Below are 54196 nucleotides of genomic sequence, written 5' to 3'. Positions count from 1 at the left end.
GAGCTCGTCGAGCACGATCAGGTCGAGCCGCGACAGCTGCGCCGCCAGGGTCCCGCCTTTGCCGATCCGGGTCTCCTCTTCGAGGCGTGTCACCACCATTGCGCCTTGAAAACCTCATGCCATTCATTCGCGACCCTCTTGAACGTGCAGGCGGTCGCTTTGCGATTGGCTTCAATGGTCAGCTTCTTCACGATGGAAGGGTCTTGGCCGTCGTCGAGGATTGCGCGGGCTTCGTCCCGCTTCGCCCGCGCTTGGACAAGGCTCACCATCGGATAGATTCCGAAGTTCATGCTCTTCTGCTTGCCGCCATAGGCGTAATTCCAGCGCCATAGCTTACCGCCGTTCGGCTTGACCAGAAGATAGAGCCTGTGGCTGTCCGTTAGCTTGTAGGCTTTGTCGCGGGGCTTTGCGCTGCGTAGTTTTGCGTCATTCAACATTGCTTTTCTCCGAGGCCACGTTTTTGAACACCGGAGCCACGTTCAAAGCCCTCGCCGACGACGGAGGCCGGTGGACGTGGCTGGAACCCGATGGAGCCGAAAGCGTCGGTTTTATGGGAGAAAAGCAATCCCAGTGGATGAACGTGGACCTCTATGGAGGAGGTCCTGGCGGAGCGGGAGGGATTCGAACCCTCGATACGGTTTTGCCGTATACTCACTTTCCAGGCGAGCGCCTTCGACCACTCGGCCACCGCTCCGCTGCACCCGGTCGTTTCGTGCATGGCACAAAGCGTGAATCGGGTGCGTTACCAATTCGCACTGGAAGGCGCGCCCTAATCGCTCGGCGGGGCTTTCGCAAGCCGATTGGGCGTGGCAGACAGGCGCGATGACCCATCTGCTCCTCGCGGCCGCCGCGCTCGCGCTTCTTCCCGCTGCCCAGCCCCCCGCCGCGCAGCCCGCGCCGTCGCCGGGGCAGATCGTCGATGCGGCGAAGGCGGACGAGTGGATCGCCATCGCGCCGTCGGACTTGCTGGTCATGGACCTCGCCCCCGATACCGCCGGCGGGGAGCGCCGCGTCGTCATTCAGTTGATGCCCGCGCCGTTCAGCCGGGGCTGGATCGGCAACATCCGCAAGCTCGCCGCGGCGCACTGGTGGGACGGCACCAGCGTCTATCGCGTTCAGGACAATTATGTCGCGCAATGGGGCGACGCCGACGGCGAGGACCCGGCGAAGGCGAAGCCGCTGCCCGTGGGTTTGGCGACGGTGCCGGAGAGCGACTATGAACGGCCGCTGGACGACGAACTGCGCGGCGCGTTGCGGGACAAGATGAAAGCCGAAGAAGACGCATTGCTCGCGGCTTTCCGGCAGCCCGCCGACGTCCGGGCCGAGGCCGTTCGCAGGGCCATTCCCCGCGATCCCTATTCCGACGAGACCATCGCCTATCACGGGTGGCCGATCGCCGTGAACAGGGAGACGCAATCCGTCTGGCCCGTCCACTGCTACGCGATGGTCGGGGTGGCGCGCGATCTGTCGCCGAACACCGGCACGGGCTCCGAACTTTACACGGTCATCGGTCACGCGCCGCGCCATCTCGACCGCAATATCGCGCTCGTCGGTCGCGTGATCGCCGGGATCGAGCATCTGTCGAGCCTGCCGCGCGGCCCGGCCCCGCTCGGCGTCTACGAAGACCCGGCGCGGCGGGTGCCGATCGCTTCGGTGCGTCTCGCGAGCGACCTGCCCGAGGCCGAGCGGCCGCGCTTCGAATATCTGTCGACCGAAAGCGCCAGCTTCGCGCGCTATGCCGAGGCGCGCCAAAACCGCCGCGACCCATTCTTCATCCACCCCGCGGGCGGCGCGGACATCTGCAATATCGCCGTCCCGGTGCGCGAGATCACTCCTTAGCGGGAATTTCGGCCTTCGCTTCGCGCACCTTTGCCTTGCGCTTGCGCAGATTGGCGCGCAGCGCGTCGGCCAGACGGCGCTCGCGCTCTGCCTCGGCGGGGGAGGGGGCTTTGCTCATGCCCCGCCATCCGGCGAAATCGCGCGTCCGTCAAGCCTCGCACCTTGACAGGCGAGGGGCGCCCCGCCATAGGCCGCGCCTGCCCGGCGACGACGCGGTCGCACGGGCTCCGGCTGCTGCTGTAGCTCAGTGGTAGAGCGCACCCTTGGTAAGGGTGAGGTCGAGAGTTCAATCCTCTCCAGCAGCACCATTTTCTCCTTCATATTCAGGTAGATATTTGCTCACCGCGGGCCGGTTCGGGCAGTGCATTAATTCCCGGTAGCCAGGCGGGTAGCAGAGAAGGCTTGCCTGCCCGCTTGACAGCAAAGGGGGCCGTAACCACTCTCGAAACGGAGAAAACGAGGGGATGTCGTATGGCAGATGAACTTGAACCCGGAGATACTGTTCAACTGAAATCGGGCGGGCCGTTAATGACGGTGGATATAGTGCACAGCTATGGCGAAATTAGTTGCGTATGGTTCGCAGGGGAAAAACAACAATCACACGTTTTCCAGAAAACCTCACTAGTCAAATCGGAGGTTGAGACGTGACGCCGAATGAAGTGGCGGAATGGATGGTTTCAGAACTTTCTCAGCGGCCGACACTATATCAAAGCAGGGTGGCAGGACACGTTTTCCGTCACAATCCAGAACTGGTCTACCGAAATAGAAACGGCAACAAGGCGCTGCACAAATCTATCCTAGACGCTTTCCGAAAGTTGACGCCCGGCGATGAAATCGTTTGGTCGCGGTCGAGCCAAATGTGGCGTCATCGCAAGCCGCACGACAAACCGGGACGAATGCAGCGCTGAACAGGATACGGGTGCTTGCCTCCGACCGATCCACGGCAAGTAACTGAACCGGTCAAGGCGGAGCGAGCTGTCGCCCTCAACCTTGGCGAGCTTGGGTGAGTCACGGCAGTGCGGAGCTTCGGATATAGGTGGCAGGCGCTGCTATTTTGGCGGGCGCCAGCCGGAGCGGCGAGGATACCGATTGCGCTTACGTCTGCATTGGTGCGTTCCGTGCTGTACCGGTCGCCGCGCCTAGAAACGATTCGGGAGGGTATGCATGTCGGCCTTTTGGTGGGGTGTTTTCGGAACGACGATAGGCAGCGGCGTCACGCTGCTTGGTCAATGGATTAAGCACTGCTGGGAAACATCGAAGGCCGAAGAATTCGATAACAGGCGAAAGGCGATGCTGCGCAGTTTGCTCGACAAGCCGGGCTCTACGGGATGGCGAAAGATGGCGACGCTGTCAGGTGTTATCGGAGCAAGCCGAGAAGAGACGGCGCGGCTGCTAATAGAAATTGAAGCCCGCGGTAGCGAGACCGGGAACGACTCTTGGGCATATCTAAAGGACAAGCCTCTGCCAGATCATGACTGATGGGTGTAATCTAGGTCGACAGATATTGGGCCGCTTGGGTTGGGGGGATAAACTATGAAAGCGTCGACATTTCGATTGGTGATTGCGCTGCTCGCGGGCGTTGTGGTTTCTGTGTTCCTTTACGGAGAATATTCCGATCATCAGGCACGGGAAAGAGACATCGCCGACTGTATGAAAACGGGAGGCGGTGATTACGACTTTTGCGACCTGGCTGTAATGCGAGAAGAACGCCGAAATGCGAAATAGCGACTATATCGGGATGACCTTGGATGGAACGCCGGCGACGGCGGTGAGTGCAAAGAAGGCAGGTTGATGGACGCTGGAGCTATATGGGGCGGGGGCTTCATTCTTTATATTCTCGTCGGAGCCTTTGTGCTGGGTGGGCTGAATAACGGGCCAGAGCCCGAGGGGTTGCTGCCCGGTTCGGTGACCAAGCAGCAATGGGAGGCTCGCGAGGCGAAGGGCACAAAGCTGGGCATGATCTGGGTTGGTGGGCTGGTCGTTCTTCTGGGCGCTTGGGCGATCTTCCCTTAACCAGTGGTCAGAGGCATATCATGCACCGAAAGGGCTCCGCTGTAGTGCAACGGAGCCCTCCCGACGCAGATCCTCACTGCCACACAGAGTATATTGAGCACATAAAGCGAACCATGCTGCAATAGGGTCTATTTCCCCCAAGCCTTGGGGGGCTGGACTTTGACCGCACGGAGATTGGCCTTCTTCATCACGGTCACGTTAGCATCGGCCGCTTCGCCTTCCTGCTGATCAACCTCCTTCGCAGCCGAGCCGTCAATTAATCGCTTTTGAAGTCGGACAATATCAATATCGCGCCAAACGACATAGGCCATGCGCGCAGTGCACAACGCGATGAGCGCGCCGACGGCGCCGGAGGTTACGCGACGAACCCACTCCGGCCAAAGCGCAGCATCAATCTCGCCGACCACGGAAAGCGATACAAGTCCAGCAAGGACCGTCGCATTGAGTCCGAGTATCCAGCCGTATTCCGTGGTTACTCCGACGATGGCACTCGTCAGCTTCTTCCGCTCTTCGGGGTCGGCACTCTTCCATTCGAGGGTCGGCATCCCGCGATTTAGTCGGACGAATATGGCTGCGACCATGATAGACAAGGCAACTATTAGGGGCTGGAAAGCATCAAACAGACGCACAAGCGCAATCGCCCAAGCAAAGAGCCCGGCCGCCACGCATGTGACCAAAATCGTCAGTTTTCGGGCCATTAGGCCTTGATCTTTCCATCCTTCACAAAGCGGGCATACACTTCTTGAAGCTGATCCGCGACATTGTCGAACTCAAGCAGATTGCTGCCCTCGTGAGGCAGATGGAACGGCATCCGCGTTCGTAGGATGGCATCGCCGTCCCTGATTTGACCGTCCTTGCCTTCAATCTGAACCTTCGCGTCTGATTCGTCAGCGAGATCGTTCGCAATGGCTTGAAATTTCTTCTTAGATTCCTCTGTCCGACGACCTCGAACTTTTACGGATGCCTCGACGGAAAGATATTCCTTCGGGCCGAGACTTTCAATGAGTGACTCGGCCTGCTTATCGCCAAACAGCGCCTTCACAATGGGCACAGCCTGCGACATTTGAGCGACCTTGTCGGCGACTCGGCGCGAAGTTTTGACCTCTCGTTGTCCCGGTTCATTGGCGGCGGTGATCGCCTGCGGCGCGGACTTCCCCGACACGCGCAAATTCCTGATCTCGCCAATGTCGCCCGCCGTTGCGGCCTTATCGAACTCGGCATTGAGCGCAAATGACGTCGATGGGTCCAGCACAGCGCCGCGTTCTTTCAACAACCAGTCGAGATACAGGCGCACTAACTCCGGCGTCATGAGGTTGGTTTTCACGAAGAGGATATGATTGCCGATTGCGAGCCAATAGGCGAGGCCGCGAATAAACTGCGAGCCCTCCGGGGCTTCGCTCTCGGCCAGATCGTACACCGTAGCGGTAGTTAGGTCTGACAGCTCTATCTCTGACGGCTCCATTTTCAGAAGAGCTTGGAGGTCCTTTGCTTGAGCCAAGCACATCTCGCCGAAAACGGCCGATGAAAGATCGGCGACCTTATTTAGGAATATCTTACGCCCATCACCGTCGACGACATCGAAAACACGATCTTCGGGGCGCGACCATAGCGACGACTTCTTGACCGCGCTGTTGAGCGCTTCCCGGCACAGGGCTTCAAGTGTCTTGCCCTTTAAGGCCTTCGCGTCAGCGTCGAAGCGACGATAATGCACCATGTGGTAGGTTGTGCTCATTCCTTCCCCCGTCGATTGGTATTCGGATGCCCACGTTATTGCTCGCGGAACATGAAATGCCAAGTAATGAGGAAAGAAGCATCCAGTATGGCGCAAACTATATAGCGTAGGGACTCGCACTTGCCGCCTTCCCCCGGCAAGGGAAGCATAAGCGATTGCCTGGGCCTTCGCTGTCGAAGGGCTTGCGGCATAGCAGGCATGGTCGTCGCTGCGTCGGGACCCGCTCACCGTCGAGCCCGCGGGAGGGGCGCTGCCCACCCTGCCAAGGCCCGCGATGCTCATTCACCACCGCTGGTCGTGCGCGATGATGTCGGAGAAGGCGCAGTGGAAGCCGAAGGCCTGCGCCTGCTCGTCGGTCATCAACTGGCGCGCCTCCCACGTCGACGCTTCGCCGCGAACAGCGTCGACCCATATCGTGCGCTTGCCCAACGCCCAGCCGATGTAGCCGAAGAAGGCGGCGAACGGCGCCATCTCGACGCCATAGAGCTTCGCGAAGGCGAAGCAGTCGCGCAACGTCGGCCAGCGGTCGGGCTGGGTCACGATGGCATGTTCGAGACAGGCCCGATGCGCCGCCCGGGTCAGCGGGTCGAACAGCGCCGCATAGCCCGCCATGACGGTCTCGGCGGTCAGCTTCATGCCGCGGCGTGCCGCTTACGCACCTCGGCGGCGTAAGCGCCCACGCGAGCGACCTCCGAGGCGTGGGCGAGGTCGCGCAGCGCCGGGTCGGACGGTAGGCCTTTGAGCAGCGCCTGCTCGGGGGTGCATTGCATATCCTTCGCCAGTTCGGCGGCGCGGGCGAACATCGCGTCTTCATAGTCGGCGACGCCGAACTTCGGCTGTTCCCCGGCGGCGACCGCCGCGGCGTTCTTGCGGATTTCGGTCACGTCGCCGTCGGCGCGCTTGATGAGGACGGCGGTGGCGCCGACTTGGGCGGGATTATCCACGGAACTGATCTCCTTGATCTTGAGGTTGCTGACGATGTGGCGCTTCTGCGGGATGGTCATGCTCGCTTTCCTTTGCTGTCGGGAACGGCGTCGAAGTCGTCGGCGGACGTCACCGCGATGAAGTCGACGAGGGATGGCGCCTGCACCCGGGCAACGCGGATGCCCAAGGCGCGGGCGAGCAGCGGCGCCTCGGCCTCGACCTCCTTCGCGAGGTGGAAGGTGAAGGTGCGCTCACGGCCGCTGCGAAGGTCGCTCAGCATCCTCTGCTCGGCGAGCAGGTCGGAGCGATACAGCTTGTCGTTGGCGGCCTTGATGGCCTCCATCGCGCCCTCCGCCTCGCGGATCGCGGCAACGAAGTCGCGGGCGGCCTGATGGCGCTCGGCTACGGCCTCCTCCCGGCCGCGCAGGATGCGCTTCCGCTTCAGATTGATGCTAGCCAGCATGTATATCCTCCTGCTCGGCGGTGATGGGGTCCGCGCTGTTGGCGCCGTCGACACGCTCGCGGACCTCGTTGATGATTTGCGTCGCCTGCTGCGGCGAGAAGCCCGCGCCCATCAGTTCGGCCGACCGGGCGAGCCAGAAGCAGGCGTCGAAGGGCGCAGCGTTGCGCTCTCGCTGCGCGAGAGCCATGTCGAGCCGGTCTTGCAGGGTCTGGGGTGTCCGGCGGCCGTCGAGCAGCGCGTCGAGCCGCTCTAGGCGGTCGGCGGGGCCGTGCGCCGGGGCGGCGACGTCTTTATGGCGCAACAGGGTGATGCGGAGGCGCCGCCGCGCGTCCGGCCCCATAAGCCGGAGGCCGACGAAGAAGGCGAGATGGTCGAGCGCGGCGTCAGGCGTCATCGCTCGTGCCTCCCTCGATCACCTTCATCGGCGGGCGGAAGGTGTTGGCGAGGCGCAGCGCCACCGATGTCACGGCGTCGCCCAGCAGGCCAGCATCGACGTCGTGGGTCACGCGCTTGTTGACGTTGATCGACGCGGCGTCGCGATAGGCGGGCAACATCGCCCGCGCGCGAAGCTCAAGCAGCCGGTCGCTATATTTGCGGACGGTGCCGACCACCTGCTCGCGATATTTGCCGCCATAGACCGGCTCGTCATAGCCCTCGACCGCGCGGCGGTAGATTTCATGGTCGACCTCGGCACGGGCGGTTTCGAGCGCCTCCTCCCACGCGGCGGCGAACTCGGGGTCACGCTGCCGTTCGTTCTTGAAGGTCGACAGCGCACCTTGGACGCTCTGCGGCGACGCGGCCCGGGCCGCGCGCACAGCGATGCCGTGGCGCGCGAGTTCGGTGAGGAATGCGGTTTTCCGCTCGGGGGTCAGGGGAATACCGTTTGACATGACCCTGAGTATAGCTGCGACCGCCCGAAAGGGGGCGGTTAAGGCTTGAACGATTGCCGCAATTTCGCGACCTCGCTACCCCGGCGGCATCCCCGCGGGTCGCCCAAGCATGGCGAGTCCACGAAATTGTGGCGGGGCATCGACCGGCCCCGCCCGAGTAGAGGGCGAGGTCTGCGGCGGTGTCGCGTCCGCGCGCGGGAGGGGCAGGCGCAAGGGGTGGTTTGGCAGATGGATCGCCCAACAAGGCGCCCCGGGTTACTGATCCGCCTACTCCGTCTGCTTATCCGTCTCGAATCTTTCCTTTATTTTCTAACTCTTAGACGGACTAGACGGATTAGACGAAGTAAGAGGGAAGGAAATGCGTGCGGGGCCATCGCCCCTCGTTGGGCATCGGACCCCCGAACCGCATTCAGGTCCGTCTATCCGTCTAGTCCGTCTTTTTGGCATTAAATCAGCCTATTACGCCGGACGGATCGACGGCTGCTCCGTCTGGCCGCATTCATATCACGTGATATTCGGCAACTGCGACTGCGCGCCGGACCCTTCAGGCTCGTGCGACCATTCGGTCGCGGCATCGAAATCCCACTGGCCGAACTTCTTTCGCCATGCCGCTCGCAGATCGAGCAACGCGGGAAACCGCCACCCTCTCCACCGATGTTCCTTGTGCGGTCTGAAACCCCATTCCTTCAGGAAGCGGCTGAGGGTCTGTTCGCTCTTATTTCGCAACTGTGGGCTCGACGATCGCATCATGTCATAGACGCCGGGTGTTTCAGCATCGTGGCCGTTCGATCGGCGGACTCGCTCATATTCATCGTCGTTCGTTTCTGGCCAAACTCCGGGAATCATCCCGCCTTCGAGGACAGAGAGTAACCATTGCTCCTCGGGCGTGAGATTATGCTCCTTCTGCTCGCGCAGGGCATCGGTGAGGGGAACGTCGCGCACCTCGAAATCCGCCAAGTCTAGCGCCATCAGATAATGAAGCAGGTTTTCCCGCCCGCCTTCATCAATCTGGGTGTGCAGCGCCCGGAAGTAATTCTTATCCTGCTTGCGGCCCTCGCCGACATTCAACACGAAATATCGGCGTTCATCAGAGCCAGCCGGGACAACCCATTGATCGTTCGACGCCATGAGCAGATGAACGAAGTTCGGCGAGGGCTCAGCGTCGATGCCCTTGCCCTCGACAACGATCAGGTCCTCTGTCACGAGCGTTTTTAAGACGCTCTCGTGCTGTTTGTCACCAGCATAAAATGCCTCATCGGCGAAGAGGAAGACGCAGTCACGGAGGTGCGCGTTGAACTGGCCGACAAGATGCTTCGCCGAAGAGATGTGCAGAAAGTGGCGGCCGAACAGCGATCCGAATATCTTCGCCACGGTGCCCTTTCCGGCGCCGCGCCCGCCCTTCAGAACAACTGCGACATGGCCCTGTTCCCCGGGGTGCTGCACGGCACGAGCCATCCAGCCGACGAGATAATTGTAGTATTCATCAATCCCGGAACAAACATTATTCTTGAGGTGGTCGAGGAAGGGTTGATGACCGTCGCCCGGTATCGCCTCACAGGCAAAGCCCTTCCAAAGGTTGTAGGCGTCGGGGACGTCGCGGCCGGGGGCGAAGACCAACGTGTCATACTGGCGGCGCATTGGGTTCTCCAGCCACCACTTTCCTGCTGACGCGTAGAGCGGTTGATTCTCCTTCGTCCGCCCCACTTCAACCCTGATGTGCATGTAGCGATTGCGGAAGTCCTCGAAACTCTGCTTCGAGATGCGCAGGCGCGGTCGGGCGAGGTTCTGATCCATCACCTCGCTGATCACGCGGCACTTGCCTCCGAGGTCCGCGATCACTGCATGACGCTCGTTGAGCTTGCGCAGCATCGGCTCAATGACCTCTTCGCGCGCCCGTTCGATCTGGCGCGCAACATACTCCACCGATCGCTTCTGGCGCAGGCAGTGGTCGCTGATGCCGAAGTCGGGATCAAGGAGGACGGCCGCAATGATATCGTCTTCGCAGCCCGCGCGGATGAGTTCACAGATGACCGCCCAGGTCACCTCGCTTTTTGAGCTGTAGCGGTTGGGGTCGTCGGGGTCGTCGCCCTGCACGATGAGCATGCGTGTCCGCTGCGTCACCTCCTCGGGCAATTCGTCGAGGTCCTTGATGCGCGGGAGATTGCCGCTGATCTGGACCTTGATGCCCGAGCCCGAGCCGTTCGACTGGACCTCGACCGCGGGTGTGAAGTCGCTCAGCGGATAGGTTGCCTCGCTGAGTTCGACAATCTCCGCGAGCGCGGGCTTGCGGCCCTTCTTGCGCTTTTTCTCGTCGGGCAGGTTGATCGTGCCCGGAAGCCGCATGATGCGGTCGATGTTCCACGTGTTGTCACCATCGAGAACGATGCCCAGCTGCTTGTTATAGGCCTCGAATTCAGTCCACCGGCCCTCGTCGCCGCCGATGTAGAGCGGCTCGTCCAGCTTCCAGAAGCCCTGATAGCCCCCGCCCGAGAAGGTGATGGCGCTCGGGGACGGCGAGAAGTCGTCCAGCAGCTTGCGAATGCGGGCACGCTCGCTCGCGTTCCACTTGTCGAGTTCCTCGGCCGACATCCCATCCCGAGGCTTCTTCGGGTCGATGTCTATGTGGAGCATCACCGCCTCTTCGACATGCTCCTTCTTTGGCTTGGTGTCCATTGCGCCGCGGACGCGGTTGACCGTGAAGTAGACGTTCTGCTTGCCCGACATGTTCGCGATCCAGCCGCGGGCCGCGCTCATATCAAAGAAGGTCTCCGTGGTCGTGCGGCCACCCTCGACCGGGATGGCCGTGAGCACCCATGGGCCCTCGGGATGGGCCCAGCGCAGGAAGCGTTCGGCGGTGTCGAGGTTGGTTTCGAGCTCGTGGCTCATAGTCGTATCTCACTCTCAGCATCTAAGCCGGAGCGGGAGGCCTCAAGAATTTGGCGGATCGTTCAACGGAACGGTCTCTGCGCTGGTGGGCCGGGCGGCTATAAGGACCACGGCGTTAATCAGCTTTGGCGCCACCTTCTTGCAAAGGCATACTCCCACCCCTGAAACTCCCGGGGGTGGGATTTTTTACGCGGCAGCGGCCATCTTCTGTTCCAGCCACGCAATGACCTCCGAGCGGCGCCAGACGACGCGGTTGGGGCCGATGCGGACCTGTTTCGGGAACTCGCCGCGCTTCGCCAGCGCGTAGATCGTCGACTGCGACAGTGTGGTCATTTCCATCACGCCGCCAATGTCGAGGACAAGATTGTCGATGGGTTTCATATTCGGGTCTCCTCGCTTCCGAGGCGTTCGGATCGGAAGCGAGAACCTATTAATTAGACCCCAAGCCACCTTACTATAGCAAAGAAAGGACCTATCCCCGCTGCGGGCTACATCGCCCTGATTACAGCCACAACTTTCCCCATTTCTCCAACGCCGCGCGTTTCTCGTCGAGATAGGAATATTTATTGTATGTTCCAGCAACACCCTGAACGACATGCCCAAGCACGCGCTCGATATGCTCCTGCGGGATGCCGAGCCGGGCCATGTGGGTCGCGACTGACCGGCGAACGTCGTGGACGGTCCAATCGGCGAGGGGAGCGAGCCCCTGCTTCTTGCCGCGCTCGGTTATCTTGTCGTCGAGCGATTGCTTCGCCTTCGAGAAGCCGCTGACCGGCCGGGCGCCGCTGGTCGTCGAGATGAGGCAGTCGCCGTCGTTCCAGCGGGGGAGGGCGTCTACGATGGCCCACGCTGGCGCCGACAGCGGATAGACGTGCGCGCGCTTCGTCTTGTAGCGCGAGGCCGGTATCTCGACGGCGCGGTGCTCGACGTCGATCCACGGCAATTCGAGTTCGGCGACTTCCGACCGGCGCTGCCCGGTCAGGATGAGCAGGCGATACATGGGGCCGAAGGGGTAACCCATGTCGCCCGCCGCGTCCCATACCCGGCGAAGCTCGTCCATCGAGAGATTGCGCTCGCGGGGCACGTAGCCCAACTCGGGACGCCGCATCCCAGCGAGGGGGCTTGCGGCTATGTGGCCGCGGTCAGCCGCCCAATTGAACATCTTGGTCAGGTGCTTCCGCAATTCCCGGGCGATAGCCTCGCCGCGCTTCGTGACAATGTCATCGAGCAGGTCGTGGGCCTCGGCGCGGGTGATCGTCTCGATCAGCCGTCCGCGCCATAGCGGCAGGGCGTGATCCTCGATCAGCCGTTGCGCGGGCGGGCGCCCGAGCTTCTTGTTCGGCCCTTTCGGGACGAGCTTCCCGGCCTTCGCGGCGTCGAGTGTCGCGGCCCGTTCCTTCGCAAAGCGCCCATCGCGGGTATTCTGCTTCACATGGAGGTCGACGAAACGCTCAAGAATGACCTCGAAGGTGCGGGTCTGCCGTTGGGCGCGCTCCTCGTCACGCTGGGCGGCGGGGTCCAGCCCTCGGTCGGCGGTGTCGAGCGCCTCCCGCGCCTTGTCCCGGGCCTGTTCGAGGCTCACGAGCGGATAGGGGCCAAGCGTCATTCGCTTCTGCTCGCCGCGGGTGTTATTGTCCCCTGCGCCCGCGACGCGGTAGAGCACAGACCAACTCTTTGCACCCTTGTCGCTGACCCTGATCCGCAATTCGCGGACAATGGTGTCGGCGATCTCAACGCGCTTCCCGGCCGGTGCTGCCAGCTTCTCTATCCGCTTGTCCGTAAGCCGCTCGCGACCGGATTGATGCTGTGTCGTGCCGGTCTTCGGTGCCGTTGCCATGTATAGCCTCCGTTGCTCCGGGGTAGTCTCGGGGTAGCGAGATTACCCGGTTTCAGTAGGAACAGGTCGCTACTGCTCGGAACCGGATTTAGCTGTATGCCGCAGAAAAGCTAGTGATTTCGGGTGTCGTCGGAACTCGCCGGAATGGTCCGCTGGGGCTTGGTAAGGGTGAGGCCGAGAGTTCAATCCTCTCCAGCAGCACCATTTTTCAGATTTTCGCCGACAGCAGCCAGTCGTGGAACAGCTTGACCGCCGGCTGGCGCAGCGCGCGCGGGCGGCACACGAACCAATAGCTGTAGGGACTGTCGACATCGAAATCGAACAGCCGCGACAGCCGCGCGTCCTGGGCGTTGTCGAAATGATGGCCGTGCATGAAGGCGACGCCGATCCCCTGCGCCGCGGCCTCGAGCATCAGTGGCCCCGAATCGAAGAAATCGATTCCGGCGGGCTCGAGATAGGGCATACCGATCGCCTGCCGCCACTCGGCGAAGGTTTCGGGCATTTCGCGGTGAAGCAGGATGGTCAGCCGCTGCAACTGTTCGGGAACCGTGATCGGGCGCTCGCCGTCGGTCAGGTCGCGCGCCGCGATCGGAAAAATCTTGTCCTGGTCGAGCCGCGCCGCATAGAGCGCCGGGTCGATCGCGCGGGCCAGCGCGATCGCGGCGTCGAGCCCGTCGCCCAGCCGCGCCTCGCCGTGCGACAGCGTGTCGATGTCGATATGCAGCTCGGGATGCTGGCGCCTCAGCTCGGGCAGGCGCGGGAACAGGCGCTGCTGCGCGAAGAGCGGCAGCACATTGAGGTGGAGGCGCAGCGACGCGTCGGGGCTGCCGACGCGGCCGATGACCCCGCGCAGCTCGTCGAGAATCGGCGCGAGCTGCGTCTGCAGCGTCCGCCCCGCCTCGGTCAGCTTCAACCCCTGGTGATGGCGGTCGAACAGCGGCCGCCCGACCGCATGTTCCAGCGTCTGGATGCGCCGCGACAGCGCGGGCATCGACAGGCCGAGCTCGCTCGCGGCGGCCTTCACCGTGCCGTGCCGCGCGACTTCCAGAAAAGCTTCCATGCTGCTGAGGGGAGGGAGGCGTGTCATGATGCGGTGCCGATGATGACATGCCCCCGCACGCGGCGCCAGATGCTTTTGTGCGCTGCGGTATGAAACGAGCCTGCGCCGAGGGGGGTCGAAAATCGGGAACGACCATCCTATCTTCCGCATTCTGACTATTTTGCGGGAGACACGCCTTGGCCGACGCACCGGTTAAAGAAAAGCAAGTCAAGCTACAGGTCGCGAATGCAAGGGCAGAGGAAAGCGGGGGAGGGATTGCCCGCATTCCGCGCTCGGCCATGGCCGAACTCGGGGTGACCGAGGGCGATGTGATCCAGATCAGCGGCAAGCGGGAGACCGCGTCGCGTGTCATGGCCCCCTATGCCGAGGACGAGGGGCTGGAGGTGATCCGCCTCGATGGCCTTCAGCGCGCCAATGCCGGCGCCGGCGCCGGCGACATGGTGATGCTCAGCCGCATTGAGACGCGGCCCGCGACGCGCGTCGTCTTTGCTCCGGCACAGGAAAATCTGCGGCTTCAGGGCTCGGCCAATGCGCTCAAGCGCAGCTTCTTCGGCCGCCCGCTCACCGCCGGCGACACGGTGGCGACCGCGGGGCAGCAGCGGCTGCCCGCGGGCGACATGCCGCCGCAGCTTCGCCAGATGCTCAACGCGCCCGCCTATGCGCTTGCCGAAGTGCGCCTGCTCGTCGTCTCGGCGGCGCCGAAGGGCGTGGTCTTCATCGACGAGACTACCGAGGTCGAACTGCTCCCCGAATATCAGGAACCGCAGGATACCCGGCGCACCGACGTGACCTACGACGATCTCGGCGGCCTCGGCGACACCATCGACCAGCTCCGCGAGATGGTCGAACTGCCGCTGCGCTATCCCGAACTCTTCCGCCGCCTCGGCGTCGATCCGCCGCGCGGCGTGCTGCTCCACGGCCCGCCGGGTACCGGCAAGACCCGCCTCGCGCGCGCCGTCGCGAACGAGAGCGAGGCGCAATTCTTCCTCATCAACGGGCCGGAAATCATGGGGTCGGCCTATGGCGAGTCCGAAAAGCGCCTGCGCGACGTGTTCGAACAGGCGGCCAAGGCCGCGCCGTCGATCCTGTTCATCGACGAGATCGATTCGATCGCGCCCAAGCGCGGGCAGGTGCAGGGCGAGGCCGAAAAGCGCCTTGTCGCGCAGCTTCTGACGCTGATGGACGGGCTGGAGCCGCGCACCAACCTCGTCGTCATCGCGGCGACCAATCGTCCCGACGCGATCGACGAGGCGCTCCGCCGCCCCGGCCGCTTCGACCGCGAGATCGTGATCGGGGTGCCCGACGAAAGCGGGCGGCGCGAGATTCTCGGCATCCACACCCGCGGCATGCCGCTGGCCCAGAATGTCGACCTTGCCGAACTGGCGCGCACGACCTTCGGCTTCGTCGGCGCCGACATGGCGGCGCTGACCCGCGAGGCGGCGATCGAGGCGGTGCGGCGGATCATGCCCAAGCTCAATCTCGAGGAAGGAACGATCCCGCCCGAGGTGCTCGACGAACTCAGCGTGACGCGCGAGGATTTCAACAATGCCCTGAAGCGCGTCCAGCCCTCGGCGATGCGCGAGGTGATGGTGCAGGCGCCCAAGACGCGCTGGAGCGACATCGGCGGCCTCGACGCGGCGCGCGACAAGATGATCGAGGGCATCGAACTGCCCCTCAAGCATCCCGAAGCGTTCCGCCGCCTCGGCATCCGCCCGGCCAAGGGCTTCCTTCTCTACGGTCCGCCCGGCACGGGGAAGACCTTGCTCGCCAAGGCGGCGGCGCGTGAATCCGACGCCAATTTCATCGCGATCAAATCCTCGGACCTGCTTTCCAAATGGTATGGCGAGAGCGAGCAGCAGATCGCGCGCCTGTTTGCGCGGGCGCGGGCGGTGGCCCCGACCATCGTCTTCATCGACGAGCTCGACAGCCTTGTCCCCGCGCGCGGCAGCGGCACCGCGGGCGAGCCGCAGGTGACCGAGCGCGTCGTCAACACAATCCTCGCCGAGATGGACGGGATAGAGGAGATGCAGTCGGTGGTCGTCATCGGCGCGACCAACCGGCCGAACCTGATCGACCCGGCGCTGCTCCGCCCCGGCCGGCTCGACGAGCTGATCTATGTGTCGGTTCCCGATGCCGGCGGGCGCCAGCGCATTCTCGAAATCCACACCGCCCGGATGCCGCTGGCGGGCGATGTCGATCTCGCCGCGCTTGCCGCGCGCACCGACCGCTTCACCGGCGCCGACCTCGAGGATCTGGTCCGCCGCGCCGGCCTCGCCGCGCTCAAGCGCTCGATGGACAGCGACACGGTGACGATGGAGGATTTCGAAGCCGCGCTGAAAGACACGCGCGCCTCGGTGACCGAGGCGATGGAGCGCGACTATGAAAAGATCCAGGGTGAGATCAAGCAGCAGGCGATGAGCGTCAACCCGATCGGCTTCTTCGCCCCGGGCATGCTCAAGCCAGTGCGCGAGACCAAGCATGAGGGCGAGCCGTCGACGGATTAGGGTCTTCGCATTTTGAAAAACGGAGTGCGACCCTAGGGTCAGGACCCTAGTTTCCTCGTCACCCCGGACTTGATCCGGGGTCCCGCTTTCCCGTGGTATAGCGGGGCCGGATCAAGTTCGGGGTGACGAAAAGGCCTCCAGGGGCCGATTTATGCGGTTCTAGCCCGCCGCCTCCGGCGTCTTCAGCGCTGCCCAGCCCCACAGCACCAGCCAGACGCAAAAGCCCGCCATCAGGCCGTAAGCGACCATCGCGTGCCAATTGTAAAGCAGCACGCCGATGGCGGGCGAGACGATATAGGCCGATCCGTTGATCGATGCCGTCATTCCCGCGACGCTGCCCTGGTCGCGCTTCGGCACCGCCAGCGATGCGCCAGCGGTGAAGCCGGGCCGGAACAGGCCGAAACCCAGCGAGGCGAGGGCGAAGCCGATCACGATGCCGTGCAGGTTCTGCGACAGGCCGGTCATCACCGCGCCCAGCGCGCCCAGCGCGGCGCCCAGCAGCACCGCGGTGCGCGGCGACATGTGCAGCAGCGGGATCAGCCCCCATTGCGCGAGCAGGGTCGCGAAGGCGCCCGCCATCAGCACGATTCCGGTCAGCGCCGCCGCTTCGTCGGGACGCAGGCGCAGGTGCAGCCGGTCGAGGATCAGGAAGCCGATGACCCCCAGCATCATCGCCTGCGCCTGTCCGCCGATCAGCCCGGCCGCCAGCCAGGGGCGGACGCGCCGGTCGGTCCAGCGCAGCTCTTCCGCATATTCGCTGGGATCGGCGCTGTCCTCGTCGCGGTCGTTGCCGGCGGCGGCGGGCGATCCCGCGGAGGTCGGATAGACGGCGACCGCGCCGCGCGCCGAAAAGCGCGGCGTGTCGCTGGGTAGCCGCCAGCGCAGCATGATGAGGACGATCAGGCCGATCACCGCGAACACGAGCAGCGGGCCGGCCAGCCCGACGATCGGCAGGATGAAGAAGGGGGCGACGGCGGGGCCGATCACGGTGCCGAGCCCGAAGGAGGAGGAGACGAGCGACAGCGCCTGCGTGCGCTCTTCATGGTCGGTACGCGCGGCGATATAGGCCTGCACCGCGGGCGGCGCGGCGGACCCGAGCGCGCCATAGAGGCTGCGGAACAGGGCGAAGACGACGAAGGTCGCGCCCGCCGCCAGCCATCCGGCAAGGCCCGCCCACAGCGTCAGCCCGCACAGCGCCATCGACGACAGGAATCCGATCAGCCCGCGCGCCATCAGCACTTTGCGGCCGCGCTTGTCGGACTGGCGCGCCCAGTGCGGCGCGGTCAGCACCCACAGCAGCGCCGACCAACTGAACGCCAGGCTGACCCAGACGTCGGGAATATGCAGCTTGGCGCCGATCGCGGGCAGGATCGACTGCATCGCGGTGTTGCCCGCCGCGGCGACCAGCATGATCGCGAACAGCACCGCCATGCGGTCGTTGGGGATGGAGCGCGATATCGCCGTCATGTCGCCCCTCCGTTCGCCGCAAACCTGCCCCTCCCTACACGCGATGTGCGATCTGTCCAGCGCCAGGCCCATATCTTTCCTTGCGCTTGGCGGCCGATTTTGCCACCGACAAAGGACGCCGCAACAATGCGAAAGCCATCATGACCAATCCGCGGGCGCACGCCCAAGACTCGAAGATCGCGACGCCGCATCGGATTCGCGCGAAGCTCAAGCGCTTTTTCGGACCGTGGGGCATGTTCGTCCGCGGTTTCATCAAGCACCCGGTCATGGTGGGGTCGATCGTGCCCTCCTCGCCGACGCTGATCCGCCACATGCTGCGGCCGGTCGACTGGAAGAACACGAAGCTGTTCGTCGAATATGGCCCGGGCGTCGGCACCTTCTGCCGCCCCGTCCTCGAACATCTGCCCGGCGACGCGACGCTGATCGCGATCGACACCAACGAGGATTTCATCGACTATCTGAAAAAGGATATCCGCGACAGCCGCTTCATCGCGGTCCACGGGTCGGCGGCGGATGTCGAGGCGATCGTCGCGGCGCACGGGTTCGAGCGGGCCGACTATGTCCTGTCGGGCCTGCCTTTCTCGACCCTGCCGGCGGGTGTCGGGCCAGCGATCGCCGCCGCGACGCATCGCGTGCTGCGTCCCGGCGGCGCCTTTCTCGTCTATCAGTTCCGCGCCCGCGCGCGCGACTTCCTCGCCGCGCATTTCCGCCGCATCGACCGGGCGTTCGAGTGGGTCAACGTCCCGCCCTGCTTCCTCTTCTGGGGCTGGAAGGACTAGATCGTTTCCAGATCGGGCTCGGCGAGCCCGAAGTTGAGCCGCCGCGACACCGTATAATCCGCGACCCCGACGACGAACCAGGCCAGCGCCCAGCGCAGCCGCGTCAGCAGCCCCGCGCGCGCCTTGTGCGACCGGCGGGTGACGATCTCGCAATCCGGCTCCAGCCCCGCGACGAAATCGCGCATCCGCGCCGCGAATTCGGCGTCGGCGATCCGCACCATGATCTCGACGTTCAGGAACAGGCTGCGGGCGTCGAAATTGGCCGATCCGATATAGGTCACATTGTCGACGACGATCAGCTTCATGTGCAGCTTGCACGGCCGATATTCCCAGACATCGGCCTGCTTGCGCAGCAGATAGCCATAGAGCAGCCGCGACGCGCCGACGGTTGCGGCATTGTCCGACTTGCCCGCCATCACGAAGCGGGCATGGCCGCGGCGCGCGACGCGGCCGAGCCGGCGCAGCATGCCCTGGCCGGGCGAGAAATAGGCCATGGCCATGTCGAGCCGCCCGGCGCCGTCGAGGTCGGCGCGCACCGCCCGCGCCCAGGGCGACAGCCGCTCGGTCGGCCCGCCGACCAGCCACGCCACCGGCCCGTTCGCGACCGGCCATTCGCGGATCAGGCGGCGCAGCATCAGCAGCTTACCGTCGTGATGCGCGGTATAGGCGTGGATGCGGTCGAACCATCGCACCGCCTGCGCGACGCTCTCCCCCTCGACGATCAGGCCGAGGTCGAACCAGCAGTCGCGGCGCGGCGCGCTCAGATACTGGTCGGAGATGTTGAAGCCGCCGGTCACCGCGACCCGCCCGTCGATCAGGATCAGCTTCTGATGGTTGCGGATCAGATAGCTCGACCGCCAGCGCCGCGAAAAATAGGCGACGTCGCCGCCCGCCGCGCGCAGCGGGGCGAACAGGCTGCCCGGCGTGCGTGCCGAACCGAAGCTGTCGATCGCCGCGCGCACCCGCACCCCCCGCTCCGCCGCCGCGAGCAGGCGTGCGACCACCTCGCGCCCCGCGGCATCGTCGTCGAAGATGTACATGACGATGTCGACGCTGCGCGCCGCCCCGTCGATCAGCGCGCAGAGGCGGCGCAGCCGTTCGGCGCCGTCGAAGATCAGCTCGAGCCGATGCCCCGCGACCTCGGCGGTCAGGCCGGTCGCGGGGGCAGGGGCGGGCGCATCGGTCATGTCCCGCTCATAGGGCGCGCTGCGCCCGGCGGGCAAGCTCAGCTACTGCTCGACAGCTTCATCAGCACGATCCCCGCGACGATCAGCGCGGCGGCGATCAGCCGCAACGGGGTCGCCGCTTCGCCCAGCACCGCGACGCCGACGACGAAGGCGCCGACCGCCCCGATCCCGGTCCAGATCATATAGGCGGTGCCGAGCGGCAGCGACTTCATCGCGACCGACAGCAGGATGAAGCTGGCGGTCATGGTGACGAGGGTGATCGCGCTCGGTACGGGCAGGGTGAAGCCGGCCGACTTCTTCATGAAGAAGGCCCAGACGATTTCCAGCAGTCCGGCGAAGACGAGATAGATCCAGGCCATGGTTCGAGCTCCTTTCAAGAGCCGGGCCGTCCCGGATGATCGTCTGACGAAGGGTCGTCCCTTCGCGCGTTTCCAGATAGGCAGGCGGCCCGCCAAGTCAAGGACACGGCCGAAGCGCGGTGGCAGCGCAGTTTGGATTTGAAAGGGGCCATTCCCTGTCTCGTCACCCCGGACTTGATCCGGGGTCCCGCTCAGCGACGCCGAAAAGCGGGACCCCGGATCAAGTCCGGGGTGACGAAGCAAGCAAAAACACACGCCTGCTTTCAACCTACGTCACCGCCCTCCGCGCGCTTTCGTTGACATTCGCCCCCGCCGCTGCTAGCGCGCAGCGCTTGCTGCCACGCCCCCGGAAGGGCTGGCCTCTCCCGTAACCCAAGGAATTGCCAATGGCCCGCGTTACCGTCGAAGATTGCGTCGACAAGGTTTCCAACCGCTTCGATCTGGTTCTGCTCTCCGCGCACCGCGCCCGCGAGATCTCGGGCGGTTCGGAACTGACGATCGACCGCGACCGCGACAAGAACCCCGTCGTCGCGCTGCGCGAGATCGCTGAACAGACCGTGCGCCCGCACGATATCCAGGATGCGCTCGTCGGCAGCATGCAGAAGGTCGTGGTCGATGACGACGACACGCCCGACGAGATCAGCTCGATCAGCCGCTCGGCCGAGGCGCTGCGCCTGACCGCCGCCGCCCCGCCGCGCAGCCCGGCGAGCAGCGGCCCCGACTTCGACTGAGCCGCCGACAGGGATCACCAGAGGGGCCGCGGGACACCGCGGCCCTTTTTGTTGGTCGGGGTACTGGCGATCGAACGAAAGTCCTGCTCTCTCCCCTTCAGGGGAGAGATACGCAGGCTTGCGAGCTTGCTCGCTAGCCGAAGTTGAGAGGGGCAAGGTGCAAGTCTCCCCCCTCTCCCAACCCTCTCCGCTGAAGGGGAGAGAGCTTTACGTGCTTCCCACTCCTAACCCTGCCTCACGGAAGCTGGGTCAACTCCGCGACCCGGATCGCGCGCGAAGCGAGCATCGGCTCCAGGATCGTCCCGATCCGCCGCGCCCGCGGCGAGCGGACGGTGACGTTGTAGAGGCTGTTGGCGATGACGTCGGCCAGTTGCACGCCGTCGCTGCGGCGGCTGTCGGCGAGCGAGGCGCGGCCCCAGCCCGAAAGCCCCGCCTGGATCGTGTCGCGCACCCGCGCCAGGATCGTCGGGTCATAGCGGCCGTCGTCGATCACCACATCGGTACACACGCCGCCGGTTTCGGGCAGCCAGTGGCCGACCGCGCTGTCGAGCAGCGCCGCATAAAGCTCGAGGTCGGTGGGCGGCGTGCCGTCCTTGCCGTGGGCGAGCTTCGCGCCCTCGGCGACCGCGACCCAGGCGCGCCCGCCGGCGCGGTCGAACAGTTCGAGCAGATAGGCGCGCTCGGTCAGGCTGATGCGGCTGCCCTTGAGCTCGCCCTTCAGGCCGGTGACGGCGCGAAAGCGCGCGTGGATCGACGCCGCTACCTCGGGCGTCAGCATCACCGCCGCAAAGGTCATCGCCCCCGCGTTGAGTCCGCCCGATTCGTCGCAATAGATCGTCATCGCCCGTCCCTATGACCGATCAGGCGGGGCAGGGGTAGCGTTTCTTCATCAGCGCATCGAAGGCGGCATAGATCGACACTCTGCCGCGCATCCGCGCCGGATAGCCGTTCAGATGCGCCAGCCATTCCTCGGGGGTCAGCGTGCCGCTTTCGGGCGGACAGCTCGTCGTCTTTCGCCCCGCGCGCCGCTGGGCGTCGATCCGCGCCTTATAGCGCCTGGCGGTCGCGATCACCTCATTCTTGAGCCGATAGGCCTCGGGCGTCGCCATCGCGAGCGGCCCGAGCCGCGTCACCGCGTTGGCACGCGCAAGGAAGGCCGCGACGCTCATGTCGCCGGGCGCCATGCCGCAGAGCAAAGGCGCGGCGAGCAGCGCGGGCAAGACGCGCTTCCCGATCGAACGGCCGCCGTTGACATGTTTTGTAAGGAGGTCTGCTTTCGACAAGGCCGATCCCTATAGAATTCGTCACCCTGAACGTGTTTGGCGCTTATCCCTTTCGCATCCGTAATCCCGTCATTGCGAGCGGAGCGAAGCAATCCAGAGTGCGCGCAAACCGCTCTGGATTGCTTCCCCCGGCTTTCGCCGGGGTCGCAATGACGAAGTAAGCAGGCTTACGGATGCCAAGGGTATAATTGCCAAACACGTTCAGGGTCCATGGTCTGCCCCTGAATGTCGCGCCGTGTGGGAGGAGAGGGCGGGCCATGGATGCTGAAACAAGTTCAGCATGACGAAGGGAGGAATGGCAAGCACCCGTCGATGAAGGGGGGTAGGCTCCCTCTGGCCCTACGCCCCCTGAGGATTGGGATCGCCGAACGGGCGCGGCTTGCGCTTGATCTGCGGCAGGCCGCCGGCGTGACCCTGTACCGGCGTTCCGGTGCGGCCCTGATCGTCCTCGCGGCCGATATCCTCGCCCTTGATCGCGCGCTTGGCTTCCTCGCCCGACAGCGTCTCATATTCGAGCAGCGCGCCCGCGAGCAGGTGCAGTTCATCGAGATGGTCGGTCAGCACCTTGCGCGCGGTGGCTTCGCCTTCCTCGACCAGCCGGCGGACCTCGCTGTCGATCAGCTTCGCGGTCTCTTCCGACATATTCTGCGCTCGCGACACGCTGTGGCCCAGGAAGACCTCGTCCTGATTGTCGCGATAGCGCAGCCAGCCCAGCTTTTCGGACATGCCATATTCCATGACCATCGAACGCGCCATGTCGGTGGCCTGCTGGATGTCGTTCGACGCGCCGGTGTTCAGCTCGTCGTTGCCATAGATGAGCTGCTCGGCGATGCGGCCGCCGAAACAGAGCGCGAGGCGCGCCTTCATCTGCTTCATATTCTGCGAATAGCGGTCGCGCTCGGGCAGGTTCCACGTCACGCCCAGCGCACGGCCGCGCGGGATGATCGTCACCTTGTGCAGCGGGTCGTTGTGCTCGACATGGAGCGAGACGAGCGCGTGGCCCGCCTCGTGATAGGCGGTCGCCTTCTTCTCGTCCTCGGTCATCACCATCGACCGGCGCTCGGCGCCCATCAGCACCTTGTCCTTGGCTTCCTCGAACTCGTTCGACGCGATCAGGCGCTTGCCCTTGCGCGCCGCGAGCAGCGCCGCCTCATTGGCAAGGTTGGCAAGGTCGGCGCCCGAAAAGCCGGGGGTTCCGCGCGCGATGCGGCGCAGGTCGACGTCGGGCGCCAGCGGCTTCTTGCGCGTGTGGACTTCCAGGATCTTCTGGCGGCCCTCGATATCGGGACGCGGCACGACGACCTGACGGTCGAAACGGCCGGGGCGCAGCAGCGCGGGGTCGAGCACGTCGGGGCGGTTGGTCGCCGCGACGATGATGATGCCTTCATTGGCCTCGAACCCGTCCATCTCGACGAGCAACTGGTTCAGCGTCTGCTCGCGCTCGTCATTGCCGTTACCCAGCCCGGCGCCGCGATGGCGCCCGACGGCGTCGATCTCGTCGATGAAGACGATGCACGGCGCGTTGCGCTTGGCCTGCTCGAACATGTCGCGCACGCGCGACGCGCCGACACCGACGAACATCTCGACGAAATCCGAACCCGAAATGGTGAAGAAGGGAACGCCCGCCTCGCCCGCGATCGCGCGGGCGAGCAGGGTCTTGCCGGTGCCGGGCGAACCGACGAGCAGCGCGCCCTTCGGAATCTGGCCGCCCAGCTTGGAAAATTTCGTCGGGTCCTTCAGGAACTCGACGATTTCCTCCAGTTCCTCGCGCGCCTCGTCGATGCCGGCGACGTCGTCGAAGGTCACGCGGCCCTGTTTTTCGGTCAGCATCTTCGCGCGCGACTTGCCGAATCCCATCGCGCCCGATCCATTGTTCTTCTGCACTTGGCGAAAGACGAAGAAGGCGATGCCCAGGATCAGCAGGAAGGGCAGCGACTGGATCAGCAGATAGACCCAGATATTGCCGGTCTCGGCGGGCTTGCCGTCATATTTGACGTTGTTGTCGTTGAGCAGCTTCAGCAGCTCGGGATCGCGCACGACATTGGCGGTGAAGCGGTCACCGTTGGTCATTTCGCCGGTGACGCGGTCGTCCGACAATACGACCTGCTTGACGCTGCCTTCCTCGACCTTCTGCCGGAACTCGGAATAGGCGAGCGATTGTCCCGCGGGCTGCGTCGCGCTGCCGAACATCGAGGCGACAAGGAGCATGGCGAGCAGGATGCCGCTCCAGATCATCACGCTCTTCATCCAGGGGTTGCCCTGCGGTTCCTTGTCGTCCTGCATCGGAATCTTTCCAGTCGTCACGGCCCAATCGGCACAGCAAGGGATCGCGGTCCACCGCGGCCCTTTGCCCTAAGATAGGATGTTCCGGTTAAATGACAATGCGCCAATCGGTCTCAGGGTCAGGGCCCTTGACGTGCGCGTTCGAGGCGTCGAAATGGCGAAGATATCGGGTTCGGGCGGGTGCAGCGGGTAGCATCGCTACCCGCAAGGCCGCACGGGCCCGAGATCGAAGCCATTTCGGCGTCGCTTCGCGATTTGACCGATTTTGCCCATGGCCGCGTTGGCAAGCCTTGGAATATGTTCATATTCCTACGCCTTCTCTCCTCGCCCTGAGCAAAATCGCTTCAAACCTCGAGCGCGCATTTCATGGGTCCTGACCCTAGCCGGACCGTTGCCAATGGAAGGCGAGCGGCGCCTCGCGAAAGGCGAAACGGTCGAGATGGCGGGCGACCGCCCCCTCCAGCGCCTCGCGCTGTCCGGCGACGCTCGCGTCGATTCGTACCGTCAGCGCATCGGCCGCGGCGTCGAAGCTGACCAACGCGTCGCCGGGCCAGTCGGCCCCGCGCGCATCCCGGGGGAAGGTCACGGTGCCGTGGTCGGCGGTGAAGGCGACGGCCAGATTATGCTGCCAGTGCTTGCACAGTTGCTGCAGATATTTGCTCGCATGGCGCGTGGGCACGCGGGCAGTGGCGGAAACGGTCATGTGCCATGCTCCTTACAGGCGTTCGATCTTCTGCGCGGCTTCGTCGATCAGCGCGACGAGCTGGTGCAGCGTCGCCTCGTCGATGTCGCGGCCGCCAAGGCGGTTCATCAGCACCTGGCGCAGGTTGCCCATCGCCCGGCGGACCGAGGCGGAATCGGTGCGCTGGCGTTCCTCGCCGATCGCGGCGAGCCGCGCGACCAGCGCCTCGATCGCATCGGCTTGGGCGTCGAGTTCGGCCCGGCCATCGGCGGTGATCGCGAACAGCTTCTTGGCGCCCGCCGCCTGCTGCGCCGCGATCTGCCCCATGTCGTCGAGCAGGGTCAGGGTCGGATAGATGACGCCGGGGCTCGGGGCATAGGCGCCGCCGGTCAGCTCCTCGATCCGGCGGATCAGGTCATATCCGTGCCGCGGCTCGTCGGCGATCAGCTTCAGCAGCACCAGCCGCAGTTCGCCGCTGTCGAACATCCGGCGCCGGCGGCCGCCATCGCCCCCGTCGTCGCGAAAGCGTCCGCCGCGTCCATGACCGGAGCCGAAGCCATGGCCGAACCCGCGTCCGCCGCCGCGCATGGCGCGGCGCATTTCCTGGTGTTTCCGATGGCGCGCGCCGCAGCCGCGCCCGTGGGTTTCATATCGCATAGTCACTCCTTCATGCGAATCTCGATAGCTCTAAGATATATCTTGTAATAATCTTTGCAAGCGGAAAGATGCGACGATACGCGGCACTTTCGCCAACTTCCGCCGCAAAGCTTGACTTCGCGCCCGATCCGGCTAAGAGCGCCCGCGTGTTGTCGGGGCTCCGGCCCCGGCAATTCCGTCCGAGACAGTTGGTGAAGGGACTTTGCCCTTCTTAATGTCCAGCCGAGACGGGGAACAGTCTTCATCGGTCGCCCGCCTGCGCGTCAGGCGTTCGCGGCTTGACCGACCCCATCGGACATCGCTGCGCAAAGGACAGGCGGGATTCGTCCCGCACGGCCTTTGCGTGTGTTAGCCGCCCGGTGGCGCGTTTCGGCGCGCCTTCGGGCAAGAGTGGAGAAACAGGCATGGATCGTGCTGAAAAGGCCGAAGCCGTATCCGCGCTGAACGCTACGCTGTCGAATGCCGCCACGGTTGTGATTGTTCGCAACCTGGGCCTCACCGTCGCCCAGTCGACGGTGCTTCGCCAGCAGATGCGCGACGCCGGCGCGAGCTTCAAGGTCGCGAAGAACCGCCTGGCCAGGATCGCGCTCGACGGCACGCCCTATACCGGCATCGGCGACCTGCTGACCGGCCCCACGGCAATCGCAGCTTCCACCGACGCGGTGGCGGCGGCGAAGGTCGCGGTGGAATTTGCCAAGACCAACGACAAGCTTGAAATCGTCGGTGGCGGCATGGGGGATGTGGTCCTCGACGTGGACGGTGTGAAGGCGCTTGCGGCGCTGCCGTCGCTCGACGAGCTGCGTGCCAGGATCGTCGGTCTCGTCCAGGCTCCGGCCACCAAGGTTGCCCAGATCGCGGCGGCCCCGGCTGGCCAACTGGCGCGGGTCTTCGGTGCCTATGGCGCCAAGGATGCGGCGTAAATACCCTGACTACCTTCAATAACTCACCGGCTTAGTTCCGGTTCTGATGGAGAATGAAAATGGCTGATCTTGCTAAGATCGTTGACGACCTGTCGGCGCTGACCGTTCTGGAAGCCGCCGAGCTTTCGAAGCTGCTCGAGGAAAAGTGGGGCGTTTCGGCCGCTGCTGCCGTTGCCGCTGCTCCGGCTGCTGCTGGCGCTGCCGCTCCGGCCGCTGAAGAAAAGGACGAGTTCGACGTGATCCTGACCGGCGATGGCGGCCAGAAGATCAACGTCATCAAGGAAGTCCGCGCCATCACCGGCCTGGGCCTCGGCGAAGCCAAGGCGCTGGTCGAAGGCGCTCCGAAGGCCGTCAAGGAAGGCGCCAACAAGGCCGAAGCCGAAGAGATCAAGAAGAAGCTCGAAGCGGCCGGCGCGACCGTCGAACTCAAGTAATCGGGTTCGCGGGCGTTTGGCCGGTTCGCCGGCTGTCGCTTTCGAAAAAGAAAAGGGCGGTGCCGCGAGGCGCCGCCCTTTTTCGTTCCGTCGTATGGCGATCAGTTGCCGGCGTAGCCGGGGCGCTGATCGCGGCGACCGCGCGCCGGTTCGGGGCGGCGCACCTCCTGTTCGGTCGCGGCCGGCGCGGGGCGCTGGGCGACGTCCCAGGCGCTCGCGGGCTTGCGGCGCAGGTCGCGCTGTCCGGCGAGCAGTTCCTCATAATCCAGGCGCTCGCGGCGGTCGTGGAAGCGCGCGCGTTTCAGCCGCTTCTTCAGCGTCAGGAACGGATTGTCGGGCGTCGGACCCGCCAAAGCCATCGCTTCGTGGCGGCCCATGCCGCCATGCGGTGCCGCCGCGAAGGCCGGGGTCGAACGCATCGCCGGGGCACGGGCCGGCGTAGCCTCCTCGCGGGCAGCCGGGACCGGATCGGCCGCGAGCGGGGCATCGACGATAACCGCTTCCTCGGCGGGCGTGCGGCGACGGCGGGCAAGGGCGAAGGCCGCTCCCCCGGCGATCAGCAGCGCCGCTGCGCCGCCCGCGATCTCCCAAGGGAAGCTATTGCCGTCGGTGTCGGCGCCTTGCGCGGCCGGCGGCGCGGTGTCCGCGGCGGGAGGCGTGGGCGCCGTCACCGGCGCGGCTGCGGGCAGCGTTGCGGTTTCGGGCGCGACCGCCGGGGTCGCGATGCCGGTATCCGCAGGCGGGGCTTCGGCGCGTCGCTCGGCCGGCGCCGACTCACGCGGAGCGGGGGTCTTGGCTGCCTTGGGGGCCGGTTCGGGCGCGGCCTTTTCAACCGGAGCCTTGGCTCCGGCGGGCGGCTCGATGGCGATCGGCACACGAATGACAGGTGCTGTCGGCCCCGTGGTGGCGGGGGCGGGCACCGTCGGGGTCGTCGTCGGCGCCACCGGCGGGACCATCACCGGCACGGTGACCGGCTGGGCAGCAGTCGGCTGCGCTGTCGATTGAGCCGGGGCGGGCGCCGTGGTGGCGGTGCCCTGCGTCGGGGCGGTCTGCGCGAAGGCGGCGGGGGTGGTCAGAACCAGGAACGCGGCGATCGCGCTCGTGGCGGGGCGGGAGAGATGCATATTTTTCGTCATGGTGACGAAAGAACGAGCGGGCCGCCGAAAGCGCTGCCGGAAGCCCTCGTTTTTCGCGGCGAACCGATAGCGATAGGCGGTCGAAGCGAGATTCCCGACCGGCCCGCCGTTCCGAAAACTCGGCTTTGCGGTCAGCCGAGCGGTTCGGGCTGCCGTTGATCGAGAATGGTCGAAGCCGCGGCAGAGATGGCCGCGCCGACGAGCCGCATGTCGCGATCGAGCCGCTCGTCGAGCACCGGATCGGGCAGGGCAGCCAGCTCGACGATCAGCGGCATCGACAGCGACAGGCGCAGCGTTCCCGCGGCGCGCCCGCACGGCATGTTGTGGGTGCGCACGGGCTGGCCGAGGCGGATTTCCTGCCCGAGCCACTGGCGCGACTTGCGGGCGATTTCCCGGTGCATCGTCCGGGCGGCGTCGAAATCGCACCCGGGCCAGCGCGCCGACAGGTCGAGGGTGCGCATCGTGCGCGTTGCGAGACAGGCAGTGCCGGCGCCCGCGACCTCGGACAGTTCCAGGCGGCGAAGCAGGGCGTCGGCGTGGGCGGCGAAGCGGTCGGTGACCGCATCACGGCGGGCATCGGGGAGCGCCGCAAAGCGCTCCATCTCGATCAACGCTGCCTCGAGCCGCAACAACAGGCCGAAATTGCCGGTGGCCGGAAGCTGGACGGCGCCGGGCCAGCCGGTGGGCCATTCGGCGCGGTTCGCGAGGCGGCGAAACCCCTCGGGAAGCGACCGGGCGCGGGCGCGCAGTCGGTTGGGGACGAGCGCGAAGCCGCTGAACGGAGGTCCCCCGGCGAATTTGGACCCGGTGAGCAGCACCACGCAGCCGAGCGCGAGATAGCGACGCACCGCCTGGGGGGCGATGCGCAACTGGCAGGCATCGACGATGATCGCCGCCGCTTCGCCATAGCGGACGGCGAGGCGTTCGATATTGTCGATCGCGGGCAGGGTCAGGCCGCTTTTCGATCCGTGAACGACGTGGACGACCGCGCGGCGTCCATGGGCGGCCGCCCGCTCGATATGAAGGGCCAGCTCGGCGGCGACGGCTGCCGAAGCGCGCGGATGTCCGGCGTCATCGCGCAGCGCGACGTCGATCAGCTCTGTTCCGGCAAAGGCGGGATCGACCGCGGTCTGCGCGACGACGCGCGCGCCGGTTGCGGTTTCTTCCGCGAAGAAACGCCCAGCGGCGCTGTGGGCGCAGCCGCTGCCCACCTCGTCGCGACCGAGGAGCACGGCGGTGAGCGGGCGTCCGTCGTGCGCAGCGGCGAGCCCCACATATTCAAGGTCGGTGCCCGAGGCGGCGAAGACGATGGCGGCATCGGATGCGCCGGCCCATCGGGCGATCTGTTCGCGCAGCCCATCGAGTCCCGCGGCGTAATCGGACCCGGTCAGCGGGCGATCGAGCCGGTGACGCCAGCGCGCCGCGAGAGCGGCGAAGGCGTGGGCCGAGATGCTGCTGATCGTCGAGGAGCCATAGGCGAGCGCGTCGGACGGAAGGACGCTCGCGAAATAGGGGTTGCGTCCGTCGGCGCCCGGGCGGATGCGCCGGTCGCCGCCGCTTGCCAGCGTTGCAGCCAGACGGCTGTCGTCGCGGCCATGGGGGATAGCGCGGCGATCGTCGAACGCGGTGTGCAGCATAGGGCGCCTTTCGGGAGAGACGGCTCCCGCTACCGCTCGAAGATGACAGGGCTTTTGCACTTCGATGTCAGGCCCGTCATCGAACGGTCATGGCGGTGCAATCTTCGCATGGTCGAAGACGGCATGCGAACCACCGACCTTGCTCCGACCCGGCTGCCCGATCGCCTGCGCGAGACGCAGCACCTGCTCTTCGTCGCCAGACATGCCCGCTGGACGGGCGCGCTCCACCCGGAGGATGGCAATCACGCTCTCTATCACCGCGAGGTGAGGGAGATATTGGAGGGGCTGGGGATCGTCTTGTCGATCGCCGACAGCTATGCCGCATTGTTCGACGCGCCCGATGCGGATTTCGTCCTTCCGCTGCTCAACCGCGGCGGCTTCTTCAATTCGGAGATGCTGTTGCCGCTGCTCTGCAACCGGCTCGGCCTGCCTTATGTCGGCGCGTCGCCCATCGTGCGCGGTCTGTCCGACGACAAGCATCTGACCAAGCTGGAGGCGGCGGCGCGAGGCGTGCCGACCGCGCCCTGGGCGTTGTTCCGCCGCGGCGCGCCCGTCGATGTCGCGCGCTGCCCGCCGGCGCGGCGCTGGGTCGTGAAGCCGAACAACAGCTCGGCATCTTGGGGTATCCGCGACGCGCACGATCGCGCCGAACTCGCGCAGGCGATCGCCGAGGTGCAGGCGCTTGACCATGATGCGCTCGTCGAGCCTTTCCTCGACGGCAGCGATGTCGAGGTTCCGGTGATTACGCTGGACGGTGCGCCGGCGATGCTGCCGATGATGATCTTCGAGCAGGCCGATCCGACGCACCTGCGCACCTATCAGGAAAAGCGTGACCTCGTGGATCGCAGCGCCAAATACAGCCTTCGCCTGTTCGACGATCCGGAGTTGGCGGCACGCATTGCCGATCATACTTGGCAGATGGCCGAGATCTTCCGGCCGTTCGACTATGGCCGCTTCGAGTTTCGCGTCGATTTCGCGACCGGCGAAGTGCGGCTGCTCGAGGTCAATCTCAACTGCAACCTGTGGTCCGAAAAGGTGTTCGGCCGCGCCGCCGTTGCCGCGGGGTTTACCCAGGCCGATCTGATCGAGACGATCGTCGCCGAAAGCATGATCCGGCAATCGCCGGCCGCCGCCGTGCAGCGCGACGCCGCATGACGGGTTCGATCCTGATCCTCGCCGGCCGCCGCCCCGGCACGGTCGATGCGCTCGCGGCGGCGCACGGCGTTTCCGACAAATGTCTGGTGCCCGTAGCGGGCCGACCGATGATCGCGCACGTCCTCGCGAGCGCAGCGGCGAGCGGTGCGGGGCGGATCTTCGTATCGACGCACCATGAGGCACTGGCGGGCGATATCGACGATCCCGCCGTGGCCGCACTCGGCGACCGTCTGACCATCGTTCCCGCGGCCGACAATCTGGCGGATTCGGTGCTCGCGGTCGCCGACATCGCCATCTTCCCGCTGCTCATCACCACCGCCGACAATTGTCTGCTCACCCCAGAAACCATCGCCGAGATCGACCGAGAGGCCACGCGGCTGGGCGCGGAGGCGGGGGTCGCGCTGGCACGGCGCGAGGACGTGCTGGCGGTTCACCCCGAGGGGCAGCGCCGCTTCTACGAATTTTCCGATGTCGCGGTGTCGAACTGCAACGCTTATTGGATCGGGCATCGCGGCGCACTGAGAGCGGCCGAAGCGTTCCGCGGCGGCGGCCAGTTCGTCAAGAAGCCGATTCGGGTGATGCAGGCCTTCGGGCTCGTCAACCTACTGCGTTTCCGCTTCGGTCTCGGCCCGATCCACCATATCTTCCGCCGCGTCTCGCGCCAATTGAAGGTCGATGTGGCGCCCTTGCTGGTCAGCGATGGCCGCACGGCGATCGACGTCGACAACGACCGGTCGCTGCGCGTCACCGAGGTGCTGATGGCGCGCCGCGATGCCGTCAGTCCGCGACCCAATTGCCGTGGAACCCCGGCGGCACCCGGTGCGGCAGATGCACGACAGCTTGCGGCGGTCCCATAAAATCGTCGGCGTTCAAGATGACGAGATCGGTCGTCTCGTCATTCATGTTCACGACGAGGCCGACCAGCCAGCCGTCGCCCTCGGCCCCTTCGGGGCTGCGCGGCACGAAGACGAACTCGCCGGGGTGGCGGCCGGGGCCGAAATCGCGTGTCTCGGTGGTTCCGTTTTCGAGATCGTGACGAAACAGGCGGGTATCGGCGATCGCCAGTTCGCCCGCTCCGTCGGGTAGTGCGACGCTGTAGATATAGCGATAGGACCGCGTCGTCCGCCGCTCGTCGTAGCGCGGGAATTCCTGATTATGATCGTGGATGACGGTGCGGGTCGTCGTGTCCGCGGTCGGGTCGATCGTCCAGCGCTCCATGCGCGAGCGCGGGCTGTCGGGGCCACGCTTCGATTCCGCGAACATCGTGTCGTGCGCGACGACGTCGACGATGACCTTGCCGTCCGCCGTCTCGAACGCATTGGCGGGATGGAAGACATAGCAGGGATCGACCGGCACCCAGAGAATCTCGCTGCCCGCGCCAGCTCGCGGGAGGAGGCCGACCCGCGCCGGATGCGCCTCGTTCCACGCATAGGGAAAGCGATAGCCCGCAAGCAGCGATTTCATTGAGAAGGTCACGGGCAGGTCGAAGACGAGAGCGTAATTCCGCGTGATCGCGCAGTCGTGGATCGAGGGACCGTCGGCGACCGCGACCGCCTCCTCGCGGATCACATGCGCGTCGGCGTCGAGGACGACGTGCCACACCATGTTCGGCCGATCGCCCTGATAGGTGATCGCGTGCGTTTCGTTCGCGAAGGGATCGTGGTGCGGATGCGCGGTATAGGGGCCGGCGAGCGTGCCGTCGAAGGGATTGTGCGCGATCGTGCCCAGCGTGTCGGACAGTTCGGCGGGCTTGCCGCCCGCCTCGACGATCGCGAAGGTGCGCCCGGCGAGGCCGACGACATTGGTGTTCGGCGCGTCGAAGCCTTCGGCCGCCCGCGGGCCGGGCGGGACCGGCTCGCCGAGCTTCGCACAGGCCTCGGCGCCGCGGACCCAGCGGTTGCGATACCAATGCGCGCGGCCGCCTTCGATGCGGATGCCGTGGACCATGCCGGCGCCCGTGAACCAGTGATAGCTCGCGGGATCGGGGGGGAGAGCCGGATTGGGGCCGTTGCGCAGATAGCGGCCGGAAAGCGCCGCGGGGATTTCGCCGTCGACCGCCAGCGCCTCCAGCGTCAGTTCCTCCTCCATCGGCTTGTGGATGCCGGTGAGATAGGGGTGCGCGTCGGTGGGGCGGGGGAGGCGGCGGCGGTTGAAATCGGCGACCTTGCCGATGCCCTTGGCGACCGCGCCGCGGATCAGGGTTTCGACGTTGCTGGCCATGGCGCTTCTCCTGTAAGCGGAAGTTGGCGAAAGTGCCGCGCAGCGTTGCCTTGGCACCTTGTGATGTTTACGATGGAAACATATGGCGGACAAAGATAACAGTGTCAACATAAAAAAGGCGCCCGCGAAGGCGGAGCGCGCCTATCATCATGGCGACCTGCGCGCGGCGGTCATCGCGGCCGGGCTGAAGCGGCTCGCCGAGGACGCAGGCGGCGAGCTGGGGCTGCGGGCGCTGGCGCGCGACGTCGGGGTCAGCGCGACCGCGCTTTACCGCCATTTTCCGGACAAGGAGGCGCTGCTCGACGCGCTGGCGGAGGAGGGGTTGCGGCGCCTCGGCGCGCTGCAGGCCCAGGCGTGGCTGAAGGCGGGCGGCGGGCGCGCGGGCTTCAAGGCGACCGGCATCGCCTATGTCCGCTTCGCGCACGACGAGCCGGCGCTGTTCCGCCTGAGCTTCACGCGCCAGATGCCCGACCGCAAGACCGAAGAGGCCGGCGACGGCGGGGAAGTTGCCTATAACCTGTTGCGCGCGGGGGTCGGCGAGGTGTTTCCCGACGCCGAATCCGCCGACGCGGCCGCCCTGCACGCCTGGGCGCTGGTCCACGGCCTGGCGATGCTGATCCTCGACCGTCGCGTCACATGGAGCGAGGCGATGGTCGAGCGCGTCGTCGGCCTGACCTTTGGCGGGGTGGATTGAAGGCGCACGAAAAAGGGCGCGGGAGGGTAGCTCCCGCGCCCTTCGTTCGAAAGCCGAAGGCTTAGTTGGCCGATTTTTCCGGCGTCGCGGGCTCGACCTCGGCGGTCGCGTCGGGCGCCGCGGCGGATTCGCTCGCGCCCTGGCCGATCGCACTCGCGAACTGCTCGACCGTATAGCCGGCCGACAGGCCCGCCGACGACATCAGAAAGGCGCTGCGCGGCAGCGAGACGTCGCCGGTGGCGGCGGTCACGACGACATTCTGGTCGTCGAACGACTTGACCTTGCCGAGCACGGCGGTGCCGTTCAGGCTGTGAACGTCGGCGCCGGGCTGGAGCGCCGCGGCGACCGCGGCATCGTCGGCCGCAGCGGCGGTGTTCGCCTGCTGCATCGCGCTCGCGAACTGCTCGGCAGTGAAGTTGGTCGCGAGGCCGGCCTGCGAGACGAAGAAGGCGCTCTTCGCCAGCTTGACGTCGCCGGTCGGGGTGGTGACGACGACATTGTCGCCCTGAACCAGCTTGACCTTGCCCAGAACCGCGGTGCCGTTGGCGCCGTGGATGTCCGCGCCGGGGACCAGCGCGGCGGCAAGCGCCTGCTCATTGGCGGCTGCGGCCTGGCCGACGGCGGCCGTCAACTGGGCAAGGGTAATGGTGATCGCCGGACCCTTGTCGGTTTTGGTGAAGGCGTTCTTGGGCAGGGTGACCGGATTGCCGTTCAACGTCACGACGACATTGTCGCCGGCGTCGCTGGAGATCGGGCCGATTTCTGCACCGGCCGAATCATAGACGACCGTACCGGGAGCGAAATTGGGGCCGTCCGCGGGGGCAGCGGCCGCTGCATCCTGCGCCATCGCGGGCGCACCGGCCGCAAGGGCCATGCCGAGGGAAAGGGAAGTCACAAAGGCAGCGATCTTTCGCATCGCATCATCTCTCCTTGAGAATTGGTATTGCGGTTCGGGTCTCAACGCATGTGGGCGGGGGATGACCACGCAAATGCTGCCGAACCGTGGCTGTTGCGGGACGAACTGTGTCGAAGTGGCGCAAATCCTGCTTCACGGCTTGAAGCCGCGCGCTCGGGACGGCGCTTCATTCGCCAAGGGTCCTGCGCTAGTATCGCGGCGAGCGCGAGACGACAGGAGGAGCGGCGGATGACGATGGCGGCGGCAATGACGGCACCCGAACTCGACGTTGTGCGCTGGTTCAACAGCGCGCCGCTGACCCTTGCCGGCCTGCGCGGACGGGTGGTGGTCATCGGCGCCTTTCAGATGCTGTGCCCCGGCTGCGTCTCCGAGAGCCTGCCGCAACTCCGGCGGATTCACGAACTGTTCCCCGCCGACGCGGTGACGGCGATCGCCCTGCACAGCGTGTTCGAACATCATGCCGCGATGACGCCGGTATCGCTCGAAGCCTTCCTCCACGAATATCGCATCGCCTGTCCGGTCGCGGTCGACCGCCATGACGACCCCGCGGGCATTCCGGTCACCATGGCGCGCTATGGCCTGCGCGGCACGCCCAGCCTGCTGCTGATCGACCGCCGGGGCCGCCTCCGCCTCCACCGCTTCGGCCATGTCCCCGACCTGGCGGTCGGCGCCGCGATCCAACAGTTGCTGGACGAGGGGGAAGGGGAGGGCGTGACGGCCGTGACTGAAAGCGGCGGCGAACGCTGCGCGGTCGGGAGCGATTGCGGCTGAGGCGTCCACGGACGGCTCGCGTCAGGAGGCGAGACGCCGCCGTGCGGTTTCATCGTTCGATCCTTCCGCCTCAAAGATAATCAGGTCGCCGGGTTGGCAGGCGAGCGCGCGGCAGAGCGCGTCGAGGGTCGAGAAACGGATCGCCTTGGCCTTGCCGGTCTTCAGGATCGAGAGATTGGCAAGGGTGATGCCGATCGCGTCCGCCAGTTCGGTGAGCGTCATGCCGCGGTCGCGCAGCAAGCTGTCGAGCCGGACAACGACCGGCATCAGACCGTGCCCTCCAGATCGTCGCGCATCGCGGCGCCGCGATCGAAGACGTCAGCCAGCACGAAAACGAGCAGCACGACGACGATCCCGTAAAGCGAGAAACCGAAGCCCAGATTGCTCTGGCCGACCAGCGGCCCCAACCCGTCGCCGACGAAGCCGATCGCCGTGCCGAGAACCTGGATGCCGATCATCAGCCAGCCGACGGCGCGGAGGTGGGCGGCGTTGGCGGCGTGGAAAGCGTGTCCGGCGGTCAGGCTCGTCAGCATGGCGAGCAGCTTGCGCAGGATCAGGCCGACCATGAGCAAGGCGGCGAGCCCCATCGCGCCGAGCAGATAGAGGCGCGGCAGCAGCCCCGGAGCGGCGGTCGCATCCATGTCGGGACCGAACCCGTCGCCGAGAGACAGCCGGACGATGATCCACAGCAATATGGCGGTTGCGATCGCGACAAGCCCGGTCATCAGCCAGAGTGCGGCCCGGGTGATGAGCCACAGCGGTTTGCCCTGCGAGTTATCCATCGGAATCTCTCCTGTTTGATTTATCGAAAAACGATATGTAGCGCGATGCTGGCTGTGTCAACGAACTTATCGTTTAACGATAAATTCTTCCTGTCCTCCTCGTCACCCCGGATCAGGTCCGGGTTGACGAGGAAGGGATGGGCCTTTCCAATGCCGGACGGCGCCGCGACCGGGCCGGGGTAGTGGGTCAGTTTGAATTTCCGCTTGGATAAATAGCCAATCTCATTCTTCCTTCGTCATGCTGAACTTGTTTCAGCATCCATGACCTGCTTTCTCGTCCGGTGCTGCGCTCGTCGAAAGCTCGGGCCATGGACCCTGAAACAAGTTCAGGGTGACGGGAAAAGAGAGTTGCGCGAACCACATATGGGTGGAAATTCAAACTGACCCACTACCCCAGGCCCGCTCCGCGTTGACACCGCGCGGCCCGGACCCTATATCTCCATCACACCCTTCCGTCCGGGACGGGCCCGACCTTGCGCAGCGGGTTCCAGGAATAGGATGGCGGGGATTTCGGGATGCGTGATGAAGCTGCGGTAAGCCGGCAACGGTTGCTCGCGGCCTTTTTGCGTCTCTATCGCGCTCGCGACGTTGATTTTATTGCAGGCGAGACAATCACATATGGCGACCAAGGCGAAGTCGGTGGGCAAGGCCCTCGAAGCTACCGCGACGCGGCGAATCCGCAAGCTGTTCGGCAATATCCACGAAGCGGTGGAAATGCCCAACCTGATCGAGGTGCAGCGCGAATCCTATGAGCAGTTCCTGCGCTCGGACCCCGCGACGGGCTATGTCTCCGGCCTCGAAAAGACGCTGCGCAGCGTGTTCCCGATCCGCGATTTCGCCGGCACCGCCGAGCTGGACTTCGTTCATTACGAACTGGAAGACCCGAAGTACGACGTCGAGGAATGCCGTCAGCGCGGCATCACCTATGCGGCGCCGATGAAGGTCACGCTGCGCCTGATCGTGTTCGAGGTCGACAGCGAAACCGACACCCGCAGCGTGCTCGATATCAAGGAGCAGGACGTCTACATGGGCGACATGCCGCTCATGACCGAGAACGGCACCTTCTTCATCAACGGCACCGAGCGCGTCATCGTCAGCCAGATGCACCGTTCGCCGGGTGTGCTGTTCGACCATGACCGCGGCAAGACTCACTCGTCGGGCAAATATCTGTTCGCCGCGCGCGTGATCCCCTATCGCGGCTCGTGGCTCGATTTCGAATTCGACGCCAAGGACATCGTCAACGTCCGCATCGACCGCAAGCGCAAGCTGCCGGTGACGACGCTCCTCTATGCACTGGGCATGTCGGGCGAGGAAATCCTCAACTTCTTCTATGACCGCATCGTTTTCGAGCGCGCCGAGAATGGCTGGAAGGTGCCGTTCATCGCCGAGAACTGGCGCGGCGCGAAGCCGGCGTTCGATGTCGTCGACGCCAAGACCGGCGAAGTCGTCTTTGCCGCGGGCCACAAGATCAGCCCGCGCCTCGCCAACAAGGCGGCGAAGGACGGGCTTGAAACGCTGCTGATCCCGACCGAGGAAATCTTCGGCCGCTATTCGGCCTATGACCTGGTCAACGAGGCGACCGGCGAGATCTACATCGAGGCCGGCGACGAGGTCAGCGCCGAGAATCTGGAAAAGATGGACGCGGCCGGCATCGACAAGCTGGTGCTGCTCGACATCGATCACAACAACACCGGGCCGTGGATCCGCAACACGCTGAAGGCCGACAAGGCCGAGGACCGCGACCAGGCCCTGTCGGACATCTACCGCGTCATGCGCCCCGGCGAACCGCCGACGCGCGAGACGGCGGAGGCGCTGTTCGGCGGCCTGTTCTTCGACGGCGAACGCTATGACCTGTCGGCCGTCGGCCGCGTCAAGCTCAACATGCGTCTCGGCCTCGACGCCGAGGACACGGTGACGACGCTGCGCAGCGAGGACATCCTCGCCGTGGTCAAGGAGCTGGTGAACCTGAAGGACGGCAAGGGCGAGATCGACGATATCGACAACCTCGGCAACCGCCGTGTGCGTTCGGTCGGCGAACTGCTCGAAAACCAGTATCGCGTCGGCCTGCTGCGCATGGAGCGTGCGGTCAAGGAGCGCATGTCGTCGGTCGACGTGTCGACCGTCATGCCGAACGACCTGATCAACGCGAAGCCGGCGGTCGCCGCGGTGCGCGAATTCTTCGGATCGTCGCAGCTTTCGCAGTTCATGGACCAGACCAATCCGCTGTCGGAAGTCACCCACAAGCGCCGCGTGTCGGCGCTCGGGCCGGGCGGCCTGACCCGCGAACGCGCGGGCTTTGAGGTCCGCGACGTTCACCCGACCCACTATGGCCGCATCTGCCCGATCGAGACGCCGGAAGGCCCGAACATCGGCCTGATCAACAGCCTGGCGACCTTTGCGCGCGTCAACAAATATGGCTTCATCGAGACCCCCTACCGCCGCATCGTCGACGGCAAGGTCACGAACGAGGTCGTCTATCTGTCGGCGATGGAAGAGAGCAAGCACACCGTCGCGCAGGCGAACGCCGATCTCAATCCCGACGGCAGCTTCGTCGAGGAGCTGATCTCGGCACGCGAGGCGGGCGAGTTCCTGATGGCGCCGCGCGACCAGATCACGCTGATGGACGTGTCGCCCAAGCAGCTCGTTTCGGTCGCGGCATCGCTGATCCCGTTCCTGGAGAATGACGACGCCAACCGCGCGCTGATGGGATCGAACATGCAGCGCCAGGCGGTGCCGCTGCTGCGGGCCGAGGCGCCCGTGGTCGGCACCGGCATGGAAGGCACGGTCGCCCGCGATTCGGGCGCCGCGATCGCGGCGCGCCGCGGCGGCATCGTCGACCAGGTCGATGCGACCCGCATCGTCATCCGCGCGACCGACATGGTCGAGCCGGGCAAGTCGGGGGTCGATATCTATCGCCTGCAGAAGTTCCAGCGCTCGAACCAGAACACCTGCATCAACCAGCGTCCGCTGGTGAAGGTGGGCGACGTGATCCGCACCGGCGACATCATCGCCGACGGTCCGTCGACCGAGCTCGGCGAGTTGGCGCTCGGCAAGAATGTGCTCGTCGCCTTCATGCCGTGGAACGGCTATAATTATGAGGACTCGATCCTCATTTCCGAGCGTATCGTGAAGGACGACGTCTTCACCTCGATCCACATTGAGGAGTTCGAGGTCACCGCGCGCGACACGCGTCTCGGGCCGGAAGACATCACCCGCGACATTCCGAACGTCGGCGAGGAAGCGCTGCGCAACCTCGACGAGGCGGGCATCGTCTATATCGGCGCCGAGGTCGGCCCGGGCGACATCCTGGTCGGCAAGATCACGCCGAAGGGCGAAAGCCCGATGACGCCGGAAGAAAAGCTGCTGCGCGCCATCTTCGGCGAAAAGGCGAGCGACGTGCGCGACACCTCGCTGCGCCTGCCGCCGGGCGTGTCGGGCACCGTCGTCGAGGTCCGCGTCTTCAACCGCCACGGCATCGACAAGGACGAGCGCGCGATCGCGATCGAACGCGAGGAGATCGAGCGGCTGAAGCAGGACGCCGACGACGAACGCTCGATCCTCAACCGCGCGACCTTCTCCAGCCTCAAGGAACTGCTGGTCGGCCAGACCACCAGCGCGGTGCCGAAGGGCATGAAGAAGGGCGAGGCGCTGAGCGAGCAGGACCTCGCCGACCTCGACCGCGCCGACTGGTGGAAGCTCGCGGTCGTCGATGACAAGGCGCAGGCCGCGCTCGAAGCGATCAAGGCGCAGTATGACGACGCGATCAAGCGGATCAACGCCAAGTACGAGGATCGGGTCGAGAAGCTGCAGCGCGGCGACGAACTGGCGCCGGGCGTGCTCAAGATGGTCAAGGTGTTCGTCGCGATCAAGCGCAAGCTGCAGTCGGGCGACAAGATGGCCGGCCGCCACGGCAACAAGGGCATCATCAGCCGCATCCTGCCGATCGAGGACATGCCGTTCCTGGAAGACGGGACGCATGTCGACGTCGTGCTCAACCCGCTCGGCGTGCCGAGCCGCATGAACGTCGGGCAGATCCTCGAAACGCACCTCGGCTGGGCGTCGCGCGGCTTCGGCCGCCAGATCACCGCCGCGCTCGAGGACTGGCGCGCCGCGAACCCGAACCCCGAGGCGGCGGCCCCGCCCGAGGCGGTGCGCGAGAAGCTGATCGAAGCCTATGGCGACGAATATGCGGGCGACATCAAGGCGCGCAGCGGCGAGCAGATCGTCGAGATGGCCGGGCATCTGTCGCTGGGCATCCCGTTCGGCACCCCGGTGTTCGACGGCGCGCGCGAGGGCGACGTGTCGGCGATGCTCGAACGCGCCGGGCTCGATCCGTCGGGTCAGGTCGATCTTTACGACGGCCGCACCGGCGACCGCTTCGACCGCAAGGTGACGGTGGGATATATGTATATCCTGAAGCTGCATCACCTGGTCGACGACAAGATCCACGCGCGCTCGATCGGCCCCTACAGCCTCGTCACCCAGCAGCCGCTGGGCGGCAAGGCGCAGTTCGGCGGCCAGCGCTTCGGCGAGATGGAGGTCTGGGCGCTCCAGGCCTATGGCGCGGCCTATACGCTGCAGGAAATGCTGACGGTGAAGTCCGACGACGTGATCGGCCGCACCAAGGTCTATGAAGCGATCGTCAAGGGCGACGACACCTTCGAGGCCGGCATTCCCGAAAGCTTCAACGTGCTGGTCAAGGAAATGCGCTCACTGGGCCTCAACGTCGAACTCTCGTCCTATTCGGACGAGGACGACGACGAGGGTCCGGAAGCCCTTCCCGAAGCCGCCGAATGATTTTTCCTCACCCTTCTCGCCCCGCGGCGAGAGGGGAAGATGGAGCTAGAATATGAACCAGCTTACCAACTTCATGAACCCGGTCGCGAAGCCCGAGACCTTCGACATGATCAAGATCGGCATCGCGAGCCCCGAGCGCATCCGTTCGTGGTCGTTCGGCGAGATCAAGAAGCCCGAGACGATCAACTACCGCACGTTCAAGCCCGAGCGCGACGGCCTGTTCTGCGCGCGCATCTTCGGTCCGATCAAGGATTACGAATGCCTGTGCGGCAAGTACAAGCGCATGAAATACAAGGGCATCGTCTGCGAGAAATGCGGTGTCGAGGTCACGGTGACCAAGGTCCGCCGCGAGCGCATGGGCCATATCGAGCTCGCCGCGCCGGTCGCGCACATCTGGTTCCTGAAGTCGCTGCCGTCGCGCATCGGCCTGCTGCTCGACATGCAGTTGAAGCAGCTCGAGCGCGTGCTGTACTTCGAGGCCTATATCGTCCTCGAACCCGGCCTGACCCCGCTCGAGAAGTTCCAGCTCCTGACCGAGGACGAACTGCTCGACGCGCAGGATGAATATGGCGAGGACGCATTCAGCGCCGGCATCGGCGCCGAGGCGATCCGCGTGCTGCTCGAGAATCTCGATCTCGAACAGGAACGCACCGACCTGATGGAAGAGCTGGCGACGACCAAGTCGGAGCTGAAGCCCAAGAAGATCATCAAGCGGCTGAAGGTCGTCGAGAGCTTCATCGAGAGCGGCAACCGCCCCGAGTGGATGATCCTGGAAGTCATCCCCGTGATCCCGCCCGAACTGCGTCCGCTGGTGCCGCTCGACGGCGGCCGCTTTGCGACGTCGGACCTCAACGACCTCTACCGCCGCGTCATCAACCGCAACAACCGCCTGAAAAGGCTGATGGAACTGCGCGCGCCGGACATCATCGTCCGCAACGAGAAGCGCATGCTGCAGGAAGCGGTCGACGCGCTGTTCGACAACGGCCGACGCGGCCGCACGATCACTGGCGCCAACAAGCGTCCGCTGAAATCGCTGTCCGACATGCTCAAGGGCAAGCAGGGCCGTTTCCGCCAGAACCTGCTCGGCAAGCGCGTCGACTATTCGGGCCGTTCGGTCATCGTGACCGGCCCGGAACTCAAGCTGCACCAGTGCGGCCTGCCCAAGAAGATGGCGCTCGAGCTGTTCAAGCCGTTCATCTATGCCCGCCTCGACGCCAAGGGTCTGTCGATGACCCTGAAGCAGGCGAAGAAGTGGGTCGAGAAGGAACGCAAGGAAGTCTGGGACATCCTGGATGAGGTGATCCGCGAGCATCCGGTGCTGCTGAACCGCGCGCCGACGCTCCACCGCCTGGGCATCCAGGCGTTCGAGCCCGTGCTGATCGAGGGCAAGGCGATCCAGCTTCACCCGCTGGTCTGCGCCGCGTTCAACGCCGACTTTGACGGCGACCAGATGGCGGTGCACGTCCCGCTGTCGCTGGAAGCGCAGCTCGAAGCGCGCGTGCTGATGATGTCGACCAACAACATCCTGTCGCCCGCGAACGGCAAGCCGATCATCGTGCCGTCGCAGGACATGGTGCTGGGCCTCTATTATCTGTCGCTGGAGCGCGAAGGCGAGCCGGGCGAGGGCATGCTGCTGGCCGACATGGCCGAGGTGCACCAGGCGCTGCACGTCGGCGCAGTGACGCTGCACACGAAGGTCGTGAGCCGCGTTCCGCAGACCGACGAGCAGGGCAAGGACTATCTGAAGCGGTTCGAAACGACGCCGGGCCGCATGCTGATCGGCGAATGCCTGCCGAAGTCGCACACCGTGCCCTTCGACGTCGTGAACCGTCTGCTGACCAAGAAGGAAATCGGCGACGTCATCGACCAGGTCTATCGCCATACCGGCCAGAAGGAGACGGTGCTGTTCGCCGACGCGATCATGGCGCTGGGCTTCCGCCACGCGTTCCGCGCCGGCATCTCGTTCGGCAAGGACGACATGATCATTCCCGACGCCAAGGAAAAGCTGGTCGAGGAGACCCGCGTCCTGGTGAAGGACTTCGAGCAGCAGTATCAGGACGGCCTGATCACGCAGCAGGAGAAGTATAACAAGGCGATCGACGCCTGGTCGCAGTGCGGCGACAAGGTCGCCAACGCGATGATGGAAGAGATCAAGGCGACGCCGAAGCTCGACGACGGCCGCATGGCCCCGATCAACTCCATCTACATGATGGCGCATTCGGGCGCGCGCGGTTCGCCGGCGCAGATGAAGCAGCTTGCCGGGATGCGCGGCCTGATGGCCAAGCCGTCGGGCGAGATCATCGAGACCCCGATCATCTCGAACTTCAAGGAAGGCCTGACCGTCCTCGAATATTTCAACTCGACCCACGGCGCCCGCAAGGGCCTGGCCGACACGGCGCTCAAGACGGCGAACTCGGGCTACCTGACCCGCCGCCTCGTCGACGTGTCGCAGGATTGCGTCGTGATCGAGGAGGATTGCGGCACCGACCGCGGCATGGAAATGCGCGCGATCGTGCAGGGCGGCAGCGTGATTGCCTCGCTCGGCGAGCGCATCCTCGGTCGCACGACGCTCGAGGACGTCACCGACGCCGACGGCACTGTCATCGCCCCGGTCGGCACGCTGCTCGACGAGGCGATGGTCGCGAAGATCGAGGAAGCCGAGGTGCAGTCGGTCAAGATCCGCTCGCCGCTGGTCTGCGAAGCGACGCTTGGCGTCTGCGGCAAATGCTATGGCCGCGACCTTGCGCGCGGCACGCCGGTGAACATCGGCGAGGCGGTCGGCGTGATCGCCGCCCAGTCGATCGGCGAGCCGGGCACGCAGCTCACGATGCGGACCTTCCACATCGGCGGCGCGGCGCAGGTCAACGAGCAGTCGAACCTGGAGGCCATCTCCGACGGCACGATCGAATATCGCGACATGGAGACGATCGTCGACCAGCGCGGTCGCCGTCTGGCGCTGTCGCGTTCTGGCGAGATCGCGGTCATCGACGCCGAGGGTCGCGAGCGCGCGACCCATCGCCTGCCCTATGGTGCGCAGATCATGCACAAGGACGGCGAAAAGGTGAAGAAGGGCGACCGGATCGCCGAATGGGATCCGTTCACCATGCCGCTGATCACCGAAAAGAACGGTGTGGTGAAGTATCAGGACCTGATCGACACCAAGACGCTGACCGAGCAGATCGACGAAGCGACCGGCATCGCGCAGCGCGTCGTCACCGAATATCGCGCTACCGGCCGCGGCAAGAAGGAAGACCTTCAGCCGCGCCTGACCCTGCTCGACGATGCGTCGGGCGAGGCCGCGCGCTATCTGCTCGCGGTGGGCACGATGATCTCGGTCGAGGACGGCCAGCAGGTGCAGGCGGGCGACGTGCTCGCGCGCGTCACCCGCGAAGCGTCGAAGACCCGCGACATCACCGGCGGTCTGCCGCGGGTGGCCGAATTGTTCGAGGCCCGCGTGCCGAAGGATGTCTCGGTGATCGCGAAGCTCTCGGGCCGGATCGAATTCGTCAAGGATTACAAGGCGAAGCGCAAGATCGCGATCGTTCCGGAAGAGGGCGATCCGGTCGAATATCTGATCCCCAAGTCGAAGGTGCTGGAGGTGCAGGAAGGCGACTATGTGAAGCGCGGCGACGCGCTGATCAGTGGCTCGCCGAACCCGCACGACATCCTCGACGTCATGGGGGTCGAGGCGCTGGCCGAGTTCCTCGTCGCCGAGATCCAGGAAGTCTATCGACTCCAGGGCGTGAAGATCAACGACAAGCACATCGAGGTGATCGTCCGCCAGATGCTGCAGAAGGTCGAGATCACCGACGGCGGCGACACCACGCTGCTGCCGGGCGAGCAGCTCGATTATCTGGAGATGATGGAATATAACGCCAAGCTGCCGAAGAACGGCAAGCCCGCGGAAGGCCGCCCGGTCCTCCTCGGCATCACCAAGGCGAGCCTGCAGACGCGCAGCTTCGTCTCGGCGGCGTCCTTCCAGGAAACGACCCGCGTCCTCACCGAAGCGTCGGTGCAGGGCAAGGTCGACTCGCTGATGGGCCTCAAGGAGAATGTCATCGTCGGCCGCCTGATCCCGGCGGGCACCGGCGCGGCCATGAACCGCGTCCGCGTCACCGCATCGAGCAAGGATGCCGCGCTGCGCGCCGCCATGCGCGCCGCGACCGAGGCCCATCTGATCGCGCCCGAAAGCGCGGCCGAGGAACATGCCGCCGAACTGGCGCAGGGTCCCGAAGCCGCGATGGGCGACGATCCGCTCGGCAAGGTGCAGGGCGAGGACTTCACGACCGACGACGTGCTGGTCGAGGAGCGCCCCGAAGGCGGCGAGGCGGAATAAGCCTCGCGCCGACCTGATGGGTCGACGGGAAAGACAGAGCCCCGCCGGAGCGATCCGGCGGGGCTTTTTCTTTTGACGGTTTTGGGGTGGGAAACTGCCTCGCGGCCTCGTCATGCTGAACTTGTTTCAGCATCCATGGCCGGACCTCTCACCCTGCGCTGCGCCGAAGGAAACGGCAGGCCATGGACCCTGAAACAAGTTCAGGGTGACGATGATGGAAACGTCGCCTTCCGGTCGATTTCCGACCTTCGTCATCCCGGACCTGATCCGGGGGCCCGTTTTTCGAGGCATCGGCCGGTTTCGGTATCCAGCGGGACCCGGATCAGGTCCGGGGTGACGATGAAATATACGCCGGTTTTCGATCTCCCCGCACGTAAAAAGGCCCGCCGGAGACCGGCGGGCCCTTGGTCTGTGGAAATGTGCGGGCCGGTGCGACTGCGCCTGGAAGGCTGCCGGCCCGGTGCTGCTAGGGCGCGAGGATCGCAACCGTGAGATAGAGCAGCAGCGGCAGGCCGAAGCCGAGCAAAGTCAGCGCCACGAAGGCGACGCGCGTCCACAAGACGTCGAAGCCGAAGTGGTCGGCCATGCCGGCGCAAACGCCGAAGACCATGCCATCGCGACGATTCTTGCGAAAACCCTGTTTCATCTTTTTCCTTTCCATCCCGGCCCGAAGGCCGGCTTCACAAGGTAGGGCAGCCGGCCGCCGGTCAGATGACCAGACGGCCGAGTTCCGCACCCGTCGGGCCGACGGCGGCGAGGAACATGAGCGAGCAATAGAGCGAAGCCAGCGCGGCGACGGCGTAGCTCTTGAGCGATTCGGTGTTGAACTGAGCCATGATGAATGTCCTTCCTTCCTCCCATCCGGACCATCCGGTGGATGCCTGTTGTTATGCAGGGGGCGTGCCAAATTCATTCATTGGCGGTTAAGTGCGGTTTTTTGAGGGATGGAATAAAGTTTCAACGCAAAAAATACGCAATAATGGCAAAAAATGCCACCCGTGCGAAGTTTTCGCACTTTATCCCCCTCCCGTTTGCGGGAGGGGTTAGGGGAGGGCATGTCGAGATTGAGCGCGGCGCCGGAACAGGCCCTCCCCCGGCCCCTCCCGCAAGCGGGAGGGGAGAAGAGGCGTTTCCCTTGGCGTTGGAAATATCCTACGCGAAAAACCGATGACGCTGATCCGCCTCTCGCTGACCGATTTTCGCAATCATGCCGGCGTGGATCTGGGCGCCGGGCCGGGGCTCGTCGCGCTCCACGGCGACAATGGCGCCGGCAAGACCAATATATTGGAGGCGATCTCGCTGCTTGCGCCGGGGCGCGGGCTGCGCCGCGCGCCGCTGGCCGAGATGGTGCGCGACGGTGCGAGCGGCGGCTTTGCGGTATTCGCGGAGGTGCTGGCCGGCGAGGGGCTGGCCCCGGTCGCGCTCGGCACCGGGATCGAGCCCGCGCATCCGGGGCGGCGGCTGGTACGGATCAACGGCAGTCCCGCGGCGACAACCGCGCTCGGCGACTGGCTGGCGGTGCTGTGGCTGACCCCGGCGATGGACCGGCTGTTCGTCGAGAGCGCGGGGAACCGGCGGCGCTTCCTCGATCGGCTCGTCCTCGCGCTCGACCCGCGGCACGCGCAGCACGGCAATCGCTATGAGGCGGCGCTGCGCGCGCGCGGGAAGCTGCTGGCGGGCCAGCCGGGCGCCGACCCGCAATGGCTGGCGAGCCTCGAGGCGCAGCTTGCCGAGCATGGCACGGCGATCGACGCGGCGCGGCTGTCGACCCTGGCGGCGCTCTCGGCCGAGCTGGCGGCGCAGCCCGGTGCGCCCTTTGCGCGGCCGCTGCTGACCCTGATCGATGCCGAAGGCGCGCCGCGCACGGCGCCGTGGACCGTCGATGCCCTGCGAGCGCTGTTCGCCGGGCGGCGGCGGATCGACGCGGCGGCTGGCCGCGCGACCGCGGGACCGCACCGCGACGACCTCTCCGCCATTCATGCCGCAAGCGGCCGCGCGGCGGCGCGTTGCTCGACCGGCGAGCAGAAGGCGATGCTGCTGTCGCTGATCCTCGCGCACAGCGATTGCGTCGCGCGGGCGCGCGGGGCGCGGCCGGTGCTGCTGCTCGACGAGGTCGCCGCGCACCTCGACCCCTCGCGCCGCGCCGCGCTCTACGAACGGCTCGCGGGGCAGGGCGGGCAGGCGTGGCTGACCGGGACCGAGGCGGCGCTGTTCGACGCCATGCCCGGGCCGGTGACGCGCTATCGGATCGCGGGCGGACGGATTTCGGCGGGGTAGGATAAATATCGCGAGCAAATCTGCTCTCTCCCCTTCAGGGGAGAGATACGCAGGCTTGCGAGCTTGCTCGCTAGCCGAAGTTGAGAGGGGCCGGCGTGCGTGACTCCCCCTCTCCCAACCCTCTCCCCTGAAGGGGAGAGGGCTTTGGTTGATTCAGGCGCAGCTTATAAAATCTCCCACACCACATCCTGCGGGCGGCAGTAGCGCACGCCCTTGTCGGTCTCGACGAAGGGGCGGTTCACATAGGCGGGATTGTCGACCATCGCGGCGATGATCGCATCCTCGCTCGCGTCGGGGAGGCCGCGCTCTTCGGCGTCGGTGCCGCGCAGGCGCAGGGCCTCCTTGGCGGTCAGGCCGGCGTCCGCGAAAAGCTGGCGCAGCTTGTCCGCCGTATAGGGCGTCTTCAGATATTCGACGACGGTGACATCGACGCCCGGCGTCTCTTCGAGGATCGCGAGCGTCTTGCGCGAGGTGCCGCAGGCGGGATTGTGCCAGATAATTGCCTTCATGGCCCGGCTCTATCGCGGCGCGGCGGCGGCGTAAACCCGCTGTTCATGGCGATTATGGCACATCTGCCCGCATGACGAAGACGATGCCGCTTGCCTTCCGGGCGCAAGCTGCGGCTAATGCCCGCGTGATGAGGGACCGTCAAAGGGCGGCCATGCGGGGTTTGGGTTGCACGTGAAGACGGAAATCGATCGCAGGGCGATACTGACCGGACTGGCGGGCGCGGGGGCGCTGGCGGCGGTTCCGGCGCGTGCCCAGTTGCCGGGCTGGATCATGGACAGGGCGCCCGCGGCGCCGCCGGTCGACTATCTGTCTGTCGCACGCGCGCAATTGGCGCGCGAAAGCCATCATGTCGCGCAGACCGACCGCGTCGGCATCGTCGATTTCGGCTTGCCGTCCTGGCGCCCGCGCTTTGCGCTGGTCGATCTGGTCGCGGGGACGATCGACCTATATCCCGTGACCCATGGTCGCGGCTCCGACCGGCAGCACGACGGCTGGCTCAAGAATTTTTCGAACGCCCCCGGCAGCCTCGCCAGCTCGCGCGGCGCCTATCGCACCAGCGATTATTATTGGGGCGCCAACGGGTCGTCGATGCGGCTGGTCGGGCTCGACCCCGACAACAGCAATGCCGACATGCGCGCGATCGTCGTCCATGGGGCCTGGTATGCCGACCCGTCGCTGATCGCGACGCAGGGCAAGCTCGGGCGCAGCGAGGGCTGCTTCGTGTTCGGCGAGGCGCTGCTGCCGCAGATCCTCTACAAGCTCGGCCCCGGCCGCCTGCTCTTCGCCGACAAGCTCAGCGCCCCGCCGCCGCAGCCCGTGTTGCCGGTGCCGGGCACCGAGGGGCTCGTGCGCACAGGGGCGACGAGCGGGCAGATGCCGGGAACGGCGGATTAGGCGAGGGTTGGCCCAGCCTGAAATTTCATTGTCATGCTGAACCTGTTTCAGCATCCATGACCCGCACTCCCGGTCGAACGCCGCGTCATCCGAGGGCAGGCCATGGACCCTGAAACAAGTTCAGGGTGACGAAGAATGAGAGCGCGGCGTTCGGTCTGAACGTCCCTCAATAAATCCCCGACATCCCCGGCGCCTGCGCGCTCGGCCTGGCCGGCGCTGCCGGAGCGGGCTGGCGCGTGGCGGTCGTCGTGGTCGGGACGACCGGCGGCGGGGCGGGAGCGATCAGCGCGGCGGTCGGGCGGCCCGGCTCGGCAAAGCTCGCCACGACGGGGGCGTCGCGGCCATAGAGGTCGGCGAGCTTCTTCAGCCCGCCCTTGCCGTCGGGCACCATCGTCCAATAGGCGACATAGACGGGGAAGGGCTGGGTGAATTCGAAGCGCTTGGTCTTGCCGCTCGCGACGACCTCGCCGAATTCCTCGGGGGTCGCGCCCGCGAACATCACCGCCATCAGGCCGGAGAAGTGCAGCGCCTTTTCGGTGCGGATGCAGCCATGGCTGAAGGCGCGCTTCGTCGCGGCGAAGGCGCCCTTCGACGGCGTGTCGTGCAGATAGATGGCGTGCGGGTTGAGCATTTCGAGCTTCATCACGCCGAGCGCGTTGTTCGCCCCCGGCTGCTGCACCACCGACAGCGTCTTGCCCTTGCCGGTCCAGGTATAGCCCTGGCGGCGCGCCGAGGCGGGGTTGTTCGCGATCGTCGCGCCGATGCCCTCGTTGATGATGCTGCGCGGCAGCGTCCAGGTCGGGTTGACGATGACGCCGGTCGCCATCGGGTTGAGCTGCGGCGTCGGGGTCGAAGCCTTGCCGACCACCGCCTTGTGCGTCGCGATGACGGTGCCGTTCCGCACCACGCGGGTCAGATATTCGGGAACATTGCTGACGACATAGCCCTCGCCCAGGTCGCGCGGCATCCAGCGCCAGCGTTCCATGTTGACGCGGATCGCATTCTCTTCGGCGGGCGTCTTCGCGGTGGCGAGCGCGGACTTGAGCAAGGCGAAGGTCGGATGTACCGGATCGAGCCCGGTCAGCGTCATCGGCACGTCGTTCGCGGTCAGCGCATAGTCGAGCAGCGGGATCAGCGGCGTGCTGTCGGAATCGCTGTCGGTCATGAACCACTGTTTGCGCGCGGCATTCGGCGTGCGGCCGTCGCGCATATGGGTCGCGAGCAGCAGGAAGGCGTCGGTCGCGACCTTGTCGAGCTGAATCTGGTTGCCGCTGTCGATCGCGGCCTGCAGCTCCTGCGGATCATAATCCTTCGGGAACAGCCCTTCCTCGCCGATATTCCGGATGAAGGTCAGCAGCGCACGGGCGTTGTCCTCGCTCCAGCTCGGCAGATTGGCCTGCGCCAGCGTCTCGACGACGGGCGCGTCGTCGGCGACCTTGTCGGGCTGGAGGACGACCGAATCCTCCTTGACGTCGGTCGGCGCGGTCTGGGCGAGCGCAGGCGCGCCCGCGAGGGTTAGCGGGAGGAGCAGCGCCGCGGCGGACGCAAGGCGGGGGGAGAGATATGCCATGTCCCTCGCCATAGACGAGATTTCGCGGGGGTGGAAGGCAATCCGGCCGAGTCCTCTCCCCTGAAGGGGAGGGGGAAGAGGTCAGCCCTCCGCCCCGGCCTCCTGCCTGGCGAGCCATTCCTCCAGCCACTTGATCGTATAGTCGCCGTGGATCACGTCGGGCGCGGCGAGCAGGTCCTGATGGAGCGGAATGTTGGTCTTGACGCCGCTGACCACCATTTCCTCCAGCGCGCGGCGCATCCGCATCATGCAGCTTTCGCGGGTGCGGCCATAGACGATCAGCTTGCCGATCATGCTGTCGTAATAGGGCGGGATCGCATAGCCGGCGTAGAGGCCGCTATCGACACGGACGTGCATGCCGCCCGCGGCGTGATAGCTGGTGACCTTGCCCGGCGAGGGCAGGAAGCTGCGCGGGTCCTCGGCATTGATGCGGCATTCCATCGCGTGGCCGCGAAATTCCAGATCCTCCTGCGCGACCGACAGGCCGCGGCCGTCGGCGATGCGGATCTGCTCGCGGACGAGATCGAAGCCGGTGATCATCTCGGTCACCGGATGCTCGACCTGGATGCGGGTATTCATCTCGATGAAGAAGAATTCGCCGTTTTCCCACAGGAACTCGATCGTCCCGGCGCCGCGATAGCCCATCTTCGCCATGGCCTCGGCGCAGATGCCGCCCATTCGCGCGCGCTCCTCGGCCGAGATGACGGGCGAGGGGGCTTCCTCGAGCACTTTCTGGTGCCGCCGCTGGAGCGAGCAGTCGCGCTCGCCCAGATGGATGGCATTGCCGTTGCCGTCGCCGAAGACCTGGAATTCGATGTGGCGCGGGTTGCCGAGATATTTCTCCATATAGACGGTCGGATCGCCGAAGGCGGCCGCCGCCTCGCTCGACGCCTGACCCATCAGGCTTTCGAGCGCTTCGGCGTCGGGCACCACCTTCATGCCGCGCCCGCCGCCGCCCGAGGCCGCCTTGATGAGCACCGGATAGCCGATCTCTTCGGCCAGACGCTGCGTCTCCTCGCCGAAGGTCACCGCGCCGGGCGAGCCGGGGACGACCGGCAGGCCGAGTTCGACCGCGGTGCGCTTGGCCTCGACCTTGTCGCCCATCGTGCGGATATGCTCGGGCTTCGGGCCGACGAAGACGATGTTGTGCGCCTCGATGATCTCGGCAAAGCGGGCGTTCTCGGACAGGAAGCCATAGCCGGGGTGGATCGCGTCGGCGCCCGTCACCTCGGCGGCGGAAATGATCGCCGGGATGTTGAGATAGGAGTCCTTTGCGGCGGGCGGGCCGATGCACACCGCTTCGTCAGCTAGGCGGACGTGCATCGCGTCGGCGTCGGCGGTCGAGTGGACCGCGACGGTCTTGATGCCCATTTCATGGGCGGCGCGGTGGATGCGCAGCGCGATCTCGCCGCGGTTGGCGATCAGCAGTTTCTCGATGCTCATGGGCTGGATCAGCCGATGGTGAACAGCGGCTGGTCGAACTCGACCGGCTGGCTGTTCTCGACATGCACGGCCTGAAGCGTGCCCGACTTGGGCGCGGTGATCGGGTTCATCACCTTCATCGCCTCGATGATGAGGATGGTGTCGCCTTCCTTCACCGCGGCGCCGGCGCTCGCGAAATTGGCGGCGCCGGGTTCGGGGGCGAGATAGACGGTGCCGACCATCGGCGACTTGACGGCGTCGACGAAGCGGTCGGCGGCGGGCGCCACGGAAGCGGCCGGCGCGGCGGTTGCCGCAGCGGGCGCCGCGACCGGCACGGCGGCGGGAGCGAAGGCGACGGGCGCCGCGGCGGTCAGCGTCCGCGCGACGCGGACCTTGCGGTCGCCGTCCTCGACCTCGATTTCGGAAAGCTGCGTGTCGTCGAGCAATTCGGCAAGCGCGCGGACAAAAGCCGGATCGATGTTGATGCCCTGCTCTTTATGGTCACCCATGAGATTCTATCCTGTTGTTATGGCGCCCCGGTTCGATCGCCGGCGGCGTCCGGACCCCGGTTCTGATGGCGCCCTCTTGTCAGAGACGCGCGGCGGCGTCCAGCGCCAGCATATAGCTGTCGGCGCCATGGCCCGCAAAATGTGCCGCCGCGGCCATGCCGATATAGCTCAGATGGCGAAAGGATTCGCGCGTCTGCGGGTCGGACAGATGGACCTCGATCACCGGCACCCGGATCGACTTGATCGCGTCGTGGATCGCCACCGACGTGTGGGTATAGCCGCCGCCGTTGAGCAGTACCGCCTTCGCGCCCGCGAAATGCGCCTCGTGCAGCCAGTCGATCAGCGCGCCCTCGTGATTGGTCTGGCGGCAGTCGATGCGAAGCCCGAGCGTCGCCGCCTTGTCGGTGAGCCGCGCGTGGATGTCGTCCAGCGTGTCGTGCCCGTAAATCTCGGGCTCGCGCGTGCCGAGCAGGTTGAGATTGGGGCCGGAGAGGACGAAGATGACGGGAAGTTCGGACAAAGGCGGGGCTTTCGGTTGCTAGCGCGCGGGCTCCCCCTATATGGGCTGCACGGCAAAAGGCAAAGAAGGGCAGCGGCGGTGGTTTCGATCATCCTCAACGGCGACGAACGGCAGGTACGCAGCGGCAGCATCGCCGATCTCGTCGCGTCGCTCGGCCTCGACGTGAAGAAGGTCGCGGTCGAGCGCAATCGCGAGATCGTGCCGCGCTCGACCCTCGCCGACGTCGCGCTCGCCGAGGGCGACGCGCTGGAAATCGTGCATTTCGTAGGAGGCGGTTGTTGACCGACCAGTGGAGCGTCGCCGGGCGGAGTTTCACCTCGCGCCTGATCGTGGGGACCGGAAAATACAAGGATTTCGAGCAGAATGCCGCCGCGGTCGCGGCGTCGGGGGCCCAGATCGTCACCGTCGCGGTGCGCCGCGTCAACGTGTCGGACCGGACCGCGCCGATGCTGACCGACTATATCGACCCGAAGAAGATCACCTATCTTCCCAACACCGCCGGCTGCTTCAACGCCGACGATGCCATCCGCACCCTGCGGCTGGCGCGCGAGGCAGGGGGATGGGACCTCGTCAAGCTCGAGGTGCTGGGTGAGGCGAAGACGCTCTATCCCAATATGCGCGAGACGCTGGAGGCGACCGAGGTGCTGGCGAAAGAGGGCTTTCTGCCGATGGTCTATTGCGTCGACGATCCGATCGCCGCGAAGCAACTCGAGGATGCGGGGGCGGTCGCGATCATGCCGCTGGGCGCGCCGATCGGCTCCGGCCTCGGCATCCAGAATCGCGTGACGATCCGCCTGATCGTCGAGGGCGCGTCGGTGCCGGTGCTCGTCGATGCCGGCGTCGGCACGGCGAGCGATGCGGCGGTGGCGATGGAGCTCGGCTGCGACGGCGTGCTGATGAACACCGCGATCGCCGAGGCAAAGGACCCCGTCCGCATGGCGCGTGCGATGAAGCTGGCGGTCGAGGCGGGGCGCGATGCCTATCTCTCGGGCCGCATGGGCCAGCGCCGTTATGCCGACCCGTCGAGTCCGCTCGCGGGACTAATCTAGGTTAGTTTTCTCTTTTAATTGAATGGCTTGATGCGTTTTTAGGGAACGCCAACGGCGCGGGCTCGTTGATC

The 54196-nt window shown here is 65.6% G+C and carries 54 protein-coding genes and 2 tRNA genes; 21 read left to right on the top strand and 35 right to left on the bottom strand.

The window, feature by feature from the left end; translation table 11 throughout:
- Positions 1–89 precede the first annotated feature (89 nt).
- Together FHR21_RS18335 and FHR21_RS18330 are read right to left on the bottom strand one after the other, a co-directional pair.
- Positions 90–437 (bottom strand): Arm DNA-binding domain-containing protein, encoded by a 348-nt coding sequence (locus FHR21_RS18335; RefSeq protein WP_184100965.1) that lies wholly within the window; start codon positions 435–437, stop codon positions 90–92.
- A gap of 166 nt (positions 438–603) precedes the next feature.
- Positions 604–694, bottom strand: a tRNA-Ser gene (locus tag FHR21_RS18330).
- Positions 695–822: 128 nt separating this feature from the next.
- Here FHR21_RS18330 and FHR21_RS18325 point away from each other — a divergent pair.
- Positions 823–1839 (top strand): peptidylprolyl isomerase, encoded by a 1017-nt coding sequence (locus tag FHR21_RS18325; protein ID WP_184100963.1) that lies wholly within the window; start codon positions 823–825, stop codon positions 1837–1839.
- On the opposite strand, the gene FHR21_RS21130 is transcribed toward FHR21_RS18325, so the two are convergent.
- The gene (locus FHR21_RS21130; protein WP_276569301.1) at positions 1829–1957 is read right to left on the bottom strand and encodes a hypothetical protein; all 129 of its coding nucleotides are present in this window, start codon (positions 1955–1957) and stop codon (positions 1829–1831) included. The genes FHR21_RS18325 and FHR21_RS21130 overlap by 11 nt on opposite strands.
- 115 nt (positions 1958–2072) lie before the next feature.
- On the opposite strand from FHR21_RS21130, the gene FHR21_RS18320 reads away from it, so the two are divergent.
- The 5 genes from FHR21_RS18320 to FHR21_RS18305 all read left to right on the top strand — a co-directional run bounded on the left by FHR21_RS18320 (position 2073) and on the right by FHR21_RS18305 (position 3852).
- Positions 2073–2147 (top strand) — tRNA-Thr (locus FHR21_RS18320).
- 163 nt (positions 2148–2310) lie between these two features.
- Positions 2311–2487, top strand: a complete 177-nt coding sequence (locus FHR21_RS21355) for a YodC family protein (protein WP_184100962.1) — start codon at positions 2311–2313, stop codon at positions 2485–2487.
- Positions 2484–2747 (top strand): DUF6953 family protein, encoded by a 264-nt coding sequence (locus FHR21_RS21350; protein ID WP_420825297.1) that lies wholly within the window; start codon positions 2484–2486, stop codon positions 2745–2747. The genes FHR21_RS21355 and FHR21_RS21350 overlap by 4 nt, the downstream gene beginning before the upstream one ends.
- 256 nt (positions 2748–3003) lie before the next feature.
- A complete protein-coding gene (locus tag FHR21_RS18310; protein WP_184100960.1) occupies positions 3004–3318 on the top strand; it encodes a hypothetical protein in 315 nt (104 codons plus the stop codon).
- 312 nt (positions 3319–3630) lie between these two features.
- Positions 3631–3852, top strand: a complete 222-nt coding sequence (locus tag FHR21_RS18305) for a hypothetical protein (protein ID WP_184100958.1) — start codon at positions 3631–3633, stop codon at positions 3850–3852.
- Positions 3853–3980: 128 nt separating this feature from the next.
- Here FHR21_RS18305 and FHR21_RS18300 read toward each other — a convergent pair whose 3' ends face one another.
- From FHR21_RS18300 to FHR21_RS18250, 11 genes are all read right to left on the bottom strand, one after another.
- Positions 3981–4550: a hypothetical protein gene (locus tag FHR21_RS18300; RefSeq protein WP_184100956.1), complete on the bottom strand. Its 570-nt coding sequence runs from the start codon at positions 4548–4550 to the stop codon at positions 3981–3983.
- The gene (locus FHR21_RS18295) at positions 4550–5584 is read right to left on the bottom strand and encodes a hypothetical protein (RefSeq protein WP_184100954.1); all 1035 of its coding nucleotides are present in this window, start codon (positions 5582–5584) and stop codon (positions 4550–4552) included. Before FHR21_RS18295 ends, FHR21_RS18300 begins: the two co-directional genes overlap by 1 nt.
- A 282-nt stretch (positions 5585–5866) precedes the next feature.
- Positions 5867–6220, bottom strand: a complete 354-nt coding sequence (locus FHR21_RS18290; RefSeq protein WP_184100952.1) for a hypothetical protein — start codon at positions 6218–6220, stop codon at positions 5867–5869.
- Positions 6217–6588, bottom strand: a complete 372-nt coding sequence (locus FHR21_RS18285) for a hypothetical protein (RefSeq protein WP_184100950.1) — start codon at positions 6586–6588, stop codon at positions 6217–6219. The genes FHR21_RS18290 and FHR21_RS18285 overlap by 4 nt, the downstream gene beginning before the upstream one ends.
- Positions 6585–6971, bottom strand: coding sequence for a hypothetical protein (locus tag FHR21_RS18280; RefSeq protein ID WP_184100948.1), 387 nt, complete (start codon positions 6969–6971; stop codon positions 6585–6587). The genes FHR21_RS18285 and FHR21_RS18280 overlap by 4 nt, the downstream gene beginning before the upstream one ends.
- Positions 6961–7365 (bottom strand): hypothetical protein, encoded by a 405-nt coding sequence (locus tag FHR21_RS18275; RefSeq protein WP_184100946.1) that lies wholly within the window; start codon positions 7363–7365, stop codon positions 6961–6963. Before FHR21_RS18275 ends, FHR21_RS18280 begins: the two co-directional genes overlap by 11 nt.
- The gene (locus FHR21_RS18270) at positions 7355–7861 is read right to left on the bottom strand and encodes a hypothetical protein (RefSeq protein WP_184100944.1); all 507 of its coding nucleotides are present in this window, start codon (positions 7859–7861) and stop codon (positions 7355–7357) included. Before FHR21_RS18270 ends, FHR21_RS18275 begins: the two co-directional genes overlap by 11 nt.
- Positions 7862–8365: 504 nt before the next feature.
- Entirely contained in the window at positions 8366–10747 is a 2382-nt protein-coding gene (locus FHR21_RS18265; protein WP_184100942.1) for a DUF5906 domain-containing protein, read from the bottom strand.
- Between the two features lie 186 nt (positions 10748–10933).
- Positions 10934–11128 (bottom strand): helix-turn-helix transcriptional regulator, encoded by a 195-nt coding sequence (locus FHR21_RS18260; RefSeq protein WP_184100940.1) that lies wholly within the window; start codon positions 11126–11128, stop codon positions 10934–10936.
- Positions 11129–11249: 121 nt separating this feature from the next.
- The gene (locus FHR21_RS18255; RefSeq protein ID WP_184100938.1) at positions 11250–12584 is read right to left on the bottom strand and encodes a tyrosine-type recombinase/integrase; all 1335 of its coding nucleotides are present in this window, start codon (positions 12582–12584) and stop codon (positions 11250–11252) included.
- Between the two features lie 208 nt (positions 12585–12792).
- Positions 12793–13671: a LysR substrate-binding domain-containing protein gene (locus tag FHR21_RS18250; RefSeq protein ID WP_184100936.1), complete on the bottom strand. Its 879-nt coding sequence runs from the start codon at positions 13669–13671 to the stop codon at positions 12793–12795.
- A 149-nt stretch (positions 13672–13820) separates the two neighbouring features.
- Between FHR21_RS18250 and FHR21_RS18245 the strand changes: the two genes are divergently transcribed.
- The gene (locus tag FHR21_RS18245) at positions 13821–16148 is read left to right on the top strand and encodes a CDC48 family AAA ATPase (RefSeq protein ID WP_184100934.1); all 2328 of its coding nucleotides are present in this window, start codon (positions 13821–13823) and stop codon (positions 16146–16148) included.
- 159 nt (positions 16149–16307) lie between these two features.
- Here FHR21_RS18245 and FHR21_RS18240 read toward each other — a convergent pair whose 3' ends face one another.
- Positions 16308–17615 (bottom strand): MFS transporter, encoded by a 1308-nt coding sequence (locus tag FHR21_RS18240; RefSeq protein WP_246427323.1) that lies wholly within the window; start codon positions 17613–17615, stop codon positions 16308–16310.
- A 140-nt stretch (positions 17616–17755) separates the two neighbouring features.
- On the opposite strand from FHR21_RS18240, the gene FHR21_RS18235 reads away from it, so the two are divergent.
- On the top strand, positions 17756–18394 hold the full coding sequence (locus FHR21_RS18235; protein WP_184100932.1) for a class I SAM-dependent methyltransferase: 639 nt from the start codon (positions 17756–17758) through the stop codon (positions 18392–18394).
- Here FHR21_RS18235 and FHR21_RS18230 read toward each other — a convergent pair.
- A complete protein-coding gene (locus tag FHR21_RS18230) occupies positions 18391–19581 on the bottom strand; it encodes a phospholipase D-like domain-containing protein (RefSeq protein ID WP_184100930.1) in 1191 nt (396 codons plus the stop codon). The genes FHR21_RS18235 and FHR21_RS18230 overlap by 4 nt on opposite strands.
- A 38-nt stretch (positions 19582–19619) precedes the next feature.
- A complete protein-coding gene (locus FHR21_RS18225) occupies positions 19620–19940 on the bottom strand; it encodes a DMT family transporter (protein WP_184100928.1) in 321 nt (106 codons plus the stop codon).
- Between the two features lie 386 nt (positions 19941–20326).
- Between FHR21_RS18225 and rpoZ the strand changes: the two genes are divergently transcribed.
- The gene (rpoZ, locus tag FHR21_RS18220) at positions 20327–20671 is read left to right on the top strand and encodes a DNA-directed RNA polymerase subunit omega (RefSeq protein ID WP_184100926.1); all 345 of its coding nucleotides are present in this window, start codon (positions 20327–20329) and stop codon (positions 20669–20671) included.
- A 235-nt stretch (positions 20672–20906) separates the two neighbouring features.
- On the opposite strand, the gene FHR21_RS18215 is transcribed toward rpoZ, so the two are convergent.
- From FHR21_RS18215 to FHR21_RS18195, 5 genes are all read right to left on the bottom strand, one after another.
- On the bottom strand, positions 20907–21512 hold the full coding sequence (locus tag FHR21_RS18215; RefSeq protein ID WP_184100924.1) for a DUF3800 domain-containing protein: 606 nt from the start codon (positions 21510–21512) through the stop codon (positions 20907–20909).
- A gap of 19 nt (positions 21513–21531) precedes the next feature.
- Positions 21532–21891, bottom strand: a complete 360-nt coding sequence (locus tag FHR21_RS18210; RefSeq protein WP_246427322.1) for a hypothetical protein — start codon at positions 21889–21891, stop codon at positions 21532–21534.
- Between the two features lie 402 nt (positions 21892–22293).
- Positions 22294–24237, bottom strand: coding sequence for an ATP-dependent zinc metalloprotease FtsH (ftsH, locus tag FHR21_RS18205; RefSeq protein WP_184100981.1), 1944 nt, complete (start codon positions 24235–24237; stop codon positions 22294–22296).
- A 379-nt stretch (positions 24238–24616) separates the two neighbouring features.
- Positions 24617–24940, bottom strand: coding sequence for a DUF2218 domain-containing protein (locus FHR21_RS18200; protein ID WP_184100922.1), 324 nt, complete (start codon positions 24938–24940; stop codon positions 24617–24619).
- Positions 24941–24952: 12 nt separating this feature from the next.
- Positions 24953–25519 (bottom strand): PadR family transcriptional regulator, encoded by a 567-nt coding sequence (locus tag FHR21_RS18195; RefSeq protein ID WP_420825298.1) that lies wholly within the window; start codon positions 25517–25519, stop codon positions 24953–24955.
- Between the two features lie 461 nt (positions 25520–25980).
- Between FHR21_RS18195 and rplJ the strand changes: the two genes are divergently transcribed.
- The gene (gene rplJ, locus FHR21_RS18190) at positions 25981–26496 is read left to right on the top strand and encodes a 50S ribosomal protein L10 (protein ID WP_184100920.1); all 516 of its coding nucleotides are present in this window, start codon (positions 25981–25983) and stop codon (positions 26494–26496) included.
- A gap of 59 nt (positions 26497–26555) precedes the next feature.
- A complete protein-coding gene (gene rplL, locus FHR21_RS18185; protein ID WP_184100910.1) occupies positions 26556–26930 on the top strand; it encodes a 50S ribosomal protein L7/L12 in 375 nt (124 codons plus the stop codon).
- A gap of 101 nt (positions 26931–27031) precedes the next feature.
- Here the strand turns inward: rplL and FHR21_RS18180 are convergent, their stop codons facing one another.
- Complete coding sequence (locus FHR21_RS18180) at positions 27032–28066, bottom strand: hypothetical protein (protein WP_184100908.1); 1035 nt, start codon at positions 28064–28066, stop codon at positions 27032–27034.
- Positions 28067–28197: 131 nt separating this feature from the next.
- Complete coding sequence (locus FHR21_RS18175) at positions 28198–29703, bottom strand: hypothetical protein (protein WP_184100906.1); 1506 nt, start codon at positions 29701–29703, stop codon at positions 28198–28200.
- A 108-nt stretch (positions 29704–29811) separates the two neighbouring features.
- Between FHR21_RS18175 and FHR21_RS18170 the strand changes: the two genes are divergently transcribed.
- Both FHR21_RS18170 and FHR21_RS18165 read left to right on the top strand, forming a co-directional pair.
- Positions 29812–30858 carry a D-alanine--D-alanine ligase family protein gene (locus FHR21_RS18170; protein WP_338113209.1) on the top strand — a complete coding sequence of 349 codons (1047 nt, stop codon included), beginning with the start codon at positions 29812–29814 and terminating at the stop codon, positions 30856–30858.
- The gene (locus FHR21_RS18165) at positions 30855–31715 is read left to right on the top strand and encodes an NTP transferase domain-containing protein (protein ID WP_184100902.1); all 861 of its coding nucleotides are present in this window, start codon (positions 30855–30857) and stop codon (positions 31713–31715) included. The genes FHR21_RS18170 and FHR21_RS18165 overlap by 4 nt, the downstream gene beginning before the upstream one ends.
- Here FHR21_RS18165 and FHR21_RS18160 read toward each other — a convergent pair.
- A complete protein-coding gene (locus tag FHR21_RS18160; RefSeq protein ID WP_184100900.1) occupies positions 31636–33078 on the bottom strand; it encodes an 8'-apo-carotenoid 13,14-cleaving dioxygenase in 1443 nt (480 codons plus the stop codon). The two genes, FHR21_RS18165 and FHR21_RS18160, sit on opposite strands and share 80 nt — an antisense overlap.
- Before the next feature lie 82 nt (positions 33079–33160).
- On the opposite strand from FHR21_RS18160, the gene FHR21_RS18155 reads away from it, so the two are divergent.
- Positions 33161–33772, top strand: coding sequence for a TetR/AcrR family transcriptional regulator (locus tag FHR21_RS18155; protein ID WP_184100898.1), 612 nt, complete (start codon positions 33161–33163; stop codon positions 33770–33772).
- A 61-nt stretch (positions 33773–33833) separates the two neighbouring features.
- Here FHR21_RS18155 and FHR21_RS18150 read toward each other — a convergent pair whose 3' ends face one another.
- The gene (locus tag FHR21_RS18150) at positions 33834–34646 is read right to left on the bottom strand and encodes a hypothetical protein (protein ID WP_184100896.1); all 813 of its coding nucleotides are present in this window, start codon (positions 34644–34646) and stop codon (positions 33834–33836) included.
- 270 nt (positions 34647–34916) lie between these two features.
- On the opposite strand from FHR21_RS18150, the gene FHR21_RS18145 reads away from it, so the two are divergent.
- The gene (locus FHR21_RS18145) at positions 34917–35459 is read left to right on the top strand and encodes a thioredoxin domain-containing protein (protein ID WP_221235251.1); all 543 of its coding nucleotides are present in this window, start codon (positions 34917–34919) and stop codon (positions 35457–35459) included.
- A 21-nt stretch (positions 35460–35480) separates the two neighbouring features.
- Here FHR21_RS18145 and FHR21_RS18140 read toward each other — a convergent pair whose 3' ends face one another.
- Positions 35481–35726 (bottom strand): helix-turn-helix domain-containing protein, encoded by a 246-nt coding sequence (locus FHR21_RS18140; protein ID WP_246427321.1) that lies wholly within the window; start codon positions 35724–35726, stop codon positions 35481–35483.
- Entirely contained in the window at positions 35726–36241 is a 516-nt protein-coding gene (locus FHR21_RS18135; protein ID WP_184100895.1) for a DUF2975 domain-containing protein, read from the bottom strand. The genes FHR21_RS18140 and FHR21_RS18135 overlap by 1 nt, the downstream gene beginning before the upstream one ends.
- 618 nt (positions 36242–36859) lie before the next feature.
- On the opposite strand from FHR21_RS18135, the gene rpoB reads away from it, so the two are divergent.
- On the top strand, positions 36860–41038 hold the full coding sequence (rpoB, locus tag FHR21_RS18130; RefSeq protein WP_184100894.1) for a DNA-directed RNA polymerase subunit beta: 4179 nt from the start codon (positions 36860–36862) through the stop codon (positions 41036–41038).
- A 52-nt stretch (positions 41039–41090) separates the two neighbouring features.
- Entirely contained in the window at positions 41091–45374 is a 4284-nt protein-coding gene (gene rpoC, locus FHR21_RS18125) for a DNA-directed RNA polymerase subunit beta' (protein ID WP_184100893.1), read from the top strand.
- A gap of 466 nt (positions 45375–45840) precedes the next feature.
- Here the strand turns inward: rpoC and FHR21_RS18120 are convergent, their stop codons facing one another.
- On the bottom strand, positions 45841–46020 hold the full coding sequence (locus FHR21_RS18120; protein WP_079638484.1) for a PspC domain-containing protein: 180 nt from the start codon (positions 46018–46020) through the stop codon (positions 45841–45843).
- A 61-nt stretch (positions 46021–46081) separates the two neighbouring features.
- The gene (locus FHR21_RS21125) at positions 46082–46210 is read right to left on the bottom strand and encodes a hypothetical protein (protein WP_276569300.1); all 129 of its coding nucleotides are present in this window, start codon (positions 46208–46210) and stop codon (positions 46082–46084) included.
- A 331-nt stretch (positions 46211–46541) separates the two neighbouring features.
- On the opposite strand from FHR21_RS21125, the gene recF reads away from it, so the two are divergent.
- Positions 46542–47651 (top strand): DNA replication/repair protein RecF, encoded by a 1110-nt coding sequence (recF, locus tag FHR21_RS18115; protein ID WP_184100892.1) that lies wholly within the window; start codon positions 46542–46544, stop codon positions 47649–47651.
- A 164-nt stretch (positions 47652–47815) separates the two neighbouring features.
- Here the strand turns inward: recF and FHR21_RS18110 are convergent, their stop codons facing one another.
- Positions 47816–48160 (bottom strand): arsenate reductase family protein, encoded by a 345-nt coding sequence (locus FHR21_RS18110; RefSeq protein ID WP_184100891.1) that lies wholly within the window; start codon positions 48158–48160, stop codon positions 47816–47818.
- A gap of 172 nt (positions 48161–48332) precedes the next feature.
- Here FHR21_RS18110 and FHR21_RS18105 point away from each other — a divergent pair, with 172 nt between their 5' ends.
- Entirely contained in the window at positions 48333–49055 is a 723-nt protein-coding gene (locus FHR21_RS18105; protein ID WP_338113208.1) for a murein L,D-transpeptidase catalytic domain family protein, read from the top strand.
- Positions 49056–49221: 166 nt separating this feature from the next.
- Here the strand turns inward: FHR21_RS18105 and FHR21_RS18100 are convergent, their stop codons facing one another.
- The 4 genes from FHR21_RS18100 to FHR21_RS18085 form a co-directional block, all read right to left on the bottom strand.
- The gene (locus tag FHR21_RS18100; RefSeq protein ID WP_246427320.1) at positions 49222–50625 is read right to left on the bottom strand and encodes a L,D-transpeptidase family protein; all 1404 of its coding nucleotides are present in this window, start codon (positions 50623–50625) and stop codon (positions 49222–49224) included.
- Positions 50626–50706: 81 nt separating this feature from the next.
- Complete coding sequence (accC, locus tag FHR21_RS18095) at positions 50707–52068, bottom strand: acetyl-CoA carboxylase biotin carboxylase subunit (RefSeq protein ID WP_184100889.1); 1362 nt, start codon at positions 52066–52068, stop codon at positions 50707–50709.
- Positions 52069–52076: 8 nt separating this feature from the next.
- Positions 52077–52556 carry an acetyl-CoA carboxylase biotin carboxyl carrier protein gene (gene accB, locus FHR21_RS18090; protein WP_184100887.1) on the bottom strand — a complete coding sequence of 160 codons (480 nt, stop codon included), beginning with the start codon at positions 52554–52556 and terminating at the stop codon, positions 52077–52079.
- A gap of 79 nt (positions 52557–52635) precedes the next feature.
- The gene (locus FHR21_RS18085) at positions 52636–53076 is read right to left on the bottom strand and encodes a type II 3-dehydroquinate dehydratase (protein ID WP_184100885.1); all 441 of its coding nucleotides are present in this window, start codon (positions 53074–53076) and stop codon (positions 52636–52638) included.
- A gap of 78 nt (positions 53077–53154) precedes the next feature.
- Between FHR21_RS18085 and thiS the strand changes: the two genes are divergently transcribed.
- Both thiS and FHR21_RS18075 read left to right on the top strand, forming a co-directional pair.
- Positions 53155–53358, top strand: coding sequence for a sulfur carrier protein ThiS (gene thiS / locus FHR21_RS21235; RefSeq protein ID WP_184100883.1), 204 nt, complete (start codon positions 53155–53157; stop codon positions 53356–53358).
- Positions 53355–54125: a thiazole synthase gene (locus FHR21_RS18075; protein WP_184100881.1), complete on the top strand. Its 771-nt coding sequence runs from the start codon at positions 53355–53357 to the stop codon at positions 54123–54125. The genes thiS and FHR21_RS18075 overlap by 4 nt, the downstream gene beginning before the upstream one ends.
- Positions 54126–54196: the final 71 nt, after the last annotated feature.

Origin of the sequence: Sphingopyxis panaciterrulae (genome assembly GCF_014199295.1) — a bacterium.
Classification (GTDB): domain Bacteria; phylum Pseudomonadota; class Alphaproteobacteria; order Sphingomonadales; family Sphingomonadaceae; genus Sphingopyxis; species Sphingopyxis panaciterrulae.
The sequence above is the reverse complement of the archived record's forward strand: the minus strand, read 5'-3'. Positions and strand labels throughout refer to the sequence as shown.

Bases quoted from the DNA above. Each gene is read 5' to 3' on its own strand.
- FHR21_RS18335 (WP_184100965.1), bottom strand. From the start codon at position 437: ATGTTGAATGACGCAAAACTACGCAGCGCAAAGCCCCGCGACAAAGCC.
- FHR21_RS18325 (WP_184100963.1), top strand. From the start codon at position 823: ATGACCCATCTGCTCCTCGCGGCCGCCGCGCTCGCGCTTCTTCCCGCT.
- FHR21_RS21130 (WP_276569301.1), bottom strand. From the start codon at position 1,957: ATGAGCAAAGCCCCCTCCCCCGCCGAGGCAGAGCGCGAGCGCCGTCTG.
- FHR21_RS21355 (WP_184100962.1), top strand. From the start codon at position 2,311: ATGGCAGATGAACTTGAACCCGGAGATACTGTTCAACTGAAATCGGGC.
- FHR21_RS18310 (WP_184100960.1), top strand. From the start codon at position 3,004: ATGTCGGCCTTTTGGTGGGGTGTTTTCGGAACGACGATAGGCAGCGGC.
- FHR21_RS18305 (WP_184100958.1), top strand. From the start codon at position 3,631: ATGGACGCTGGAGCTATATGGGGCGGGGGCTTCATTCTTTATATTCTC.
- FHR21_RS18300 (WP_184100956.1), bottom strand. From the start codon at position 4,550: ATGGCCCGAAAACTGACGATTTTGGTCACATGCGTGGCGGCCGGGCTC.
- FHR21_RS18295 (WP_184100954.1), bottom strand. From the start codon at position 5,584: ATGAGCACAACCTACCACATGGTGCATTATCGTCGCTTCGACGCTGAC.
- FHR21_RS18290 (WP_184100952.1), bottom strand. From the start codon at position 6,220: ATGAAGCTGACCGCCGAGACCGTCATGGCGGGCTATGCGGCGCTGTTC.
- FHR21_RS18285 (WP_184100950.1), bottom strand. From the start codon at position 6,588: ATGACCATCCCGCAGAAGCGCCACATCGTCAGCAACCTCAAGATCAAG.
- FHR21_RS18280 (WP_184100948.1), bottom strand. From the start codon at position 6,971: ATGCTGGCTAGCATCAATCTGAAGCGGAAGCGCATCCTGCGCGGCCGG.
- FHR21_RS18275 (WP_184100946.1), bottom strand. From the start codon at position 7,365: ATGACGCCTGACGCCGCGCTCGACCATCTCGCCTTCTTCGTCGGCCTC.
- FHR21_RS18270 (WP_184100944.1), bottom strand. From the start codon at position 7,861: ATGTCAAACGGTATTCCCCTGACCCCCGAGCGGAAAACCGCATTCCTC.
- FHR21_RS18265 (WP_184100942.1), bottom strand. From the start codon at position 10,747: ATGAGCCACGAGCTCGAAACCAACCTCGACACCGCCGAACGCTTCCTG.
- FHR21_RS18260 (WP_184100940.1), bottom strand. From the start codon at position 11,128: ATGAAACCCATCGACAATCTTGTCCTCGACATTGGCGGCGTGATGGAA.
- FHR21_RS18255 (WP_184100938.1), bottom strand. From the start codon at position 12,584: ATGGCAACGGCACCGAAGACCGGCACGACACAGCATCAATCCGGTCGC.
- FHR21_RS18250 (WP_184100936.1), bottom strand. From the start codon at position 13,671: ATGACACGCCTCCCTCCCCTCAGCAGCATGGAAGCTTTTCTGGAAGTC.
- FHR21_RS18240 (WP_246427323.1), bottom strand. From the start codon at position 17,615: ATGACGGCGATATCGCGCTCCATCCCCAACGACCGCATGGCGGTGCTG.
- FHR21_RS18235 (WP_184100932.1), top strand. From the start codon at position 17,756: ATGACCAATCCGCGGGCGCACGCCCAAGACTCGAAGATCGCGACGCCG.
- FHR21_RS18230 (WP_184100930.1), bottom strand. From the start codon at position 19,581: ATGACCGATGCGCCCGCCCCTGCCCCCGCGACCGGCCTGACCGCCGAG.
- FHR21_RS18225 (WP_184100928.1), bottom strand. From the start codon at position 19,940: ATGGCCTGGATCTATCTCGTCTTCGCCGGACTGCTGGAAATCGTCTGG.
- rpoZ (WP_184100926.1), top strand. From the start codon at position 20,327: ATGGCCCGCGTTACCGTCGAAGATTGCGTCGACAAGGTTTCCAACCGC.
- FHR21_RS18215 (WP_184100924.1), bottom strand. From the start codon at position 21,512: ATGACGATCTATTGCGACGAATCGGGCGGACTCAACGCGGGGGCGATG.
- ftsH (WP_184100981.1), bottom strand. From the start codon at position 24,237: ATGCAGGACGACAAGGAACCGCAGGGCAACCCCTGGATGAAGAGCGTG.
- FHR21_RS18200 (WP_184100922.1), bottom strand. From the start codon at position 24,940: ATGACCGTTTCCGCCACTGCCCGCGTGCCCACGCGCCATGCGAGCAAA.
- FHR21_RS18195 (WP_420825298.1), bottom strand. From the start codon at position 25,519: ATGCGCCGCGCCATGCGCGGCGGCGGACGCGGGTTCGGCCATGGCTTC.
- rplJ (WP_184100920.1), top strand. From the start codon at position 25,981: ATGGATCGTGCTGAAAAGGCCGAAGCCGTATCCGCGCTGAACGCTACG.
- rplL (WP_184100910.1), top strand. From the start codon at position 26,556: ATGGCTGATCTTGCTAAGATCGTTGACGACCTGTCGGCGCTGACCGTT.
- FHR21_RS18180 (WP_184100908.1), bottom strand. From the start codon at position 28,066: ATGACGAAAAATATGCATCTCTCCCGCCCCGCCACGAGCGCGATCGCC.
- FHR21_RS18175 (WP_184100906.1), bottom strand. From the start codon at position 29,703: ATGCTGCACACCGCGTTCGACGATCGCCGCGCTATCCCCCATGGCCGC.
- FHR21_RS18170 (WP_338113209.1), top strand. From the start codon at position 29,812: ATGGTCGAAGACGGCATGCGAACCACCGACCTTGCTCCGACCCGGCTG.
- FHR21_RS18165 (WP_184100902.1), top strand. From the start codon at position 30,855: ATGACGGGTTCGATCCTGATCCTCGCCGGCCGCCGCCCCGGCACGGTC.
- FHR21_RS18160 (WP_184100900.1), bottom strand. From the start codon at position 33,078: ATGGCCAGCAACGTCGAAACCCTGATCCGCGGCGCGGTCGCCAAGGGC.
- FHR21_RS18155 (WP_184100898.1), top strand. From the start codon at position 33,161: ATGGCGGACAAAGATAACAGTGTCAACATAAAAAAGGCGCCCGCGAAG.
- FHR21_RS18150 (WP_184100896.1), bottom strand. From the start codon at position 34,646: ATGGCCCTTGCGGCCGGTGCGCCCGCGATGGCGCAGGATGCAGCGGCC.
- FHR21_RS18145 (WP_221235251.1), top strand. From the start codon at position 34,917: ATGACGATGGCGGCGGCAATGACGGCACCCGAACTCGACGTTGTGCGC.
- FHR21_RS18140 (WP_246427321.1), bottom strand. From the start codon at position 35,726: ATGCCGGTCGTTGTCCGGCTCGACAGCTTGCTGCGCGACCGCGGCATG.
- FHR21_RS18135 (WP_184100895.1), bottom strand. From the start codon at position 36,241: ATGGATAACTCGCAGGGCAAACCGCTGTGGCTCATCACCCGGGCCGCA.
- rpoB (WP_184100894.1), top strand. From the start codon at position 36,860: ATGGCGACCAAGGCGAAGTCGGTGGGCAAGGCCCTCGAAGCTACCGCG.
- rpoC (WP_184100893.1), top strand. From the start codon at position 41,091: ATGAACCAGCTTACCAACTTCATGAACCCGGTCGCGAAGCCCGAGACC.
- FHR21_RS18120 (WP_079638484.1), bottom strand. From the start codon at position 46,020: ATGAAACAGGGTTTTCGCAAGAATCGTCGCGATGGCATGGTCTTCGGC.
- FHR21_RS21125 (WP_276569300.1), bottom strand. From the start codon at position 46,210: ATGGCTCAGTTCAACACCGAATCGCTCAAGAGCTACGCCGTCGCCGCG.
- recF (WP_184100892.1), top strand. From the start codon at position 46,542: ATGACGCTGATCCGCCTCTCGCTGACCGATTTTCGCAATCATGCCGGC.
- FHR21_RS18110 (WP_184100891.1), bottom strand. From the start codon at position 48,160: ATGAAGGCAATTATCTGGCACAATCCCGCCTGCGGCACCTCGCGCAAG.
- FHR21_RS18100 (WP_246427320.1), bottom strand. From the start codon at position 50,625: ATGGCATATCTCTCCCCCCGCCTTGCGTCCGCCGCGGCGCTGCTCCTC.
- accC (WP_184100889.1), bottom strand. From the start codon at position 52,068: ATGAGCATCGAGAAACTGCTGATCGCCAACCGCGGCGAGATCGCGCTG.
- accB (WP_184100887.1), bottom strand. From the start codon at position 52,556: ATGGGTGACCATAAAGAGCAGGGCATCAACATCGATCCGGCTTTTGTC.